Origin of the sequence: Deinococcus sp. KSM4-11 (genome assembly GCF_004801415.1) — a bacterium.
Lineage (GTDB): Bacteria > Deinococcota > Deinococci > Deinococcales > Deinococcaceae > Deinococcus.
Map to the genome: position 1 here is coordinate 575,981 of NZ_SSNX01000002.1, position 45,091 is coordinate 621,071.

The 45,091-nt window shown below is 69.8% G+C and carries 41 protein-coding genes and 1 pseudogene (1 of these 42 only partly in view); 13 read left to right on the forward strand and 29 right to left on the reverse strand.

What is annotated here, in order from left to right; translation table 11 throughout:
• The 3 genes from E7T09_RS09650 to E7T09_RS09660 form a co-directional block, all read right to left on the reverse strand.
• Nucleotides 1–237, reverse strand: partial view of a carboxymuconolactone decarboxylase family protein gene (locus E7T09_RS09650; RefSeq protein WP_205746975.1) — the 5' portion only. It extends 18 nt beyond the left edge of the window; the window shows 237 of its 255 coding nt (coding positions 1–237); the start codon lies at nucleotides 235–237; its stop codon lies off the left edge, out of view.
• A 121-nt stretch (nucleotides 238–358) separates the two neighbouring features.
• A complete protein-coding gene (locus E7T09_RS09655; protein WP_136388947.1) occupies nucleotides 359–1,327 on the reverse strand; it encodes an AraC family transcriptional regulator in 969 nt (322 codons plus the stop codon).
• Nucleotides 1,328–1,604: 277 nt separating this feature from the next.
• Nucleotides 1,605–2,522 (reverse strand): aldo/keto reductase family oxidoreductase, encoded by a 918-nt coding sequence (locus E7T09_RS09660; RefSeq protein WP_136388948.1) that lies wholly within the window; start codon nucleotides 2,520–2,522, stop codon nucleotides 1,605–1,607.
• 169 nt (nucleotides 2,523–2,691) lie between these two features.
• Here E7T09_RS09660 and E7T09_RS09665 point away from each other — a divergent pair, with 169 nt between their 5' ends.
• From E7T09_RS09665 to E7T09_RS09675, 3 genes are all read left to right on the forward strand, one after another.
• On the forward strand, nucleotides 2,692–3,663 hold the full coding sequence (locus E7T09_RS09665; RefSeq protein ID WP_136388949.1) for an aldo/keto reductase: 972 nt from the start codon (nucleotides 2,692–2,694) through the stop codon (nucleotides 3,661–3,663).
• 95 nt (nucleotides 3,664–3,758) lie between these two features.
• On the forward strand, nucleotides 3,759–4,343 hold the full coding sequence (locus E7T09_RS09670; protein WP_136388950.1) for a hypothetical protein: 585 nt from the start codon (nucleotides 3,759–3,761) through the stop codon (nucleotides 4,341–4,343).
• Between the two features lie 60 nt (nucleotides 4,344–4,403).
• The gene (locus tag E7T09_RS09675) at nucleotides 4,404–5,684 is read left to right on the forward strand and encodes a beta-N-acetylglucosaminidase domain-containing protein (protein ID WP_136388951.1); all 1,281 of its coding nucleotides are present in this window, start codon (nucleotides 4,404–4,406) and stop codon (nucleotides 5,682–5,684) included.
• A 56-nt stretch (nucleotides 5,685–5,740) separates the two neighbouring features.
• On the opposite strand, the gene E7T09_RS09680 is transcribed toward E7T09_RS09675, so the two are convergent.
• Complete coding sequence (locus E7T09_RS09680) at nucleotides 5,741–8,227, reverse strand: bifunctional diguanylate cyclase/phosphodiesterase (protein ID WP_136388952.1); 2,487 nt, start codon at nucleotides 8,225–8,227, stop codon at nucleotides 5,741–5,743.
• Between the two features lie 554 nt (nucleotides 8,228–8,781).
• On the opposite strand from E7T09_RS09680, the gene pelF reads away from it, so the two are divergent.
• From pelF to E7T09_RS09725, 9 genes are all read left to right on the forward strand, one after another.
• On the forward strand, nucleotides 8,782–10,260 hold the full coding sequence (gene pelF, locus E7T09_RS09685) for a GT4 family glycosyltransferase PelF (protein ID WP_136388953.1): 1,479 nt from the start codon (nucleotides 8,782–8,784) through the stop codon (nucleotides 10,258–10,260).
• Nucleotides 10,257–11,627, forward strand: a complete 1,371-nt coding sequence (locus E7T09_RS09690; protein WP_240741715.1) for a hypothetical protein — start codon at nucleotides 10,257–10,259, stop codon at nucleotides 11,625–11,627. The genes pelF and E7T09_RS09690 overlap by 4 nt, the downstream gene beginning before the upstream one ends.
• A complete protein-coding gene (locus E7T09_RS09695; RefSeq protein ID WP_136388954.1) occupies nucleotides 11,624–12,658 on the forward strand; it encodes an SDR family NAD(P)-dependent oxidoreductase in 1,035 nt (344 codons plus the stop codon). Before E7T09_RS09690 ends, E7T09_RS09695 begins: the two co-directional genes overlap by 4 nt.
• A 123-nt stretch (nucleotides 12,659–12,781) precedes the next feature.
• Entirely contained in the window at nucleotides 12,782–13,528 is a 747-nt protein-coding gene (locus E7T09_RS09700; protein ID WP_136388955.1) for a nucleotidyltransferase family protein, read from the forward strand.
• 5 nt (nucleotides 13,529–13,533) lie between these two features.
• The gene (locus tag E7T09_RS09705) at nucleotides 13,534–14,445 is read left to right on the forward strand and encodes an NAD(P)-dependent oxidoreductase (RefSeq protein ID WP_136388956.1); all 912 of its coding nucleotides are present in this window, start codon (nucleotides 13,534–13,536) and stop codon (nucleotides 14,443–14,445) included.
• A gap of 50 nt (nucleotides 14,446–14,495) precedes the next feature.
• Entirely contained in the window at nucleotides 14,496–16,694 is a 2,199-nt protein-coding gene (locus tag E7T09_RS09710) for a hypothetical protein (RefSeq protein WP_136388957.1), read from the forward strand.
• Nucleotides 16,695–16,711: 17 nt separating this feature from the next.
• Nucleotides 16,712–17,422, forward strand: coding sequence for a hypothetical protein (locus tag E7T09_RS09715; RefSeq protein ID WP_240741716.1), 711 nt, complete (start codon nucleotides 16,712–16,714; stop codon nucleotides 17,420–17,422).
• Nucleotides 17,419–18,336, forward strand: a complete 918-nt coding sequence (locus E7T09_RS09720) for an MJ1477/TM1410 family putative glycoside hydrolase (protein ID WP_136388958.1) — start codon at nucleotides 17,419–17,421, stop codon at nucleotides 18,334–18,336. Before E7T09_RS09715 ends, E7T09_RS09720 begins: the two co-directional genes overlap by 4 nt.
• Before the next feature lie 46 nt (nucleotides 18,337–18,382).
• Nucleotides 18,383–19,423, forward strand: a complete 1,041-nt coding sequence (locus E7T09_RS09725) for a zinc-dependent alcohol dehydrogenase family protein (protein WP_136388959.1) — start codon at nucleotides 18,383–18,385, stop codon at nucleotides 19,421–19,423.
• Nucleotides 19,424–19,447: 24 nt separating this feature from the next.
• Here E7T09_RS09725 and E7T09_RS09730 read toward each other — a convergent pair whose 3' ends face one another.
• Nucleotides 19,448–20,410, reverse strand: a complete 963-nt coding sequence (locus E7T09_RS09730; protein ID WP_136388960.1) for an isoaspartyl peptidase/L-asparaginase family protein — start codon at nucleotides 20,408–20,410, stop codon at nucleotides 19,448–19,450.
• 71 nt (nucleotides 20,411–20,481) lie between these two features.
• On the opposite strand from E7T09_RS09730, the gene E7T09_RS09735 reads away from it, so the two are divergent.
• Complete coding sequence (locus E7T09_RS09735) at nucleotides 20,482–21,306, forward strand: SDR family NAD(P)-dependent oxidoreductase (RefSeq protein WP_136388961.1); 825 nt, start codon at nucleotides 20,482–20,484, stop codon at nucleotides 21,304–21,306.
• Nucleotides 21,307–21,410: 104 nt separating this feature from the next.
• Here the strand turns inward: E7T09_RS09735 and E7T09_RS09740 are convergent, their stop codons facing one another.
• The 24 genes and pseudogenes from E7T09_RS09740 to E7T09_RS09850 all read right to left on the reverse strand — a co-directional run bounded on the left by E7T09_RS09740 (nucleotide 21,411) and on the right by E7T09_RS09850 (nucleotide 45,024).
• Nucleotides 21,411–22,172, reverse strand: a complete 762-nt coding sequence (locus E7T09_RS09740; RefSeq protein WP_136388962.1) for an SDR family NAD(P)-dependent oxidoreductase — start codon at nucleotides 22,170–22,172, stop codon at nucleotides 21,411–21,413.
• Nucleotides 22,169–23,689: a carboxypeptidase M32 gene (locus E7T09_RS09745; RefSeq protein ID WP_136388963.1), complete on the reverse strand. Its 1,521-nt coding sequence runs from the start codon at nucleotides 23,687–23,689 to the stop codon at nucleotides 22,169–22,171. The genes E7T09_RS09740 and E7T09_RS09745 overlap by 4 nt, the downstream gene beginning before the upstream one ends.
• Nucleotides 23,686–24,288, reverse strand: coding sequence for an RraA family protein (locus E7T09_RS09750; RefSeq protein WP_240741717.1), 603 nt, complete (start codon nucleotides 24,286–24,288; stop codon nucleotides 23,686–23,688). The genes E7T09_RS09745 and E7T09_RS09750 overlap by 4 nt, the downstream gene beginning before the upstream one ends.
• 130 nt (nucleotides 24,289–24,418) lie before the next feature.
• Nucleotides 24,419–25,858, reverse strand: a complete 1,440-nt coding sequence (locus E7T09_RS09755) for a dipeptidase (RefSeq protein WP_240741718.1) — start codon at nucleotides 25,856–25,858, stop codon at nucleotides 24,419–24,421.
• The gene (locus tag E7T09_RS09760) at nucleotides 25,855–26,622 is read right to left on the reverse strand and encodes an SDR family NAD(P)-dependent oxidoreductase (RefSeq protein WP_136388964.1); all 768 of its coding nucleotides are present in this window, start codon (nucleotides 26,620–26,622) and stop codon (nucleotides 25,855–25,857) included. Before E7T09_RS09760 ends, E7T09_RS09755 begins: the two co-directional genes overlap by 4 nt.
• On the reverse strand, nucleotides 26,619–27,686 hold the full coding sequence (locus tag E7T09_RS09765) for a ketopantoate reductase family protein (RefSeq protein WP_136388965.1): 1,068 nt from the start codon (nucleotides 27,684–27,686) through the stop codon (nucleotides 26,619–26,621). Before E7T09_RS09765 ends, E7T09_RS09760 begins: the two co-directional genes overlap by 4 nt.
• Nucleotides 27,683–28,390, reverse strand: a complete 708-nt coding sequence (locus E7T09_RS09770) for a creatininase family protein (protein ID WP_240741719.1) — start codon at nucleotides 28,388–28,390, stop codon at nucleotides 27,683–27,685. Before E7T09_RS09770 ends, E7T09_RS09765 begins: the two co-directional genes overlap by 4 nt.
• Nucleotides 28,390–29,382, reverse strand: coding sequence for a GntR family transcriptional regulator (locus tag E7T09_RS09775; protein ID WP_240741720.1), 993 nt, complete (start codon nucleotides 29,380–29,382; stop codon nucleotides 28,390–28,392). Before E7T09_RS09775 ends, E7T09_RS09770 begins: the two co-directional genes overlap by 1 nt.
• Entirely contained in the window at nucleotides 29,379–30,431 is a 1,053-nt protein-coding gene (locus E7T09_RS09780) for an ABC transporter ATP-binding protein (protein WP_136388966.1), read from the reverse strand. The genes E7T09_RS09775 and E7T09_RS09780 overlap by 4 nt, the downstream gene beginning before the upstream one ends.
• Nucleotides 30,428–31,450: an ABC transporter ATP-binding protein gene (locus E7T09_RS09785; RefSeq protein WP_136388967.1), complete on the reverse strand. Its 1,023-nt coding sequence runs from the start codon at nucleotides 31,448–31,450 to the stop codon at nucleotides 30,428–30,430. The genes E7T09_RS09780 and E7T09_RS09785 overlap by 4 nt, the downstream gene beginning before the upstream one ends.
• On the reverse strand, nucleotides 31,447–32,295 hold the full coding sequence (locus E7T09_RS09790) for an ABC transporter permease (protein ID WP_136388968.1): 849 nt from the start codon (nucleotides 32,293–32,295) through the stop codon (nucleotides 31,447–31,449). The genes E7T09_RS09785 and E7T09_RS09790 overlap by 4 nt, the downstream gene beginning before the upstream one ends.
• Entirely contained in the window at nucleotides 32,292–33,230 is a 939-nt protein-coding gene (locus E7T09_RS09795) for an ABC transporter permease (protein WP_136388969.1), read from the reverse strand. Before E7T09_RS09795 ends, E7T09_RS09790 begins: the two co-directional genes overlap by 4 nt.
• Nucleotides 33,231–33,319: 89 nt before the next feature.
• Nucleotides 33,320–34,894 carry an ABC transporter substrate-binding protein gene (locus E7T09_RS09800; protein WP_136388970.1) on the reverse strand — a complete coding sequence of 525 codons (1,575 nt, stop codon included), beginning with the start codon at nucleotides 34,892–34,894 and terminating at the stop codon, nucleotides 33,320–33,322.
• Between the two features lie 256 nt (nucleotides 34,895–35,150).
• A complete protein-coding gene (locus tag E7T09_RS09805; RefSeq protein ID WP_205746976.1) occupies nucleotides 35,151–36,422 on the reverse strand; it encodes a Gfo/Idh/MocA family protein in 1,272 nt (423 codons plus the stop codon).
• Nucleotides 36,419–36,721: a hypothetical protein gene (locus E7T09_RS09810; protein ID WP_136388971.1), complete on the reverse strand. Its 303-nt coding sequence runs from the start codon at nucleotides 36,719–36,721 to the stop codon at nucleotides 36,419–36,421. The genes E7T09_RS09805 and E7T09_RS09810 overlap by 4 nt, the downstream gene beginning before the upstream one ends.
• Before the next feature lie 24 nt (nucleotides 36,722–36,745).
• Nucleotides 36,746–37,627 (reverse strand): 1-phosphofructokinase family hexose kinase, encoded by an 882-nt coding sequence (locus tag E7T09_RS09815; protein WP_240741727.1) that lies wholly within the window; start codon nucleotides 37,625–37,627, stop codon nucleotides 36,746–36,748.
• Nucleotides 37,628–37,629: 2 nt separating this feature from the next.
• Nucleotides 37,630–38,457, reverse strand: a complete 828-nt coding sequence (locus E7T09_RS09820; protein ID WP_240741721.1) for a class II fructose-bisphosphate aldolase — start codon at nucleotides 38,455–38,457, stop codon at nucleotides 37,630–37,632.
• Nucleotides 38,454–39,404, reverse strand: a complete 951-nt coding sequence (locus E7T09_RS09825; protein ID WP_136388973.1) for an SIS domain-containing protein — start codon at nucleotides 39,402–39,404, stop codon at nucleotides 38,454–38,456. The genes E7T09_RS09820 and E7T09_RS09825 overlap by 4 nt, the downstream gene beginning before the upstream one ends.
• Nucleotides 39,401–39,574: a hypothetical protein gene (locus tag E7T09_RS21875; protein ID WP_168734786.1), complete on the reverse strand. Its 174-nt coding sequence runs from the start codon at nucleotides 39,572–39,574 to the stop codon at nucleotides 39,401–39,403. Before E7T09_RS21875 ends, E7T09_RS09825 begins: the two co-directional genes overlap by 4 nt.
• Nucleotides 39,575–39,663: 89 nt before the next feature.
• A pseudogene (locus E7T09_RS22575) lies at nucleotides 39,664–40,404 on the reverse strand (BadF/BadG/BcrA/BcrD ATPase family protein); the annotation flags it as partial.
• Between the two features lie 2 nt (nucleotides 40,405–40,406).
• Entirely contained in the window at nucleotides 40,407–41,657 is a 1,251-nt protein-coding gene (locus E7T09_RS09835; protein ID WP_136388974.1) for a sugar ABC transporter substrate-binding protein, read from the reverse strand.
• A 44-nt stretch (nucleotides 41,658–41,701) separates the two neighbouring features.
• Nucleotides 41,702–42,589: a carbohydrate ABC transporter permease gene (locus tag E7T09_RS09840; RefSeq protein WP_136388975.1), complete on the reverse strand. Its 888-nt coding sequence runs from the start codon at nucleotides 42,587–42,589 to the stop codon at nucleotides 41,702–41,704.
• Nucleotides 42,576–43,511, reverse strand: a complete 936-nt coding sequence (locus E7T09_RS09845) for a carbohydrate ABC transporter permease (protein WP_136388976.1) — start codon at nucleotides 43,509–43,511, stop codon at nucleotides 42,576–42,578. Before E7T09_RS09845 ends, E7T09_RS09840 begins: the two co-directional genes overlap by 14 nt.
• A 40-nt stretch (nucleotides 43,512–43,551) precedes the next feature.
• Nucleotides 43,552–45,024 (reverse strand): endo alpha-1,4 polygalactosaminidase, encoded by a 1,473-nt coding sequence (locus E7T09_RS09850; RefSeq protein WP_136388977.1) that lies wholly within the window; start codon nucleotides 45,022–45,024, stop codon nucleotides 43,552–43,554.
• Nucleotides 45,025–45,091: the final 67 nt, after the last annotated feature.

Genomic DNA, 45,091 nt, shown 5'->3' on the forward strand with positions numbered 1-45,091 from the left:
GGCGAACACGTCACGGGCGACGGGCGCGGCGGTCATGGCGCTGGGCCAGCCGGCGTAGAACGCGAGGTGCGTGATGGCCTCACCGATCTCCTCCGGCGTCAGGCCGTTCCCGAGGCCGAGGGCGAGATGCGAGCGGAGCTGCTCGGGGCGGTTCAGGGCGACCAGGGCGGCCACCGTGATCAGGCTGCGGTCGCGGCGCGACAGGCCGGGACGGGCCCAGACGTCGCCAAACAGCACGTCATCCGTGAGCTAGGCCAGTTTGGGTGCGACATCGCCGACGAGTTGCTGGGCGCGGGACGGTTGCTGGGTCATGGTTCACTCCTGAAGGGTGGAACAGTGGGTGGGGAATGGTCGGCCATCAGTTCGCCGCACTCGACACCGGGCCGTGCTCGCGCAGCTGGGCGATGTCCCGGGAGGGCGCGAGGCCGAACAGGCGGCCGTACTCGCGGGTGAACTGCGACGCGCTGGCGTACCCCACTTGGCGGCTGGCGGTCGTGGCGTCCACCCGTCCGGTCAGCATCAGGCGGCGGGCCTCGCGGAGCCGCAGCGCTTTCTGGAACTGCAGCGGGCTCAGGCTGGTCACGGACTTGAAGTGCTCGTGGAAGGTCGACGGGCTCATGTGCACCATCTCCGCCAGCACGGGCACGTCCATGGGCTGATCGAAATGCGCCCGCACCCAGTCCACGGCCTTCGCCACGCGCTGCACGGTCGATTCCTCGTGCCCGATCTGCGCGATGCGGCCCCCCACGCTGCTGCGCAGCAGCCGGATGATCAGTTCCTCCACGACCAGCGGTCCGATCAGGGTGGCGTCGCCCTCATCGGCCATCAGGGTAAGCAGGCGGGTGGCGGTGGCCACGATGCCGGCGGTGCTGTCGCCCACGTAAACGCCCCGGTTTTCACGGATGGGTGGCAGGCCGTGGGGATACACCAGCCCGCTGAGCCGCGCGACCTGCGCCGGGTCGAAGTTCAGTTTCAGGCACAGGTACGGCTCGGCCGCGCTCGCCTGCGTGACCTGCGACGCCATCGGCAGTTCCAGCGAGAAGACCAGCAGCCGCTGCGCGTCGTATTCATAGATGTTCGGCCCGAGGAACACGGTTTTGGTGCCCTGGGCGACGATGCACACGGACGGCTGATACACGCTGTGGAACAGTTCCGCGTTCATGCGTGAGGACCGCACCGCATACGCGTTCGGCACGCGCAGGGCGTGGCTGCCGTCGTAGGGCGCGTACACGCCCAGCAGCGCCGCGAGATCAAGCAGCTCTGCCCGCTCCGGCGCGCGGTGGGGGCTGGCAGAGAGAATGGGCCGGAATTCGGATTCACGCGACATGGATCACCTCAGGTCGGACGGGCCAGGAGCTCACGCGCTGGGCATGGCCGAAGTCTACGAAGTCCCGCCCCCGCTGCCTTGCCTGAAGCTCCGGCATCCTGACCTGATCCTCTGATCCGTGGTTCAAACGGGAATCATCCACCAGCACCGCTCACCACATTCCATGACAATCCGCTTGCCGTTCATGGACGTTCCTTGAGGCGTTCGGAAGATGCCCTAGAGGCAAAAAGACAAGGTTCCGGGCGACTTCACCGGAACCCTGCCTTCGGTCACGGCCTCAGGGCAGCGTGTTTCCGGCGGCCAGCAGGATGCCGTACCAGTCTTCGCGGGACAGGGTCACGTCCGCGGCCTTGCAGCAGTCCTGCAGACGCTGCACGTTCATGGTGCCCGTCACGGGCTGCATGTGTGCCGGGTGACGGAGCAGCCACGCGATGGCGATGGTCGTGTTGCTCACGCCGTGCTTCGCGGCGACCTCGTCGATCTTCGCGTTCAGTTCGGGGAACTTCGCGTTGTCGAGGAACACGCCCTCGAAGAAGCCGAACTGGAAGGGCGACCACGGCTGGACGGTGATGTCGTGCAGGCGGCAGTAATCGAGAATGCCGCCGTCCCGATCCACGGCCTCGGCATTTTCCATGTTCACGTTGAAGCCGCGGGTGATCATGGTGGCGTTGGTGATGCTCAGCTGGAGCTGGTTGGCGACGATGGGCTGCTTCACGCTCTTTTTCAGCAGTTCTATCTGGTTCGGCGTCTGGTTCGACACGCCGAAGTGCCGCACCTTGCCTGCCTGTTCCAGCTCGTCGAAGGCGGCGGCGACCTCGTCGGGCTCGACGAGCGCGTCTGGGCGGTGCAGCAGCAGGATGTCCAGGTAGTCGGTTTTCAGGCGGCCAAGGATGCCGTCCACGGCCTCCAGGATGTGCTCCTTGCTGAAATCGAACTGGCCAGGTCGGATACCGCACTTGCTCTGCAGGATCAGGCCCTCGCGCACGCTGGAACTCATGTGCACGGCGTCCGCGAAGATCTCCTCGCACGCTCCCTTGCCGTAGATGTCGGCGTGGTCGAAGAAGTTCGCACCCTGCTCCAGCGACGCGGCCACGAAGCGCTCGGCGCCGGCCTTGTCCAGCGTGTTGATCCGCATGCAGCCCACCGCGATCACGGGGACGTCGAGGTCACTCGTTCCTAATTTGATGCTCCGCATGCTTGCCTCCTGTGGCGAGTCCGGCCGCCCCACCGGGCGCGGGGTGCGCTGCGGTGAGGCGACGGGCAGACCTCGATCCTAACGTGGCCGGGACGCCTCTGAATCCTTTCAGCCAAGCATGAAGGATTCCCGACCATCGCGTCCGGCCAACGGGCGTAGGGTCACGGGCATGGACTACCGTCAACTCGGCCGCACCGGCCTCAAGGTCAGCCCGCTGTGCCTCGGCACCATGAACTTCGGGCCGGAAACCAGCGAAGCCGATGCCCACCGCATCCTGGACGAGGCCCTGGACGCGGGCGTCAACTTCATCGACACCGCCAACGTCTACGGACGCACCCTGGGCGAGGGCGTTACCGAGCAGATCGTGGGGCGCTGGCTCGACGCCGACCCGTCCCGCCGCGGCAAGGTCGTGCTGGCCACCAAGGTGTACGGCAAGATGGGTGAGGGCCCCAACGACCAGAAGCTCAGCGCGTACCACATCCGCCGGGCCTGCGAGGACAGCCTGCGCCGCCTCAAGACCGACCACATCGACCTGTACCAGATGCACCACATCGACCGCGCCACGCCCTGGGACGAGATCTGGCAGGCCATGGAGCGCCTCGTGCAGGACGGTTCGGTGGTGTACGTGGGCAGCAGCAACTTCGCCGGGTGGAACATCGCGCAGGCGAACACCGTGGCGGCGCAGCGGCATTTCCTGGGCCTGGTGTCCGAGCAGAGCCTGTACAACCTGAACGCCCGCATGGTCGAACTGGAGGTGCTGCCGGCCTGCCGCGCGTTCGGCGTGGGCGTGATTCCCTGGAGTCCGCTGGGCGGCGGCCTGCTGGGCGGCGTGCTCCAGAAGATCGAGGGAGGCCGCCGGGCCAGCGAGGGGATGCAGAAGACCATCGAGAAGTACCGTGCGCCGCTCGAACGCTATGAGACGCTGTGCCGGGATCTGGGGCATGAGCCGGCCGACGTGGCCCTGGCCTGGCTGTTGCACCAGGACGGCGTGACCGCGCCGATCGTCGGTCCGCGCACATCCGAGCAGCTGGCTGGCGCCCTGCGGGCCCTGGACATCACCCTGGACGAAACCACGTTGAAGGCCCTGGACGAGATCTGGCCCGGCCCCGGCGGTCAGGCCCCCGAAGCGTACGCCTGGTAATCCCCCCCTCCCCCCCCGGAGATCATCACTCCATAAATGTCCGCATTCATCTGTCCGTGGACATTCTCACGAGCGTGGGGCACCATGTAAGCAAGATGACGATCGGATGGACGGCCGGACAACACAGCACGAACCTCGCTGCCATGCTCGGCGACGACGACGTGCTGTACCGTGCCGCGCAGGGCCTGATGTGCCTGCGCGCCACGCCCGGCCGTTCCCAGCGTCTGGTGCCCCTGGTGGCCCGCCGCGCCGGGCGCTTCGTGGTGCTCGGCCGCCTCGGTGAGACCCTGCGGGTGCCGCCGCTGGCCCTCGGGCTGGACGCGGAACTCGATCAGGTCGCGCACCTCAGAACGTCCAGAACAACGCCGCTGGGCGTGGAATCGCTCTTCCAGGGCGCCGTCCTCGATGTCGACCTGCTGTATGAAGTCGAGAGCGACGCGGTGGCCGCACTCACCATTCCGGCGGGGGCCGTGGCCCGCGCCCTGAACGCCCGTGACCGGGTGCGCAGCCGACCGGCGTGGCGCTGGCCGTGGGATCAGACGGCCTTCCAGAGTGAGCAGCAGGCGGATCGGGCCGTGAGAGCAGCGCTGGGCGCCTTGCGCCGCGCCGCCGGAGACGTGGTGCTGACCCGCCGTGACAACAGCGTCCGTGACGCCGGCGACCTGCGCCGCGTCCACTGATCCCGCCTTGTCGCTGACTGCATCTCAAGTCGGGCCATTGCCTCCCAAGAGAGGGGGTCAATGAAGCTTCTCGGCGTCATTGAGGGCTTCTATGGGCCTCCGTGGACGGTCGCGCAGCGTGAACGCCTGTTCAGCCGCATGGCGGGGTGGGGCATGGAGACGTACCTGTACGCGCCAAAGGACGATCCCTGGCACCGGCAACACTGGCGCGAGCCCTACCCGGCCGCGCAGGCGCAGGCGCTGTCCGACCTGGCCGCCGCCGCCCGCTCGCAGGGCGTGCGGGTCGTGTACGCGCTGTCGCCGGGTCTCGATCTGGACTGGTCGTCCGCCGAAGACCGCGCGGCCCTGTCCGGTAAGTTCTTGCAGGTCGCCGCGCTTGGCATCACCGATTTCGCCCTGCTGTTCGATGACATTCCCTACAGCGATGATCGCGCCGCACAGGCCCGCGTGCAGGTGGAGGCCGCTCACGTGGTCGTGGACTCGCTCTGGCCACAGGGGCAGGCCGGCCTCTTCCTGTTCTGCCCGACGGAATACTGCGGTGACCGTGCGGTGCCGTCGGTGCCGGAATCCCCATACCTGCACGCGCTGGGTCGCGGCCTGCGCGACGGCATCGAGGTGTTCTGGACGGGGCCGCAGGTCGTTTCCCCCACGATCAGCGTGGAGAGCATTCTGGAAGTGAACGCGGTGCTGCGCCGCCCCGCGCTGCTGTGGGACAACCTGCACGCCAGCGATTACACCCTGCACCGCCTGCACCTCGGGCCGTACGCGGGCCGCCCCCTGGCCCTGCGCGACCACCTGGCCGGCATCCTCAGCAATCCAAACACGCCCCTCGAACCGAATACGCCGGGCCTGCACAGCCTCGCCGAGTATGCCCACGCGCCGGCGGACTGGACGCCGACCGACTCGCTGGAACGCGCGCTGGTCGCGTGGCTCCCGGACTTCGGCGCCCGGCCGGACGACATGGATCTGCTGCCCGGCCTGCGTGTCCTGGCCGACTCGCTGTACCTGCCAGGCGAACTCGGGCCACGGGCGCAGGCGCTGCTGGAGGCCGCCCAGGCCCTCACGGTGGGCGCCACGGCACATGACCACACGACATTGGCCCAGGAACTCCGGGAGGCCGCGTCGGCCCTGGCGCGCGTGCTGCGTGCCCTCGAAGCGGGCCGCAACCGCGATCTGCTGTTCGATCTCCACCCGTTCCTGGCCGACCTGATCCAGGAACTTCATCGCCTCAGTGCCCCCGTGCTGGGCGCGGGCGTGGATGACCCCGCCGAGTTCACGTACCGGGGATCGCTGGGCGACCGGCTCCTCGCGCTGGACGCTGCTCTGCTCAGGAAACCGTAACCAGCCCTGGCGGGTAATTCAACACCAGTCCTCGGAGTGGCGTGGCGGGGCGCGCGTTACCGATGCGCCCGGTCCAGCGCCATGTCCGGGCTGACCACGGGACGACGGTGGTGCTGCGCCAGGTCGGCCAGGCTGGCGCGGGCCTGGGCGGCGGGCCTGGGCCGGCCGAGCAGGTAGCCCTGCGTGAATTCGCACCCCAGCGCCCGGACTTCCTGGAGCTGCCGCTCCGTCTCAACCCCCTCGGCCACGACCTCGAGGCCGAGGGCGTGCGCGAGCGCGGTGATGGCGCCGACAATGCGCGTTGCGCCCTCGACGCGTCCCAGATCATGGATGAAGGCCCGGTCGATTTTCAGCATGGTCACGGGCAGGCGCATCAGATAAATCAGGGCCGAGTGGCCCGCCCCGAAGTCATCGATGGCCACCCGGACACCCAGGGCGCTGAGGGCAGCCATCTTGGCCGCCGTCGCCTGGATATCCTGCACGACCAGCTGTTCCGTGAGTTCCAGCTCCAGCCACTGGGCGTTCAGGCCATGCCGGGCCAGCGTATCGACGACCGAGGTCACGAACTCCTCACGGGCGAACTGGGCGGGCGAGACATTGATCGCCATCCGTACGGGCGGCAGGCCCTCCCCCTGCCACTCGGCGAGCTGCCGGAGGGCCTCGTCGAGCACCCACGCGCCGATGGGGACGATCAGGCCCGCGTGTTCTGCGATGGGGATGAACTCGGCAGGGGAGACGGTGCCCAGGTCAGGATCGGTCCAGCGCAGCAGGGCCTCGAACCCACGTAGCGTGCCACGCGCGTCGTGCTGGGGCTGGTAATGCAACGTGAACTCGTGGCGAGCCAGGGCCCCCCGCAGGCGCCGCTCGACGTTGGATCGGCGCTGGGCCGCCGCGTTCATGCTGGGCGCATAGAAGCGAACGGCGTTCTTGCCCTGCTGCTTGGCGTCGTACATCGCGACGTCCGCATTCATCAGCAGGGTGTGCGGGGTGTCGCCGTCAGCGGGCGAGAGGCTGACGCCCATCGACGCTGTGATCCGGACGTCCTGTCCGGCGGCCAAGATCGGAACGGTGATCTGGTCGAGCAGCCGGTGCGTGACCATCCGCACGTCGGCCACCTGCCCGACCTCGGTGAGCAGGATCACGAATTCATCGCCGCCCAGCCGGGCGACCGTGTCGGCCGCCCGGACGACGTCCGTCAGGCGCCGCCCGACCTCGCGCAGCACGTCATCACCAGCGAGGTGCCCGAGCGTGTCATTCACATACTTAAAACCGTCCAGGTCGATGAAGATGACCGCCAGCAGGCCGCCGTACCGCGCGGCGTGGTGGGTCGCCTGCGCAAGGCGATCCTCGAACAGGACGCGGTTGGGCAGGCCGGTCAGCGCGTCGTGCTGCGCCTGATGCGAGAGCTGCGCGTGGCTGGCCGCGAGCGCGGCCGTCCGTTGGATGACCTTGGCCTCCAGTTCGCGGGAGAGGGCGCGCAGATCCTCGTTTGCCCGGTCCAACGCGTGTCCCTTCACGCTCAACTCCTGGGTGCGCTGGGCGACCCGGAGTTCCAGCTTCTCGGACGAGTCCCGCAGCGCCGCCGCGAGCCGTGCGTTCTCCTGGACACTCAGGGCCTGGCGGGCCACGACCAGCAGGGTCAACAGGCCGCCGCCCAGCAGCACGGCGGTCGATCCAGTTTCCTGTCCCGCCAGCGTGAAGAGTTGCAGGCCGGTCGTGGAGATCACCGCCAGAAACGGAGCGAGCGTCCACCAGCGCGTTCCAGGGGGCACGCCACCTTCCTGGGCCGACGGGTGACGGGCCTCCAGGGCGGCGGCGCCAATCAGGGCGGCCGCCAGCGACCAGAAGCTGTCGGTGAACGCGGCGGAGGCGTAGGCATCCCGGGCGGTCAGAAAGGCGAACACGCTGTCGGCAACGACCTGGCTGACCATACCGAGGGCCAGCAGGAGGCCGGGACGCCGGGGCAGGCCGCCGCCCTGGACGGCCAGCACGAGCGCCATGGCCAGGAGCGCCAGGTCGAGGGCCGGGTAAGCGAGGGCCACGGTGCCCTCAAGGGGCTGTCCGGCGTAGATCCTGAGGGTGACCGAGCCCAGAAAATGCCAGAAGTACAGGGCCGCGCAGCCCAGCACCAGGGCCATGTCGAGGCCCAGGGTCAGGCCCCAGAGTCTGGCCGCACCACGCCGGGGCAATTTCAGGAACCCGGCCATGAAGGCCACCGGCAGACTCAGGTACAGCAGATCGGCCACGGACGGGAAAGGCTGGACATGCCGGACGAGTTCCAGGTACGTCCACAGCATGTTCCCACCGGCGTAGGCGAGAAGGCCAACGCCGAAGGCGCGCCAGGCGATCCGCAGCTCCACGGTGCCCTGTCGGGCCGTGTGCAGGCAGGCCACGCCCGCCAGGAGGTAGGCGGGAATACTCAGCAGATCGGCCAGCCACAGGCCGATCTCGCCGGGGTGCGGCAGCAGCTCGAACAGCATGTGCACGGCGACCGCTGCGGCGAGCGCAGGTCCGAGTCTGGAGGGGCGGGCGGAGGCGACCATCTGCGGCCCGAGCTTAGAGATCAGGTCGTTACCACGTCCTTACCGGACGGTGACCATCGGGTCGTTCCGCAACGCCATTCCCCCACCGGGCGCTGGCCTGCAGGGTCAGGCGGCCTCGTGAGACCACGGGCGAACCCTGGCTCCACTCGATCGCCGGTTCTTCTGGGGGAACGGGGGGAGCCATGCCCCCACTGCGGGGGGAGTCGAAGTCCTGTCACAGCGCACTCGATGTTCGCCGGCGTGCCCTTCATTGCAACTGAGGACACATTTATAAATCACATCCAAGGCCGCGTGTTAGCGCGTGATGATGCCCCGAAGTTAAGGCCCGGCTAAAGGCTGGCTGGGACATGGTTTTCGTGCTGATCCCTGCCCGTTTCATGATCGTTACTGACTCCGACACCCGGCGGGGGCTGGTGCCGCGGTCAGGCTTTTTTCACAATATTCATGCGGTATGTTAAATATCTCGCATTTGTTGGCTCCATGCTGGGGCTCGCATTCCGGCTTCGCACGACGGTCATCCCCCCTCATTCCGTGCCCACGCACCCAGGACGTCTATGACCCCTGTTCTGCTTTCTCCTGCCTTTAGCAACGCCAGCCTGCGGGTGGCCCTCTACACCGAGGGCACCTACCCGCAGTCGCACGGCGGCGTGAGCGTGTGGGTGGATCAGCTGGTTCGGGGCCTGGGCGATCACGCCTTCGACGTGCGGGCCATTACGGGTGTGCCCTACCCCCGGCCCGCCATGGAGCTGCCGGCCAACGTCCGGGCCGTCGCCGTGCCGCTGTGGGGCGAAGCCCCGCGATCCGGGGGCCGTCAGCCGGACTGGGCCCACCGGGTCTCGGACGCCTTCGCGGCGCTGATCGGCGCGCTGTGCGACCTGAACCAGGCGGCCTTCGCGGTCGCCCTGCGCACCTTCGCGGCGCTGGGACGCTCGGGCGGATTTACGGCCGTACTGGACTCGCCCCGCATGACCCGGATGCTGCTGGAGACCTGGAGTGCCGCCTCCGCCCGGCAGCGCCCGGGCCGGGAGCGCAGCGCTCCCCGCCTGCCCACCCCCAGCGTGGCCGACGCCCTGGACGTGCAGACCTGGCTGGAACACGCGCTGCGCCCCCTGTGCACGCCCGCCCCCGAGGCCGAGGTCGGCCACGCCGTCAGCAACGGCTTCGCCGGCATGCTGGCCCTGAACGGCCTGTGGACGCATGGCACGCCGTTTGTCCTCACCGAACACGGGGTGTACATGCGCGAACGCTACCTGGAATTCCGGCGCGCTCCGTATTCGCCGGGCTTCAAGGGCATGCTGCTGCGCTTTTACCGCCTGCTCACCACCACCGTCTACCAGGGAGCGGCCCTGGTGCTGCCTGGCTCGCAGTACAACCGCCGCTGGGAGGAACGCCTGGGCACGCATCCGGACAAGATCCACTGCGTGTACAACGGCATCGACCCGGAGATCTTCCCGGTCGCAGAGGATGAACCGAGCCAGCCGGTGGTGAGCTGGGTGGGCCGCATCGATCCCCTCAAGGACATCGAGACCCTGATCCGCGCCTTCGACCTGGTGCGCCGGCAGCGGCCCACGGCGCGTTTACGCCTGTTCGGGGGCGTGCCTGCCGGCAATGAGGGCTACGCCCAGGCCTGCGAGACCCTGACGGATCAATTGAACCTGCGCGAGCACGTCACCTTCGAGGGACGCGTGGCTGACATCACCGACGCGTACCGGGCCGGGCAGATCGTGGCGCTGACCAGCGTCAGCGAGGGCTTTCCGTACAGCGTGATCGAGGCCATGGCCATGGGTCGCCCCCCGGTCGCCACGCGCGTCGGGGGCGTGCCGGAGGCGGTCGGAGACGCCGGTCTGATCGTCCGGCCCCGCGACGTCATGGGGGTCGCCAGCGCCCTGGGCCGGCTCCTCGACGACGCGCCCCTGCGCTCCCGCCTGGGCCGTGCTGCCCGCGAGCGCGTGATGGAACTGTTTACCCTCGACGGCTGCCTGGTCGCCTACCGACGGGCGTATCCCACCGCCATGGCCGGGAGCGCGGGATGAGCGCCCGAAGTGAACTGGGCACGGGACGCGCCGCCGCCTGGCCGGCCTCCCTGCCCGACCGCTTGCGCGAGGTCGACCTGACCCTGGCCGCCGAGCGGGCGCGGGTGGTGGACGTGGAGGAGATCGCGGCCTACCTCGAAGCCGATGGTCTGGGCGACGAGGCGCTGCGCACCCGCTACGGCACCGGCGGACTGTTCGACGCGGCCGAGCAGCTCTACCGCCAGCGGGGCACGGGCCGCGCCCTCGACCGGCTGGCGACGGTGCCCCTGCCGGCGTTCCCCTGGAACCGCGTGCTGCGCGGGCCGCTGTACCTGCTCCCCGGCCTGGCGGGCCTGCTTGTCGCCCGGACGCTGGGGCAGGGCGCCACCGACGCCTTCGTCTTCGCGGCCATGTTCGGCTGGGGCTGGACGACGCTGCTGGCCAGCCTGCGCTACGCCGAACCGCTCGGCGTGCCCGGCCGGGCCATGCGGCTCGCGATGGCGGTCGGCGCAGGTGCCGGCGTGCTGGGTGGGGCCGTGGGGGCCGCGCTGCTGCCGGGAATGCCCGCCGGGGGCTGGAGCGCGCTGTCGCCCGACACGGTGGGTCTGGGGGCAGTAGTCGGCGGTACGGTGGCCCTCTCGGCGGGAGCGGCGGGCGTGCTGCTGTCGCTGCACCGCACCGTGCGGTACGTCGGAGCCTATGCCAGCCCCCTGCTCGCGGCGGTCGTGGTGTACGTGTCTCCCTCGACCGGTGCGGCGCTGGCCGCCCTGGGCCTGCTCGCGGTCATGCCGCTGCTCTCGGCGCTGAACGCCACCCGCCCGGCCGGAGCGCTGCCAGCCACCTGGGCGACCCTGCGCGCGCACCTGCCACAGGCCCTGACAGGCTGGATGCAGGCGCTGGTGTTCGTGCTCCTCACCGGCCGTCTGGGCGCGTGGACCCTGCTGCCCCTGGTGCTCGGCACCGGCCTGCTGGAGGGGACGGTCTGGCACGTGCAGGAACGCCTGCAGCGCCTCGCACGGCTGTCACCGGATCTGGAGCGCCTGAGTCGCGCCGGTTCCCCCACCGTGCTGTGTGGGGCGGCCCTCTTCGGCCTCGTCCTGGCCGGTGTCGCGTACGTCGTGCCGCGCCTGCCGCCATTCCTTCCCGCCCGACCCGACGCGTGGGCCTTCGTGGGCCTGTACGGCGCGGCCCTACTGCTCACCGCCTGGCTGGCCAACCACCGCCGGCTGACCGTCCTCACCGCGTGCTGGGCCGTGTGCGCCGCCCTGCTCCTCACCGCGTTCTCCGCCGCTTCCCTCCCGGCGCTCACCACAGGCCTGGGCCTGCTGTGCGCCGTCCTGTCGGCCCTCGTCCTGCACGCCGCTCACGACCCACGGAGTTACCGATGACCCAGACCATGCTGCCCACCCCGTCTTCTCAGGCCTCGTCCCGCCCGCTGGTCGCCGTGACCGGCGCCGACGGCTTCATCGGCTCGCACCTGACCGAGGAACTCGTGCAGGCCGGCTACCGCGTCCGGGCCATGGCCATCTACAACTCGCAGGGCTCGTACGGCTGGCTCGACCGGGTCGGCCCCGAAGTCATGCAGCACGTGGAGGTGCAGCTCGGCGATGTCCGCGACGCCGGCAGCGTGCGGGCGCTGATGCAGGGCGCGCAGACGGTGTACCACCTGGCCGCCCTGATCGCCATTCCGTACTCGTACGTGGCCCCGCGCTCCTACGTCGAGACGAACATCACCGGCACGCTGAACGTGCTGGAAGCCGCCCGCGACCTCGGAACCGGAAGGGTCGTGCACACCAGCACCAGCGAGGTCTACGGCACCGCCCGCAGCGTGCCCATCCACGAATCGCATCCCCTGCAGGGCCAGTCGCCGTACTCCGCCACCAAGATCGGCGCGGACAAGCTCGCCGAGGCCTACTTCCTGAGCTTCGGCCTGCCGGTCGTGACACTGCGGCCCTTCAACACCTATGGACCGCGCCAGTCCGCGCGCGCCGTGATTCCCACCATCATCAGCCAGGTGGCGGCCGGGCAGCGCAGCATCCGCCTGGGCGACCTGCGCCCCACGCGGGACTTCAACTACGTCGCGGACACCGCCCGCGCCTTCCGCGCGGTGGGCGAGGCCGGGCCCGAGGTGCTGGGCCGCACCCTGAACGCCGGCTCCGGCCGCGAGATCACGGTGGGCGACACCGTCCGCCTGATCGGTCAGGTCATGGGCGCCGACCTGGAGGTCACGCAGGAGGACATCCGCCTGCGCCCCGAGGGCAGCGAGGTCATGCGCCTGCTCGCCGATCACACCGAACTCCACACCCTGACCGGCTGGGCGCCGCAACTCACGCTGGAAGAGGGCCTGCGCCGCACCGCCGAGTGGTTCACGGACCCCGTCAACCTGGCCCGCTACCGGGTCGGGGAGTACACCATCTGACCCTGACCGGCCCCGGCCTGCGCCTCGCCGCCGGACGCCGCCTCGCCCGCCCCCCCGCCACCCGGCGTTTCCGTCCCCCCACCGCTCTCGGCGCGCCCACCGCACGTGGGACCAGGAGACAGCATGCACGCCGTCATTCTCGCCGGAGGCAAAGGTACCCGCCTGCGCCCGTACACCACCTGCGTTCCCAAGCCCCTCGTGCCGATCGGCGATACCTACTCCATCCTGGAAATCGTCCTGCACCAGCTCCAGTCACGCGGCTTCCACTCGGTCACGCTGGCCATCGGGCACATGGGCCACCTGATCCGCGCCTTCGTCGGCGACGGCAGCCGCTACGGCCTGAGCGTGGACTACACCGACGAGGTCACGCCCCTGGGCACCATCGGCCCGGTACTGCAGGTGCTCGACCGCCTGCCCGAACACTTCCTGATCATGAACGGCGACGTCCTGACGAACCTCGACTACGGCTCCTTCCTGACCCGCCACATGCAGGGGAGCGCGCCGGTCACCGTCGCCACGTACCGCCGCGAGGTTCGCAGCGAATTCGGCGTGCTCGACGTGGACGACAGCGGGCAACAGATCGTCGCCTTCCGCGAGAAGCCCACCGTGCCCTTCCAGGTGAGCATGGGCGTGTACGCCATGACCCGCGACACCCTGCGCCGCTACGCGCCGGGCCAGGTGCTGGGCTTCGACACCCTGATGCTCGACCTGCTCGGCGCCGGGCAGCGGCCCGGCAGTGACCTGTTCGGCGGTTACTGGCTCGACATCGGCAGGCCCGAGGATTACGACACGGCCAACGAGCAGTGGGCCGACATGGCGCCCATCCTGCTCCCGCACCTGTACTTCAGCGACCTGAGCGCCGCCGACTGACCGCCATGGCGACCCGCGCGGATCACGACCGCCCCACCCTGCTGCTCGGCACGACCGGCTTTCTCGGCCAGCATGTGGCCTCCGCGCTGCGCGCCGCAGGCCGCGCCGTGCGCCCGGTGCGCGGCGTGAACCTCGCGGCCCTGGACGCCAGCGCCTGGGACGACCTGCTTGGTGACGCGGACGGCGTGATCAATGCGGCCGGGCGCACCGCCGGCCCGCTCAGCGACCTCACCCAGGCCAACGTGCAGGTGCTCGCCGGAGTCCTTGACGCCTGTGGGCGTGCCGGCGTTCCACTGGTGCACTTCGCCTCGGCCGCCGAGTACGGCCGCACCCCGGAGCAGCACGCCGCCGCCGAGACCGACCCGGCCATCCCCCTCTCGGCCTACGGGGCGAGCAAGCTGGCGGGCACAGTCCTCCTTCAGGAAGCGGTGCGCTCCGGTCGGGTGCAGGCCTGCGCGCTGAGGCTCACCAATCCCCTGGGGCAGGGCATGAACGCCGGCAGTCTGCCCGGCCGCGCCGCCGCGCTGCTCCAGGACGCCGCCCGCCGCGGGCACGCGGAACTGCGCTTCGGGCCGCTCGGCGCGCAGCGGGACTTCGTGGATGCCCGCGACGTGGCCCGCGCCGCCCTGCACGTCCTCGACCACCTGCACCACGCTGGCCAGCCCGGCCCGGCGCTGCCCGACGTCATCAACGTCGGCAGCGGCGAGGCCAGGGCCGTGCGGGACGTCGTGCAGGGCCTCGCGGAGCTCACCGACTACCGGGGCGTGCTGCTCGAGGACGCGCCCGGCAGCCCCCGCAGCGGCGACGTGCCGTACCAGCGGGCCGACCTGAACCGCCTGCACGCCACGGGCTTCACCGCCCAGCACGACTTCCGAAGCAGCCTGAGTGCCCTGTTGGGCCCCGTTCACGCCACCTGAGTCTTCCCGTCGCCCCGCCCGCGCCCCGGCCTTCCACAAGGAGCTTTTTCATGACCAAGCACACCGCCCACCTCCTCAGCGCCCTGACCCTCAGCCTGCTGCTCGCCTCGTGCGGCAGCGGCACCCAGGCGCCGGCCGCCCAGACGTCAGCTGCCCAGACCGCCGCCACCCAGGAACCCACCTCGCAGGGGCCGGGCGCCGCAGATACCGTGAACACCGATGTCGGGCATGGCAGCGGGGAGCGGTCGCTGCCCGGTTTCAGTGGCGATCCCCGCACCTACCCCACCAACGCCCGCCTGGGGCCGGTCACCATCCGGCCGTCCACCCGCCTGCACGCGCAGGCGCTGCCCGCCAACGTCCAGACGAACCTGACGGCCCTGAAAGTCCTGGTCATCAGTTCCGGCAGCGGGGACTTCGGCATCGCGACGGCCAAGGCCATGCTCCAGGAGGCCGGCGTGCCCTACGACGTGCTGGACGCCACCGTGGACACGCTCGACATGGGCCGCCTGATCGACGCGAATGGCGTGGGCCGCTACGAGGGGATCGTCCTGACCAGCAGCGCCCTGATCTACGCCGCTGGGGGCGGCCTGTACCCCAGCGCCCTGGACGCCGGCGAATGGGACACCCTCTTCGAGTACGAGCGCACCTTCGGCGTGCGGCAGGTCGCCCTGTACGGCGCGCCCAGCACCGCGCCCGAGGACTATGGTCTGCGGACCGTGCCGGGCACCGAGACCTCCACAACCTCCCTGACCATGAGCCCGGCTGGACGCGCGGTGTTCGGCGACCTGACCGCCGCCAGCGTGCCCGTCAATTACGCCTATACCTACCCCTCGGCCGTGACCGTGGTGCCCGGCGTGACCACCCAGGTGCTCGCCACCGATCCGGCGGGCAACGTCCTGGCCGCGACCAGCACCAGTGCCGACGGCCGCGAACGCCTGATCCTGACCAGCGCCCAGAACCCGTACCTGCTGCACTCGCAACTGCTCAGCTATGGCCTCACACAGTGGCTCACGCGCGGCGTGCACCTCGGAGAGCACAAGCGCTTCTTGCAGGTCGATGTCGATGACCTGTTCCTGAGCGGTGATCGCCTGGATCCCACCACCCTCCTCCTGCGCCCCAACCCGTACCGGCTCCCGGGCAACGACCTGCTGAACGTGTACACCCAGATGAAGAACGTTCAGGCGGCCTATCCCGTGGCGAAGACCTTCCGCTACGCCCTGATGTTCAACGGCGGAGGGGCGAACACCTCGGTGCTGCCGCTGTGCGTCAACTGGACCTTCCTGACCCGCGACATGCTCAGCAGCGCCGCGAAGTGCCTGTACAACCAGTTCGACTGGGTGAACCACACCCGCGACCACCTGCGTATGGACGTCATGGATCTGCCCACCGCCAGTTCCCAGATCGCCGACAACATCACCATCGGCGCGCGGATGGGGCTGAGCATGAGCCGCAACGCCCTGGTGACCGGTGAGCACAGCGGCCTGGGCAACATGGATCCCAGCGATGACGGCACCTACAACGACTCCGACGTCAACCTGCCCAAGCAGGATCTGGGCCTGGGACGCAGCAACCCCAACATGCTCACCGCCGCCGTGAATGCGGGCGTGCGGTACATCGCCAGCGACCACAGCGTGGCGAGCCACTGGGACGCCAGCTGCTCCACCTGCGGCGTGCCGCACCCGATGAACAGTGGCGTGTTCCTGATTCCGCGCTGGCCCAACGCCATGGCCTACTACGTCACGGATCCCACCGAGGAGACCGCGTACTACAACAGCATGTACGCGCCGGGCGGCAAGTTCCCGTACTACGACCACAAGCTGACCTACGCCGAGATCCTTGACAAGGACAGCGATTTCACCCTCAACCACATCCTCGACGGCGGCGCGTTCCCGCATTACATGCACCAGACGAACCTGCGCCAGTACGCCGCAGGTAAGAGTCTCGCCACCGACTGGGTGCGGGCCTCGCTGGACAAGTACAGCCGCTACAGCACCCTGCCCCTGACCACCCTGCGCTGGACTGATCTCGGCGCGTACGTGGAGCGTCACTCGAAAGAGGAGAAGGCCAAGGCGGCCGGCACCCTGACCGGCGTGTGGAACCGCGCGACGAACCAGGTGACCGTCACCAGCACCGCCGGCACCGTGCCCGTGACCGTCACGGGCGATACCGCCGGCACCCTGTACGGGGCCTACCGCAGCCGTTCGGTGGACGTCGCCGGATCGATCACCGTCACCGTCGCCCCCCGCTGACCACGGTGGAGCGTGCCGTGCCCCGCGCGGCCCTCTCGGTCTACTACGGTGTGCCGTGCCCGGACAGCCTCAGGGTGCTGGCGCGGCACGCCACCGTGATCCTCCAGAGCGGCCTGTACAGCGACGCACAACTTCGGAACCTGCGGGGCTCGTCGCGCGTGCTGGGCTACCTGAGCGTGGGTGAGGATCACCCGCTGGGTGCGTATGCCTGCGTGCCCGGCAGCCAGCCCTACCACCGGGATCTCAACCCGGCGTGGGGCAGCGTCCACGTGGATGCCCACCATCCCGCCTGGCTGGCCACCGTCCTCCGGCGGGCCTCGGACGCACTGACCCGCACCGATGGCCTGCTCCTCGACACCCTCGACAGCGCGGATCCGGAGGCCACGGTGGCGCTGATCCGCGCGGTGCGCGCCCGCTGGCCGCTCGCGGTGCTGTACGCCAACCGGGGGTTTGCGCTGCTGGACGACCTGATCCCCCTGATCGACGGTGTGCTGTTCGAGGCCTTCAGCACCACCCACTCGCCCACGCCGGATCTGCATGACCCGGACGGCCTCGCGTATACGGCACACTGGCTGCACGCGGCGACCAACAGCGGCCTCGACGTGCTCGCCCTCGACTATGCCGACACGCCCGCCCTGGCCGCGTTGGCCAGAGCCCGCGCCGCCGCCCACGGGCTGCCTACCTTCGTCACCTCCCGTTCCCTCGACCTCCCTGGAGGCTTTTCTTGACCACTGCCCGCCTCGGCCTTCTGGCCCTGCTGCTCGTCGCCTGCTCCTCGTCGGGCACGGCCGGCACGACCTTCACGCCCGGGCCGGACGCCGCAACCCGCCCGGAACGCCTGGCCCAGGCCCGCACCTGGGGCTACCAGCTCACCGGCTACGGAACCGGCGGACTCGATCCCGTGCGTCGATCCAGCTTCGATCTGGTCGTCGTCGACGCCGGAGACGACGACGGCACCCCCTGGACGCCCGCGGACGTGGGTGCCGCTGCCACCCGCCCGACCGGAGGCGCGGCCCGGTTGATGATCGGGTACCTGAGCATCGGCGCGGCCGAGAACTACCGCCCTTACTGGCAGCCGGACTGGAACACGAACCCGCCACCATGGCTGCTCCAGGAGGATCCCGCGTGGCCCGGCAGCTTCAACGTGGCGTACTGGAACGCCGCCTGGCAGGCGATCATGCTCGCGCAGCTGGACCGGGTTATCGAGTCCGGGTTCGACGGCGTGTACCTCGACCTGGTGGACGCCTACGAACAGAACCCGCAGCAGCCGACCGCCCGCGCGGACATGGTGCGGTGGGTGTGTACGCTGGCGGCCCACGCCCGCGCCCGCGATCCGCACTTCCTGATCATTCCGCAGAATGCCTCCGAGCTGATCCGCGACCCCGGCTACGCACCCTGCGTGGACGCCCTGGGGAACGAGGAAACCTTCGTGTACGCCATGAACACGCCCACCGAAGCCGCCCGGCAGACCACCCTGCTCTCCGATTACGCGCTGTGGAAGGCGCGGGGCAAGCCCGTGTTCGCCATCGACTACGCCGACACGGAGCCGCTGGTCACGCAGACCTACGCCCGCGCCCGCGCCGACGGCCTGATTCCCTACGTCACGATCCGCGACGTGGACGTCCTGACTCCCGGCCGCTGACCGCCGTTCCGGTCACAGGCTGCCGCGAGCCTCTACCCTGAGCGCCATGCGTGCCCTGCTCTACACCGACTTCGGAACTCGACCCCACGTGACCACCGTGCCCGATCCCGAGCCCATGCCCGACGGAGTGGTGGTCGAGGTCGGGGCCAGCGGCGTGTGCCGCAGCGACTGGCACGGCTGGATGGGCCACGACCCGGACATCACGCTGCCGCATGTGCCCGGTCATGAACTGGCGGGCACGGTCGTGGCCGTCGGGTCGCAGGTCCGGACCTTCGGCGTCGGCGACCGCGTCACCGTGCCCTTCGTTGCCGGCTGCGGCCGCTGCGAGTCCTGCCGCGCCGGTGACCCGCAGGTGTGTCATGCCCAGTTCCAGCCGGGCTTCACCCACTGGGGCTCCTTCGCACAGTACGTGGCGCTGGGCTACGCCGACCAGAACCTCGTGCGGCTGCCCGACACGCTCGACTTCGCCACGGCCGCCAGCCTCGGCTGCCGCTTCGCCACGGCCTTCCGCGCGCTGGCGCAGCAGGGCCGCCTGCGGGGGGGCGAATGGGTGGCGGTTCACGGCTGCGGCGGTGTGGGCCTCTCGGCCATCATGATCGCCCGAGCCCTGGGCGCACGGGTCGTCGCGGTCGATATCGACGGGGAGAAGCTCGACCTTGCCCGCACGCTCGGGGCAGAGGTCACCATCGACGGCCGTACGACCACCGACGTGCCCGGCGCCATCCATGACGCCACGTCGGGCGGGGCCCACCTGTCGCTGGACGCCCTGGGGCACCCGCAAACACTGCTGAACTCGGTGCTGGGCCTGCGCCGGCGGGGTCGACACGTCCAGGTGGGTCTGCTGCTGGCCGACCACGCGCGGCCCCCGGTGCCGATGGATCGGGTGATCGGCTGGGAACTGGAGCTGCTCGGCAGCCACGGCATGGCCGCCCACACCTACGGCGGCATGCTCGGCCTGATCGTGAGCGGGCAGCTCAACCCCGCCGCGCTGATCGGGCGGCTCATCGGTCTGGACGACGCGGCTGACGCCCTCACGACCATGGACGCCTTTCAGGGAACGGGCGTGACCGTCATCGACCGCTTCTAGGCCCGACTGCTCCGGTGCGGGCCATCAGTCCTCGTGAATGGCGACGTACAGCTGGTCCCCGGTGATGAAGCCCCGGTACATGCCCTCCGTGTTGTAGGGAAGCACCACGTTCCCGTGCCGGTCCACCGCGCACAGGCCCGCCCCTCCGCCCCCCAGCGCCGTCAGCGTGCCGTGGATCAGCTCCTCGGCGGCCTGCGCGAGCGTCTGCCCCCCGTACAGCATGCGGGCGTGCAGGTCGTGCCCGGCAGCCACGCGGATGAACAGCTCCCCCTTGCCCGTGCCGGATATGGCGCAGGTGCGGTCGTCCGCCCAGGTGCCCGCCCCGATGATCGGGGAATCGCCCACCCGCCCGGCCGGTTTGGCCGTGTACCCGCCGGTGGACGTCGCGGCGGCCAGGTGCCCGTGCCGGTCGAGGGCGACCGCGCCCACGGTGCCGTGTTTCTCCTGCTCGGTCGCGCCCGCCGTGGTGCCCGACTGCTCACGCTCCAGCATCTTCTGGAGGGCCTCCTGGCGGGCGGGCGTGGTGAAGAAGGCGTTCTCGACCGGTTCAAACCCATGTTCGCCGGCCCACGCGTCGGCGGCCTCGCCGATCAGGAGCAGGGGATCGGACACCTCGGCCAGGGCGCGGGCCACCCGCACCGGATGGCGGATGCGCCGCGCGCCGGCAATGGCCCCGGCCCGCCCGGTCGCGCCGTCCATCAGCGAGGCGTCGAGTTCATGCACGCCGGCGCGGTTCAGGGCGGCCCCGTACCCCGCGTTGAAGACCGGGTCGTCTTCCATGACCTGGACGGCCGCCGCCACCGCGTCGACCGCGCTGCCCCCGGCGTCCAGCAGGGCGTACCCGGTCTCCAGGGCGCGTCTCAGGGCGTTCCGGGCGGCGGCGTTCGCCTCGGGGGTGAGGGACGCGCGTGGGATCGCGCCGCACCCTCCATGAATGGCGAGGACGGGACGGTGCGGATCGGAGCTGTGTTCGTCGGACGTGGGCATGGTTCACCTCTGGTCTGAATGAATGTCGTCTGGGCGGTCGGATTGCTGATGTGGGCTAGGGTGGGGACACCATGACTGAACCTACCGGAACTGTTCCTGCGGCCTCCGCCTCCTCACTGCCAGGCCGGGTGGCGATCGTTACCGGCGCGTCGTCCGGGATTGGTCAGGCGACTGCCCACGCCCTGGCGCAGGCCGCGGCGCGTGTGGTCGTGGCCGACGTGAACGCGGACGGGGGCGAGGGCACCGCGCAAGCCATCCGGGACGCGGGCGGCGACGCCGTGTTCATCCCCTGCGATGTGGCCGACGCCGCGCAGGTCGAGGGCCTGGTGACGCAGACCGTGAACCGCTACGGCGGACTGGACATCCTCGTGAACAACGCGGGCATCTCCGGCGGCGCGGGCCTGCTGCACGACCTCGACGTGGATACCTGGGACCGGGTCATTGGGGTGAACCTGCGCGGTCCCTTCCTGTGCGCCAAATATGCCCTGCCGCACCTGATGGAACGCCGGGGCGTGATCGTGAACGTCGCCTCCACCTACGGCCTGATCGGCGCGCCGCTGGCCCCCGCGTACTGCGCATCGAAGGGGGGCGTGGTGACCCTGACCCGTCAGCTCGCCGTGGACTACGGTCCGCACGGCGTCCGGGTGAACGCCGTGTGCCCCGGCTACGTGGACACCGACATGGGCGGGGGCCGCGCCCGCCTGGGGCCGGACGCCCAGGCCGCCGCGAACGCTCGCCGTGAGGCGGCCGCCGCCCGCCAGCCGATCGGCCGCCAGGCGCACGTGGACGAGATCGCCCGCGTGATCGCCTTCCTCGCCTCGGACGCCAGCTCGTTCATGACCGGCTCGATCGTCACGGTGGACGGCGGCTGCACCACGACCTTCAACCACGGCTGAGAACACCTCCGAACACAGAAGGATCAAAGGCGGCCTCCGAGGCATGGGAGAAGGTTCGGACTGGTGCCGGATCTTCCGGAGGGGTGCGGAGGCCGTCTGAACCCTCAGCCCTGGTCGAGCGGGCGGATCAGGATCTCGTTCACGTTGACGCGCGGCGGCTGGGTCGTCGCGTATACCACGGCGGCGGCGATGTCCTCCGGTTCCAGCGGCGTCATCTGCTTGATGCGGCCCTCGTAGGCGTCCTTGGTGGCCGTGTGCGTGATGTGATCGGTGAGTTCCGTGGCGACCACGCCCGGCTCGATCACCGTCACGCGGAGGCCCAGGAGCCGGACTTCCTGCCGCAGGCCCTCGCTGAACCCGCCCACCGCCCATTTGGTCGCGCTGTAGCCCGCGCTGGTCGGTCCGGCGCCGCGCCCGGACACCGAGGAGATGTTCACGATGTGCCCTGTGCCCTGCGGCGTCATGGCCTGCACGGCGGCCTGCGTACAGTGCATCAGGGCCAGCACGTTCAGATCCATCATGCGCTGCCAGTCGGTGGGATCGGCGTCCGCGACCGGGCCGAGCAGCATCAGCCCGGCGTTGTTCACCAGGATGTCGAGCCGCCCATGGGTGGTCACGGCCTGCGTCACGGCGGCGCGGGCCTGCGCCGGGTCGGACAGGTCGGCGACGATGACCGATGCCTGTCCTCCGTCGCGGCGGAGCTCCTCGGCCAGCGCGTCCAGCCGCTCGCGGCGGCGGGCGACCAGGACGACGGCGGCGCCCTCGGCATCCAGGGCGCGGGCGGTCGCCTCGCCGATCCCGCTGGACGCGCCGGTCACCAGCGCGACCTTGCCGGACAGTTTCAATTCGGAATGGGAACGGGTCATGCGGTGGCCTCCTGGGCATCCAGCTCGTAGAGGGCGGTGAATTTACCGGTGAGGTAGTCCAGGTACGGCTGCGGGTCGAGGCCGCGCCCGGTGGCGCGCATCAGCAGTTCATGCGGCGTATACGTGCGGCCGTGGCGGTAGACGTGCTCGGTGAGCCACCCGCGCAGGGGGGCGTACTCGCCGCGGGCGAGCTGCGCCTCCAGCTCCGGCAGCCCGGCCAGCGCCGCGTCGTAGAACTGCGAGGCCATGATGTTCCCGACCGTGTACGTGGGGAAGGACCCGAACAGTCCCGATGACCAGTGGATGTCCTGCAACACCCCGTGAGCGTCGTCCGGCACGTCCAGCCCCAGATCGGCCTTCACGCGGGCGTTCCACGCGGCCGGCAGGTCAGCCACGTCCAGCTCGCCGCCGATCAGGGCGCGTTCCAGCTCCACGCGCAGCATGATGTGCAGGTCGTAGGTGAGCTCATCGGCCTCCACCCGGATCAGGCTGGGCCGCACCTCGTTCACGGCGCGGTGGAAGGCGTCCAGGGAAATGTCTCCGAGCTGTTCCGGGAAGGCGGCCTGAAGGGACGCGTAGTGCTGCTCCCAGTACGCCCGCGAACGGCCGATGCGGTTCTCCCACAGCCGGGACTGACTTTCGTGCGTGCCGTAACTCGCGCCGCCCACCGCGTACAGGCCGGTCAGGTCGCTGGCGAGGAGCGTCCGGGTCAGGGCCGGATCGACGCCCTGCTCGTACAGCGCGTGCCCGGTCTCATGCAGCGTGCCGAACAGCGCGCCACTCAGGAACTGCTCCTGGAAGCGCGTGGTGATCCGCACGTCCTGGCGCGTGAAACTGATCTCGAACGGGTGCGCGGATTCGTCGAGCCGGCCGCGCGTCACGTCATAGCCGAAGCGCACGGCCGCCGCCAGCGAGAAGGCCTTCTGCTCCTGCGCTGGGTAGTGCCGCCGCAGGAAATCGGTGCGTGGCGCAGACTTCGCCGTGATCCGCTCCAGCAGCGCCACGTGATGGGCCCGCAACTGGGCGAACAGCGGGGTGAGTGCCTGGCCAGTCAGGCCCGGCTCGTACAGATTCAGCAGCGCGTCATACGGGTGATCCTGGTAGCCGAGCGCGTCCGCGAGCTGCCGGTTGAGATCGACCATGCGCGTCAGCATGGGTGCGAAGGCCGCGAAGTCGCTGGCGGCCTTCGCCCGCGTCCACACGTCCTGCGCCTGGGACTTCAGCGTGGCCAGGTCGCGGGTCAGCGTGTCCGGTACGCGCCTCAGCGCCGCGATGGCCTCCAGCGCCTGGGCGGCCGCCGGGTTGTCCGAGTCGGCCTGCGCGGCCCGCTCGAAGGCCGGGTCGAGCGTCCGTTCCCGCGCGAGACTGGAGATGGTCGCCATCTGCTGCCCGCGCGTGGCGCTCCCACCGGGCGGCATCTGCGTGCGGGCGTCCCAGGTGAGCAGGTTCAGGACGCACAGCAGGTCGTTGATCTCGGCGCTGAGACGCGCGAATTCGGTGGATGTGGTCTGGGTCATAGGGTTCCTCGTTGTTCGGAGAGCGTGGCCTGCACGAGCTCGGCCAGGACGGCGTTCACCACCCGAGGCGCCTCGGCGGCCGGCACCACCACGACGCCGTTGTCGTCCCCGACGATCAGGTCGCCGGGCAGCACGGGCACGCCGCCGATCGATACCGGCACCGCGACCTCACCCTCGTCGTCGCGCAGACCGGCCTGGGGCGTGTGGCCGGTGCTGACCACCGGAAAGCCGAGGCGACGGATGGCCGCCACGTCGCGGCACGCGCCGCCGATGACGGCCGCCCGCACGCCGCGTTCCAGGGCGGCGCGGGTCGTGTTCTCGCCCCAGAAGGCCGAGTGCCGGATGCCGTGCGTGTCGATCACGAGCACGCTGCCGGGTGGGGCACTGCCGATCGCCCGGTAGACCGTGCCCAGATTGGTACCCACCGTGCGCACTGTGACCGCTGGGCCAGCGAAGGTCGCGCCGGGCCACAGCGGGCGGAAGTCGCTGCTCAGGCCGCCGCTGTGGCCGAGCAGGTCGCTCAGGTCGCAGGTCAGGTCGCGGCCGGGCAGAGCCGCCGCCAGCTGGTCGGCCAGCGCGAGCAGGTTCGGACCACTCATAGCGGTGGCCAGATCAGGTGAAGGGGTTGACCTTCAATCGATCTAGGGCGAGCGGAGCGAGTCGCCGCCACAGACAGCGGTTGGAGTGGAGCCCAGGGAGGTGCCCCCTGGGTGGAACGGAACACCGCTGTCACGCGCCGGTGCCGAGCGCCCACCAGAGCCGCGCCCACGCTTCCTGGCCCTCGTACAGGCGCGGAATGCGGAAGAATTCGTTCGGCGCGTGGATGTTCTCATCGCCCACCGCGAAGGAGAACAGCACCGAGTCCAGCCCCAGCACCGACTGGAAGGTCTCCAGGATGGGAATCGAGCCGCCCATTCCGACCTCCAGCGGTGCCTGGCCGTAGACGTCCTGGAGCACCTGACGCGCGGCCACGCGGGCGGGATGCCTGGCGGGCAGGGCATACGCGCTGGCGTGGTGGTCGCTGGGAAGGAAGTCCAGGCGGATGCCCGGCGGCGTGTGGGCCGTCAGGTGCTCCCGGAGGAGCTGGTTGACGCGCTCCGGTTCCTGACCCGGCACCAGCCGGCAGGTGAGTTTCACGTGGGCCTCGGCGGGCAGCACCGTCTTGCTGCCCTCGCCGGTATACCCGCCCCACAGGCCGTTCACTTCGACGGTCGGGCGGTGCCACTGGCGTTCCAGCGTGGAATACCCGGCCTCGCCGTACACGGCCGGTGCGCCCGTCTGCTCCAGGTAGGCCGCGTCCGAAAAGGGGAGAGTACCCAGGGCCGCGCGGTCATCGGCCCCGAGTTCCTGCACGCCGTCGTAGAAGCCGGGCACGCCCACCCGGCCGTGTGCGTCGTGCAGGCTGGCGACCAGCGCCGCCGCCGCGTGCAGCGGGTTGTGGACACTGCCGCCGTGCCGGCCGGAATGCAGGTCGTGCGCCGGGCCGTGCACCGTGAATTCCAGCGCCGTGATGCCCCGTCCACTGACGGTCAGCGAGGGGAAGTCCGCGCTCCACATGCCGCCGTCGGCGCTGATCACGAAGTCCGCGCTCAGTTCCGCCGCCCGCTGCGCCACCAGCGCGGGCAGGTGCGCGCTCCCGACCTCCTCTTCGCCCTCGAACAGGAACTTTACGTTCAGCGGCAGGCGGCCCGTGGCGTTCAGGAGGGCGTCGGCGGTCTGCACGGTCAGCAGCAGCGGTCCCTTGTCGTCGCTCACGCCCCGGCCGTACAGCCGGTCACCCACCACCGTCGGCGTGAAGGGCGGGGTGTGCCACAGCTCCAGCGGTTCCGGCGGCTGCACGTCGTAATGCCCGTACACCAGCACCGTCGGGGCGCCCGCGGCGCCCAGCCACTCGCCGTACACGGCGGGATGCCCGGTGGTCGGCCACAGCGTCACGCCCTGCAGGCCGGCACGCTCCAGGCGGCCAGCCAGCCACTGCGCGGCCCGCTGCATGTCCGGGGCATGCCCAGACTGCGCGCTGACACTCGGGATGCCGCCGAACTCGACCAGTTCCGCCAGCGACTCTTCCGCCCGCTCGCGCAGCAGGGCCAGCGTGCCCTCCAGGCCAGCGGGCAGCGGGGCCGCGCCGGGCCGCGCGTCCGGCCAGCGCGGTGGTGCCGTGCGGGTCACTTGCCGCCGTCCACGCTGAGCACCTGACCGCTGATCCAGCCGGCCTGCTTCGACGCGAAGAACAGCACCGCGCTGGCGATGTCGTCTGGAGTGCCCAGCCGCTTCAGGGCGATGTTCTGCACCAGTTTGCGCTGCCCTTCCTCGCCGTAACTCTCCCACTGGCGCTCGGTGGTGGGGTTGCTGCGCACGAAGCCCGGCGCGACGTTGTTCACGGTGATGCCCCATTCGCCCAGCTCATGCGCGAGCTGTCTCGTCAGGCCGATCTGCGCGGCCTTCGCACTGGCGTAGGCCTGGATGCCCGTCAGGCTGATGCCCAGGCCCGCGCCGCTGGAGATGTTCACGATCCGCCCGGACTGCTGGCGTTTCATGTGCGGCGCGGCGGCCTGCACGAAGTTGAAGGCGCCATCCACGTTCACGGCGAAGATGGTGCGCCAGTCGGTCTCGCTGATCTCCTCCAGCGGGCGGCCCACCTGGCCCAGCACGCCGCCCGCGTTGTTCACGAGGACGTCCACCCGACCGGTCGCCCCGGCCACCTCGGTCACGAAGGCCGCCACCGCCCCCCGATCCGTGACGTCCACCGCTCGGGTCTGAACCGTCAGGCCGTCGTGGGCGGCCAGCCGGGCCGTCTCGCCCAGCCCCTCGGTGTTCACATCGCACGCCCAGACGGCGGCGCCTTCCCACGCGAACGCCAGCGCGATGGCCCGTCCGAAGCCGTGCCCGGCGCCGGTCACGATCACTGTCTGCCCTTTGAATTCGATGTTCACGCGGTCACCTCCGGGATGGCGGCGCGCAGGGCCTGCATGTTCGGACCGTCCTCACCAGCGGGGTCCAGCGTGCGCCGCCCGTCCTCGATGTCATGGATGAGCTGCACCAGCAGGGCGCTCAGCGGGGTGGGCACGCCGTGCTCCTGCCCGAAGTGCACCACCCAGCCGACCTGCGCGTCCACCTCCGTGCGGCGCTTGCGCACCGACAGGTCCCGCCAGATGCCGCTGTGCGTCTTGGCGCTGCGGCGGTTGAAGGCGACCATGGCCTCCATGCTGGCCCGCGCCTGCACGTCGCTCGCGCCCGGCAGGAACGCCGCCGGGTCGAAGCCGTTGAAGCCCTCCGGAGTGACGCCGTGCGCCCGCGCGACCCGCATGACCTCACGGCCGAGTTCGATGTACATCTCCCGGTTGTCCGGCCGGGCCAGCGCGTCGGCGATCCCGTCGTCCGTCACGGCGGTCGCGAACAGCAGCGCACCGTACCCGAGCTTGCTCCACAGGTAGCCCATGATGTTCTGGCTGAGCACCGCCATCGGCTCGAACTGCCGCAGCAGCGCGTGTACCTTGCGGGCACGATCCGTCAGTTCGCCATCCTGCTCGCCCACCACGACGGCGCCGCGTCCCGCGTAGGTCACGACGCCCGGCCCCAGGTAATCCGCGCCGAAGTTCACGAAGGAGCCCAGCACGCGCCCGGCGCCGAAGATGTCGTTCAGGATCAGCGGGTTCAGGCCGTTCTGCACGGACACGACCACCCCGTCCTCCGTCACGTGCGGCGCGAGCGCCTCGCCCGCCGACCGGGTGTCCTGCGCCTTGGTGCACAGCAGCGCCAGCGGCCACTGCCCGGACAGGTCCTCCGGGGTGTAGGCCGGGGCCGGCACCGTGAAGTCACCGAACTGACCGGTGATCTGCAGTCCACCGGCACGGATGGCCTGGACGTGATCCTCGGCCACGTCCACGAAGGTCACGTCCACGCCCGCCTGGATCAGGTAGGCCCCGATGGTGCCGCCGATCGCGCCTGCGCCCCAGATCAGGACGCGTTGCTGATCGTCCTCGCCGGCCGCGCTCATTCCACCCACCCGCCGTCCAGCAGGTCACGGGTTTCCTGCACTGCCACGTCCCAGATGGCCTGCATGTCGGCGTCCGGCCGCTGGAAGCGGCCACCGTAATTGCCCTCGCCCAGGTAGTTGCGCAGCGCCTGGGGGGAGAGCAGCCGCAGCCGGTCGAGGTTGACGGCGGGCTTCTCGACGTCGGGCATGGTCACGCCGCCTAAGCGCGTCCACGGGAAGTTCTCCATCCACGAGGCATGGCTGGCGTTCGAGTCGGTCGCTTGCACCTGCGCCCACACGCGCGGCGCGTTCCACCAGTTGTGGAACTTGACCTGCGCGCCCGGATGGTCCGCCATCCACTCACCGGAGAGGCCCAGCGCCGGCGAGTTCCCGCCGTGGCCGTTCACGATCAGGATGCGCCGGAAGCCCTGCTCGTACAGGCCGTCCAGAATGTCGCGAACCACGCTCAGGTAGGTGTCCACGCGCAGGGTCACGCTGCCCGGATAGCCCCGGAAATACGGCGTGATGCCGTAGGGCAGCACCGGGAAGACCGGAATGTCCAGCGGTCCGGCGGCCTCATAGGCCAGTTTCGAGGGCAGGATGTTGTCCACCGCGAGGCTCAGGTAGGCGTGCTGCTCGGTGCTGCCCAGCGGCAGGACGCAGCGGTCGTCGTGCTGGAGGTACTGCTCGACCTGCATCCAGTTCATCTGTTCAATCGGGGTCATCAGGGCTCCTTGCGGCGGGCGTCCACGGCGGGAAGCACCAGCCCTTCCACGTCGCGCGGGTCGATCATGTGGCGGTATTCGAAGGCGGGCTTGCCGGGTACGAGGTCGCGCACCATCTCGGAGCCGGTGGCGTGGACGATCACGTCCGCGCCCTCCAGCACGGCTTGCAGGCCCGGCGAGTGGAGGTGCGTGGTCATGAGGTTCGAGACGTGCGGCGCGAATCTCTTCACGCCGCCCAGGAAGGTGGGCAGGAACTCCTCGAAGGTCGTGACGAGCGCCACCCGGGACAGCGGACTGACGGCGGCCAGCGCCGCGCGGGTCTCCTGACTGGGAATGAAGCCCACCGGGATGACGTCCACGCTGGCCAGCAGCGCCTGCGTGTCCGAAAGCCGGTGCGCGAGGGCCAGCACCACGTCGGCCGAGCGGGCGACGTCGAGGTTCTCGCCGAGCCTCAGCTCGCCCAGCGTGACGGCCTGCACGTGGTCTTCCGGGCGCAAGAAGGGCTGGAGGTCGGCGGCATAGGAGCGCGTGGCGTCCGCGAACAGGCCGACCAGGACGATGCTGACGCCCGTGGCCGGAGTCGCGCCGCCGCGTGCCAGCAGCACCTGCGTGACCTCGCCGATCTGGCGCAGCGTGAAGCCCTCGTGCTGCGCCTGGCGGATGCACTCGGACATCAGGTTCCGCAGCCGCGCGTGATCCGGCCCGGCTGGAACCCGCGGTGCGTCCGCCACGTACGTGCCCCGGCCGCGCGCCGTGACGATCAGGCCCGCCCCGAGCAGTTCCTTGTAGGTCTGGGCGACCGTCACGTGCGCCACCCCCAGCTCCTGCGACAGTTCCCGCACGCTGGGCAGCCGGGTGCCGCGCGGAATCTCTCCACACGCGATGCCGTACTCCAGCTGCCCGCGCAGCTGCGCGCCGACCGGCACGTCCAGGGACCGGTCGATGGTGAAAGGCCGGCTGAAGGCGGAGGTCACCGGGGCGGGTGAGGTCACGGCGTGCCCGTCCCCACGCCATCCGGCCGGACATCGTAGAGGTGACACGCGACCTGCGCGCCGCCCGGCTGGGACAGCAGGGCCGGACGTTCCTCCGCGCAGCGCCCGAAGGCCTGCGGGCAGCGCGTCCGGAAGGCGCAGCCGCTCGGGACGTTCAGCGGACTGGGCAGTTCCCCACTCAGGGCCGGCGCGGCGGTGCGGCTGCCCGGTTCCAGCGTGGGAGCGGCGGCCAGCAGCGCCTGCGTGTACGGGTGCAGGGGGGTCTGGAACATGGCCTGCGTATCGGCCACCTCGACCACCCGGCCCAGGTACATCACGGCCACGCGGTGCGAGAGGTGCCGCACCAGCCGCAGGTCGTGGGCGACGAACAGGACGGTCAGCTGCAATCGCTCCTGCAGTTCCAGCAGCAGGTTCACGACCTGCGCCTGCACCGACACGTCCAGCGCGGAGACCAGTTCGTCCGCGATCAGCACCTCCGGTTCCAGCGCCAGCGCCCGCGCGATCCCGATGCGCTGGCGCTGACCGCCGCTGAACTCATGCGGCAGCCGCCCGGCCGCTTCCGGCGGCAGGCCCACGAGGGCCAGCAGCTCTGCGATGCGCGGTTCCACCTGATCCGCCGGGCGCATGTGGTGCACGGTCAGCACCTCGCTCAGCACCTGAGCGACCGTCATGCGCGGGTTCAGGCTGGAGTACGGATCTTGGAAGATCATCTGCACCTTGCGGTTGTACGCGCGCAGCTCCGCTCCGTGCAGGGCCGTGACCTCCTGCGAACCGTACTGGACGCTGCCGGAGTCGGCGTCGTACAGGCGCACCAGCGTGCGGGCCAGGGTGGACTTCCCGCAGCCGCTCTCGCCGACGATGCCCAGCGTTTCGCCCCGGCGCACCTCCAGGTTCACGTCGGTCAGGGCCTGCACGACCCGGCGCGGCTGCCCCTGCCAGCGGGAGAGCAGGGACTGCGGCGCGGCGAAGGTCTTCGTGAGGCCGCGGATCATCAGCACCGGGCGCGCTGTGGTGGCGGCGGCGGTCGTCTCGGTGTGCAGGGCCGTCATGCGTCCACCTCCAGACGTTCATGCGGGGAGGGCAGCTCGGCGGCATGGACGCACGCGCTCGCCCGTTCCGGGGCAATCCCGATCAGCGGCGGTTCCGCGCCCCGGCACGCGTCGGTCACGAACGCGCAGCGTGGGGCGAACGCACAGCCGTCGGGCAGGTGACGCAGGTCTGGCGGGCCGCCGGGAATAGGAACCAGTGGCACGCGCTGCGCGCCGGCCCCCGGCAGGCTGCGCAGCAGGCCCAGCGTGTAAGCGTGCCGGGGCTGGGCGAACAGCGCCTGCACGGGCGCGGTCTCCATCAGGCGGCCACCGTACATCACGGCCACGCGGTCACACGTCTGCGCGACCACGCCCAAGTCGTGCGTGACCAGGATGATGCCCATGTGCAGTTCCTCGCGCAGCCGCAGCAGCAGCCGCAGGATCTGATCCTGGATGGTCACGTCCAGCGCCGTGGTGGGCTCGTCGGCCAGCAGCAGCTTCGGCTCAGACGCGAGCGCGATGGCGATCATGGCGCGCTGGCGCATGCCGCCGGAGAACTGGTGGGGGTAGTCGGCGAGCCGCGCGCGCGGGCTGGGAATGCCAGTCAGGTCGAGGAGTTCCGCGGCGCGCTCCTGCGCCGCCCGGCCCCGCAGGCCGCGGTGCGCGCTGAGGTTCTCCACGATCTGTTCACCCACGGTCAGCACCGGGTTCAGGGCGCTCATGGGTTCCTGGAAGATCATGCTGATCTGCGCGCCGCGCACCTGCCGCAGCCGCGCCTCGCTCGCGCTCAGCAGGTTCTCGCCGCCGTACATCACCTCGCCGGTCATGGCGATGGGCGGCCGGTGCAGGCCGGTCAGGGCGCGCAGCGTGACGCTCTTGCCGCTGCCCGACTCGCCGACCAGCCCCAGCACCTCGCCGGGATTCACGTCGAAGGACACGCCCCGCACGGCGTGCAGCGTGCCGCCCGGAGTGGGAATGCGGACGTTCAGGTCGCGCACCGAGAGCAGGGGAGACGGTGTGGATGCCAGGTGGCCGCTCATGAGCGGGGCCTCAGCGCGTCGGCCAGTCCGTCGCCGATCAGCGAGAAGGTCACGCCGGCCAGCGTCAGGGCCAATCCAGGGAAGGTGCTGATCCACCACGCGGTCGCCATGAAGTTCTTGCCGTCTGAGACCATCACGCCCCACTCCGGGGTGGGCGGCTGCGCGCCCAGCCCCAGGTAGCCCAGCGACGCACCGAGCAGGATGCCGAGGCTCATGTCGGTCATCAGGTACACGATGGCCGGCGTGACCGCGTTGGGCAGCAGGTGCCGCAGCAGGATGCGCGCCGGTGAGTACCCGAGCACCCGTCCAGCCTGCGCGTACTCGGCCTTCTTCTCGCTGATCACCTGGCCGCGCGTCAGGCGCCAGTACGACACCCACCCGACCGCGCTGACCGCGATGTACATGTTGGTCAGGCCTGGCCCCAGCACCGCCACGATGGCGATAACCAGCACCAGGAACGGGAAGACCACGACCAGATCCGCGATCCGCCCGACCAGCGCGTCGGCCCAGCGGCCCAGGTACCCGGTCAGCGCGCCCAGCAGCGTGCCGAAGATGAACGGGAAGAGGGTCGTGAACAGCGCGATCTGCAGGTCGATGCGGGTGCCGTGGATCACGCGGCTCAGCACGTCCCGACCGAAATTGTCCGTGCCGAAGAGGTGCCGCGCGCTGGGGCCCTGGAGGATGGCCTTGTAGTCGAAGTCGGTGGGGCTGTAGGGCGAGAGCGCTTTGGGGAACAGCGCCAGGGCCAGCAGCACGAGCAGCAGGGCCAGCCCGACCAGCAGGGTGGGTTTCGGCCACCGCCGGGTGCGGCTGGGCGTGGCGGTCGGCGCAGCAATGGTCGTCATGTCAGCTCCGCGCGCGGATCGAGGCGGGCGTGAACCAGGTCGGTCACCAGGAACACCAGCGACACCAGCACCGCGAAGGTCAGCGTCAGGCCCTGGATGACCGGATAGTCCCGGCCGAAGATGGCGTCCACCATCAGGCGGCCCACGCCGGGAATGGCGAACACCGTCTCGGTGATGACCGCTCCACCGATCAGCGCGCCGATGTTCAGGCCGAGCAGCGTGACGGTGGAGATCAGGGCGTTGCGCAGCACGTGCCGGGACAGGATCACGCGGGCGCTCATGCCCTTGGCGCGCGCGAACTCCACGTACTCGGCCGTGAGCACCTCGATCACGGCGCTTCTGAGGGTGCGTACCAGCACCGCCGCGAGGTTCAGGCCCAGCGTCAGGGCGGGGAGGAACAGGTGGTACAGGTGGTCGCCGAAGGTCTCGCCGTAGCCGCCGATGGGAAACCAGCCCAGGCGTGCGCCCAGCAGCGTCAGCAGTTGCAGCGCCACATAGAACACCGGCAGCGACAGGCCCACCTGGAACACCGCGCGGATCACGGCGTCCACCCAGGTGTTGCGGCGCACGGCCGCCAGCACCGCCAGCGGCACCGCCATCAGCACGCCCAGCAGGGCGGCGTACACCGTCAGGAACAGCGTGATCGGCAACCGGTCGGCGATCAGTCTCAGCACCGGCACCTTCAGGTTGATGCTCTCGCCCAGGTTGCCGTGCAACACCTGGTTCACGAACAGGCCAAACTGCACGATCAGGGGTTTGTCCAGGCCCAGTTCCCGGTTGGCGCGGGCGACGATGTCCGGCGTGGCCCGGTCGCCCAGCAGGGTGCTGACCGGATCACCGGGAATCAGGTGCACCAGCAGGAACACCAGCACCATCACGGCCAGGAAGAGCGGAATGATCTGGAGCAGCCGCCGGATCACATAACTGGAGTGCATGACACCTCCTTGCAGGTCATGGAATAGAGCGCGCGCCACGCCTTGACTCAGGGGCAACGTGGCGCGCGGGACGGGGGAAGCGTCGGCTGTTACTTCTCGATCGAGGTGCGTTCGAAGATGTTGTTGCCGAGCGGAATCTGGTTGAAGCCCTTGACGCTCTTGAGGAGGGCCACCGCATACGGGGTCTCGAACAGGTAGATGGTGGGCGAGGCGGCGGTGTACAGCGTCTGGATCTGCTTGTACAGCGCGGCGCGCTTGGTCTTGTCGGTTTCCTGCTGGCTCTGCACGAACAGCTTCTCGATGGTGGGATCGCTGAAGCCGGTGTGGGCGGCCTCGGTCTCACCCTTCACCGCGTAGTAGCCGGTGATCTCGCTCGGATCGGCGATGTCGTCGGTCCACGCGCCGGTGCGCATCTGGAAGTCGTTGGCGCGGTAGCGCGCGGTCTTGGTGGCGGCGTCGAGCTGCTCGATCTTGAGCCGCACGCCGACCGCGCCCCACATCTGCTGGAGGGCCGTCAGGAGCGCCTGGTCATCGGCGCTGCCCGAGGTCGCCATGCTGGTCACGTCGATGCCATTCGCGAAGCCGGCGGCCTTCAGCAGCGCCTTGGCCTTCTCGGGGTCATACGTGAAGCCCTTCTGGGACGCGTCGAACAGCGGCGTGCCGGACGACATGAACGACTTCATGGGCTTGCCGGTGCCGAAGGTCACCAGCTGGATCAGAGCGTTGCGATCCACGGCGTAGTTCAGCGCCTGCCGCACCCGCACGTCCGACAGGGGATTGTCGCTGCCGTCCTTGAGCTTGGGGCGATTGTTCATGATGATGTCGTTCACCTTGGTGGACGGGAACAGCACCATGTTGATCTTGGGGTCGGCCTTGAGTTCGGCCACGCGGCTGAGCGGGATGAACTCGGCGCCCTGGATCTCGCCCGCCTGGAGCTTGAGGATGCGGGTGCTGTCGTCCGGGATGATCTCGAAGCGCAGCGTATCCAGGTACGGCAGCGGCTTCTTGTCGTCGCCCAGCTTCCAGTAGTACGGGTTGCGCTTGAGCACCATGTACGAGCCGCGCTTCCACTCGCTCAGCACGAAGGGACCGGAGCCGATGGGCTTCTCGGCGAAGGCCTTGGCCTTGGCGGCGTCATTCGCGCCGGGCGCGGCGGCGAACAGCTTCTGGGGCATGATGCCCGTGTTGAAGGTCGCCAGCGCCGACGGCAGCGAGGGATCCGGGCGCTTGAGGCTCAGCGTGACGGTGTTGCCGCTCGCGGCGACGGAGTCGATGGAGCTGATCAGGCCGTTCCACGCGCCGTTGTCGGGGTTGCGGGCGCGGTCGAGGCTCCACTTCACGTCGGCCGCCGTGATCGGGCTGCCGTCCGCGAACTTGATGCCGCTGCGCAGCGTCAGGGTCATGGTCTTGCCGTCGGCCGAGACCGCGTAGCGGCTGGCCAGGCCCGGCTGCACGCGCTTGCCGTCGGCGGTGGGCTGGAGCAGCGTGTCGTAGAGGTTCGTCAGTATCCAGATGTCGAGGTTCGCGTCGTTCAGGACGGGGTCGAGGAACAGCGAGTCGGCGTAGCGGCCGAAGACCAGGGTGCCGCCGCGGGTGGCGGCGAGCGAGTGGGACACGGTGAGCGCGGCGGCGATGGCGAGCGTGGCACGTGACAGTCGGTTCATACCCCTACCTCCAGAACGCCTGCGTGAGCAGAACGTTCATAACACCTGACGGATTGTTATGGGGAACCATAACACTCGCCCCGCGATCTGGCAAGGCCAACGCAGCGCCGCTGGTGGATCCCGCAAATGCTGGCCAGCAGGGGCCTCCTGCGGCTCTAAGCTCACGAAGCAGACTCCACGGCCAGCCGCAACCGGAGTGGGGCCATGCGAAACCGCCCGGCCCTGTCCGGGAGGCCGGGCAGAACACCTCGGTTCGTTAGAGGTCGCCCAGCCGGACGACCCGCTCCTCGTGCCGAGACCTCTCGGCGGCGAAGACCATCAGGTGGCTTTCCAGCGTTTCCTGCGGACCGCTGAGGATCAGCGAGGGATCGCCTCGCCGCACCGCCGCGACGAACGCGGCCATGAGGCCGTCGTCCCCGCCACCGTGCCCGGAACGGATGCTGCCATCGGACGTCACGGCGGTGTCAATCTCCGTGATCTCACCACTCAGGAAGTCGAACACGCGGATGACCTGACTGTCGCCGTACACCTCGCCGCGCGTGCCGAAGATGCGCGTTTCACGCCCGCGCGCCCGCGTGAAGGCCGTCATGGTGAACGACGCCGTCACGCCGCCCCGGAACCCGAAGTTCACCACCTGATGATCCACCACGTCGTTGTCGCAGGCATACACGCACCGTCCGTACGGGCCGTGGGCCAGGGCGTCCAGCACACCCTCCCGCGTGAAGTCGGTCGTGACGACATTCAGCGGCCAGCCCGTCTCTCCAGCCTCCAGATGGCCCAGGTAAAAGCGGGTCGCCGAGTACGGGCAGGCCTGCTCGACCCCCGGCGGGCACGTCACGCAGCGGTCGGCGGCGCCGGGCGGCTGGTGCTCGCGCCGGAAGTGCTTCAGGCTCCCGACCGACGACACGCGCTCGCACGGCAGACCCACCACGTAGCGCAGCCAGTCGAGGTCGTGGCAGGACTTGGCGAGCAGCATGGGACTGCTCTGCGCTTCCTTGCGCCAGTGGCCGCGCACGAAGGAGTGCGCCTGGTGCCAGTACCCGACCGGTTCGAGGTGCTCCACCGACACGATCTCCCCGATGGTGCCGGCCTCCAGCACGGCCTTGAGCGCGCGGGTGTACGCGGTGTAGCGCAGCACGTGGCACACGCCCAGCAGGACGTCATGCTCCTGCGCGGCGGCCACGATGCGGCGGCAGCCGTCCTCGTCGGGGGCCATGGGTTTTTCCAGCAGCAGGTGGTAGCCCCGCAGGGCCGCTGCCTCGACGGGCGCGACATGGTCGGCATCCTGGGTGGCGATCACGGCCACGTCCGCGAACCTGGGGAGGGCCAGGGCGTCCCGCCAGTCGGTGAACACCACCCCTGGTGGCAGGCCGTACGCCTGCGCGAAGGCCGCGCGCCGCACCACGTCGGGTTCGGCCACACCCACCACCACGCACTCGTCCGGGTGTCGCCGCGCGTAGTCGGCGTATGTACCACCCCGGCTGCCCGCCCCGAGGATCAGGAGCCGGACAGGACGCTCCGGGTTCAAGCGCCCACGTCCTGCGGCGCGGCGTCCTGCAGGAACGCGGGCAGGTCGGCCCGCTCGGCCGCCACGAGCTCACGGAACACCGCGCGGATCTCGTCCAGCGAGCAGCGCGCGGCCGTCAACGGGTCGAGCAGGGGCGCCTGCACGGCCAGTTCCGGGTCACGGTGACGCACCGCATCGGCCAGCAGCGCCTTGTCGATGTCCTGGCGGGTCTCGTCCCAGGGGCCGTAGGTGATGGTGGTCGACGCGTGTGCCGCGCAGGACAGCAGCAGGAAGGTCAGGAGTGCAGCGGGTCGTTGCATGGTGGTCTCCTCGCAGTGGACGGGTCAGGCCAGGAGGGTCACGTGGGTGCTGGGCAGCAGCGAGCGGGCCACGGCCGCGTCGAAGCGCAGCGGGCCTCCCAGGTGGGCGTTCGCGCTGCCCGCTGCCACGGCCAGCCGCAGGGAGTCGGGGATGGACTGGCCCGCCTGCCGGGCGTACAGAAAAGCACCGAGCAGCGCGTCGCCGCTCCCCACCGGGTTGCGCACCTCGACCTGCGGGGCCTTGACTTCGCAGACCTCCTCACCGATGTACGCGGCCCCCTCGGCCCCGCGCGTGAGGAGCACGGGCACGCCGCGGCGGGCGTACAGGTCGCGGGCCGACGCGAGCGTGCCCTGCCCGGTGAGCGCCTCCAGCTCGTGCTCGTTCGGCTTGATCAGGTGCGCGCCCGCCTCCAGCGCGGCGTGCAGGCCGGGGCCGCTGGAATCCACCACGGCGCCGGGCAGCGCGCGCAGCATGTCCCGGAAGGCGTCCGGGGGCGTGCCGGGCGCGAGGCTGCCGCACACGGCCACCTGACCGTCCGGCAGCCGGGCCAGCAGGCGGGCGACGGCGTCCGGCTGATAGGCCGGGCCCATCTCGTTGATCTCGGTGGGATGCGTGCCGCCCGCCTCCAGCAGGATGTGGCACTCGCGGGTTTCGCCCACGACGTCCTCCAGCACACCATCCAGGCCCTCGTCAGCCAGCAGCGCGCGGAAGCGTGCGCCGCCGAAGCCGCCCACCACCCCGGCCACGCAGGTTTCGCCCCCGAAGGCCCGCACGATCCGCGCGAGGTTGGGGCCCTTGCCACCTGCTGCCACGTGAACCTCTGGCACGCGGTGCAACCGGCCAGGAACGAGTGGCCGGTCGAGCCACAGCGTCCGGTCGAGGCTGAGGTTCGGGGTCAGGGCCACGATCAAGCGCGCCCCGCTCCGCCCAGCAGGGCGATGTATGCCTCCGCGCGGGCCTGCATGGCCCGGCGCCCGGCCCCCAGGTACGCTCGGGGGTCGGTGTCGCCCCCCCCCAGGGCCGTCCGCACGGCCCCCGTGAAGGCCAGCGTGAGGTCCGTGGCGAGGTTCACCTTGGCAATCCCCTGCCGGGCCGCCTGCGCCAGCTGCGCCTCGGGCACCGAACTCGCGCCGTGGAGCACCAGCGGCAGGGGCGTGGCCTGCGCGAGGGCGTCCAGCCGGGCGAAGTCCAGCTGGGCGTCTTTCTGCTCGTGCTTGTGGGCGCTGCCGAGATCCACGGCCAGCAGGTCGCAGTGCGACTCCTGCGCGAAGTGCCCCAGCCGCGCCGGACAGTGCCGCTCCCCACGCCGCTCGCCTTTCTCGACCACCTCGTACTCGGCCTCCAGGTACCCGCCGCCGGCGTGGGCCAGGGCGGCCAGTGGGCGCAGCAGCGCCGGGTCGTCGCCCTCCAGCATCACGCCCTCGAAGCCCGAGCGCAGGGCCTGCACGGCGATCTCGGGCGTCTCGGCATGGTCGAAATGCAGGATCACTGGCACGCCCGCGTCGGCCTTCAGGCTCAGGCCCAGCGCGGCCAGAGGTGCCAGGCCCCCGTGCCGCGCCGCGTTCTGCGAGAACTGCAGGATGACCGGCGCCCGCTGCGCCTCGGCGGCCTGCACGACGGCCTGGGCCGTATCCAGGTTCACGGCGTTGAAGGCCGCGATGGCGTACCCGTCGGCCCGCGCGGCGCGCAGCACCTCCAGACCGCTGCGGCGGGCCTGCCGCAAGGCCACGCTCACGCGAGCGTCACCACCTTGGTCAGCCAGCGCGGAGCGGTCGTATCCAGCCCCTTGGCCTGCGCCACGCATTCGCCCAGCACCTGAAGCGCTGGAAGCACCGTGACCGCGCGGTTCATGGCGGTGCCCTGCACGTCCAGCGTCAGATCGGCGCCGACGCCAAAGCCGATCACGCGCGCGCCCTTGGCGCGCAGTTCGTCCACCAGCCGCGCGTCCTCGGTGGCGCTGTCCGGGTGCGCGAGCATCACGACCACCGTGCGCTCGTCCACCAGGCTGACCGGGCCGTGGCGGTACTCCATCGGGTGGTACGCCTGCGTGTAGGTCAGGCTCATTTCCTGCAGTTTCAGCGCACCCTCCTGGGCGACGCCGTACAGTTCGCCTGCGCCGAGGAACACGAAGTGCGACCGGCCCGCGATCACGTCCCCGCAGGTCGAGTGCATCTGCCGGAGCAGGGCCTCGGCCGCGCTGATCTCCGGGTCGCCGTAGGGTAGTCCGGCCAGTCTCAGGCCGGTGAGCATCATCAGGCTGGCCGAGGACGTCATCACGATGCCCTCCTCCGGATGCGTCTGCGTGTACAGCACAGTGTCCGCGTGGCGGGTCAGGGCGCTGCCCGCCTCGCAGGTCAGGGCCGTGACGTGCAGGCCCAGTTCCTGGCTGCGGCGTGCGGCCTCGACGGTCTCGGTGGACTCGCCGCTGCGCGAGAACGCGATCACGCGTGGGTGCGTGCCCGCCGGAAGATAGGCGTCCGGGCGGCCAAGCCACTCGCTGCCCGGCACGGCCAGCGCGTGAACGCCCGCCACGTTCAGCGCGGCGGCCACGCTCTGGGCCAGGTAATACGAGGTACCACAGCCCAGCAGGACATGGGGCTCTCCACTGTGCAGGGCTCCAGGCACGGCGGCCTGGTGCCAGTAGTGGAATTGTTCGGTGATGCTGCGGAGGGTCGGGTTCATGAGGGCTCCTGGAGCTGGGGGGCGGTGACGGAGTGCAGAGGAGTGCCGGGCACCGGAAGGGGTCGGGACGTCGGTTCCAGGGCGGTGGCCAGCACCGACAGCGTGTGGGCTGGATCGTGCCCAGCCAGCACGGCCGCGCGGTACAGCGGTCCCCCGAGCGGCGGGAGCACCGGGGAACGGGGCGTGTTCCGAGTTGCCTGGCCAGCGCGTCCAGTAGGGTGCGGCTGCCCAGCACACTCCCGGCGTGGCTCCAGGGCAGTTCCGGCATACCCAGGTGCGCCCGGACGGCGTGGACGTGCTTCGCGAGTTCGTCGGCCGCGCCGTCCAGCACGCTGAGGGCGGTGGGCTGGCCGTTCGCCGCCATGACGTCCACGCGGCGCGCCAGGGCCGCCACGCCGGAACGGACGTGCGGCAGGGCGGCGTACCAGTCGAGCAGCCGTGCCTGCGTGACCTCACCGTTTAAGAGCGGGGCCAGCAATCCGTGTGAGAAAGCCGTGTCCGGGTGGCGGCCGTCCAGGCCCTGGGTGGCCAGGCCGAGTGCGGTGCGGCCAATCCAGTACGCGCTGCCCTCGTCCCCGAAGCCGTCGCCCCAGCCGCCCGCCCGGACATGTCGTGTCCCGTCGCTGGCCCAGGCCATCGAGCCGGTGCCCGCGAGCAGCAGGGCACCGACGCCGCCCGGAAACGCGCCGTGGAAGGCAGCCTGTACGTCATTCATCAGGGTGTGGGGCACGGGAATCAGGGCGCGGCAGACCTCGTCCTGTTGCGCCGTCACGGTGGGCGATTCGCCGTAGCCGGGCAGGCCCAGCGTGGCGGCCGCCAGCGGCCCCGGCGCGGGGTGCGCCGCCAGGAAGGCGGCCAGTCCGTCGGCCCACCCGGGCCGGTCGAAGGGATTGATCCCCGGCGCGTAGTACGGCCCGGACACCTGACCGCCCGGCCCCAGGTACGCCAGCGCAGTCTTGCTGCCGCCGCCGTCCAGGCCCAGCACCCAGGTGTCCGTCATGGTCACTTGCTCTGCTTGAGGAGGTCGGCCATGCCGGCAGACGCCTGCGAGATCGCGTCGGGCAGCTTGGCATTGCCGGTCCACGCGAGGTTCAACTTCTGGTTCAGCACCGTCAGGACTTCCGGCAGGCTCTTGAGCGAGCGCAGATCCGCGTTGATGACCACCGAGTTCGGCAACTGCGCGAACACCGTCTGCGCGTTCCGGCCGGGCAGCGCCGCGAGGTATTGGCTCTTGTACTGTTCGGCCAGCGTGGGCAGCAGGCCGCGCTGGGCCAACATCCGCTGCGCCTGCGTGGAGGTGTTCATCCAGGTGACGAACTTCTGCGCGGCCGCCTGGTTCTTGCTGGCCTTGGGAATCACCAGCGCGTGCGCGCTCACCACCGGCCGGGGCTGCTTGCCGTCCACGCTGGGGAAGGGCGCGAAGGCCCAGTCCAGATCCTTGTTCTGATCCCAGGTGGACACCATCCAGCTGCCCTGCACCAGGATGCCCATCTGCCCCGCCAGGAACATCTGGTACCCCTGCTGTGTGGCGGCCTGCGGGCCAGGCGCGACCTTGTCCTTGTAGATCAGATCCAGCAGCATCTGCGAGGTCTTCTGGAAGGTCGCGTCGAGGTTCGGGGCGTAGGTGTCGCCGGTCTTCTTGATCAGGCCCTGGCCGCCCGCGCCGTAGTAGAAGCTCATGCCGTACTCCAGGTCGGACTGCAGGTCGGCGCCGTTGATGCCGTAGATCTGCTTGCCGTCTTTCATGAACGTCAGTTTCTTCGCGGCGTCGAGCATCTGCGCGTACGTCCACGAGGTCGTGGGCACCGGGACACCCCGCTCCTTGAACAGCGCGCGGTTGATGTACACCGTGACCGGCTGGGGCCCGAGCGGCACGCCGTAGAGCTGCCCGCCCACGCGGTACGGATTCGCGCGCACCGTGGGCAGCGTAGAGGATGTCTTGGCGTCTAACGTGATGGGCGCCAGCGCCCCCTGCGACTGGTAGAAGGGGAAGTTGTCGAGGTTCATCCACATCACGTCGAAGCCGGAACCCCCGGCGGTCATGGCGGCGGCCTTTTGCCAGTACACGCCCCACGGCACCAGGTTGTACTTCACGACCACGTCCGACTGGGACTTGTTGTACGCGGCGATCAGGGCCTCGTCGGCGGTCTGGCGGGTGCCGTCCCACGTGGCGTAGTCGATGGTAGTGGCGGCGGTGGCGGTCGAGACGGCGGTGGCGGACAGGGCGGCGAGCAGGAGCAGGGTCTTGGTCATGGCATGGCCTCCAGGGGGGGGGAGAGGGCGGATGAACACGCGGATCAGCCTTTGAGGCCGCTGGTGATGGCGGCGTCCGTGAGGTAGCGCTGAACGAAGAGGTACGCGATGACGGTCGGCAGGGTGGACAGGGTGGCCCCAGCCATCAGCACCGGGATATTCACGGAGTACTGGTTTTGCAGGCTCAGCAGGCCCACCGGCAGCAGCATCTTCTCGCTGCTCTGCAGGACGATCAGCGGCCAGATGAAGGACTGCCAGTTGCCCAGGAACGAGAACAGCCACGCGGCGGCAATCGCGCCCTTTGCGGCGGGCAGCGCCACGTGTCGCAGGGCCGTGAACCACGAGCCGCCGTCGATCAGCACACTTTCCTCCAGCGACCTCGGCAGCGAGCGGAAGAACTGGAACAGCAGGAAGACGGTGAACCCGCTGGCGATCGAGGGCACGATCAGCGCGGTGAATGAGTCGTACCAGCCGAGCGCACGGATCAGCAGGAACACTGGGATGATCGTCACCTGCCACGGGATCATCAGCGAGAGCAGGTGGGAACCGAACCACAGCCCCCGCCCCGGAAAACGCAGCCGCGCGAAGGCGTAGGCGGCGGGCGCGGCCGAGACGATGTTCAGCGTGGCGATCACGACGCTCGTCCAGAAGGAATTGAAGAACATCCGCGCGAAGGGCAGCGTGTGGAACAGCTGCGTGAAATTGGCGACGCTCCACTTCGCGGGAAGCCACACGGGCGGCCAGGTGTACGCCTCGGCGGGCGTCTTGAAGGACGTCAGGATCATCCACGCGAAGGGCAGCAGGATCGCCAGCGCGCCCAGCGTCAGGAAGGCGACCAGGGCTGCCTGCGACCCCTGCGTGCGGGCGCGGATGGTCGCGTCGCGCCGGTCTGCCGCTCCTGCCGCGCTGCGTACCACTTCAGACCTGGTCATAGTTCACCCAGCGGTTCTGCGTGCGCCACTGCACGACCATCAGGGCGATCAGGATCACCGACAGCAGCCAGGCCAGCGCGGACGCGTAGCCCATCTTGAAGAACGTGAACGCCGTCTTGTAGATATACAGCGCGACCGTGGTGCTGCTGTCGCCCGGCCCGCCGTTCGACAGCACCAGCACCGCCTCGAACACCTGCAAGGCCCCGATCAGGCTCAGCACCAGCACCAGGAATACCGTGGGGCTGACCATCGGCAGCGTGATGAACCGGAAGGCCTCCCAGGGACGTGCGCCGTCGAGCTGCGCGGCCTCGTAGAGGTCTTTGGGCACGCTGGCCAGGGAGGCCAGGAACAGGATGATGCCCTGCCCGGAACCCTGCCACACGCTGAACACCGCCACCGCTGGCAGCACCCACTGGGGCGACCCCAACCAGTTCGGTCCATGCACACCCAGCCACCCCAGGATCAGGTTCACCACGCCCTGCGGCGCGAGCAGCACCTGCCACAGCAGCGCCACGGCCACGCCGATCGTGACCATCGGCAGGTAGTACACCGTGCGGAACACCGCCCTCAGCCACCCGGCCCGCAGGTTGTTGATCCACACGGCCAGCGTCATCGAGATGGCCACGCCAGTCGGTACGGCCAGCAGCACGTAAATCAGGGTGTGCGACAGGGCGGATGTGGCCCGCGAATCCTGCAGCGCGGTGGCGTAGTTCTGCAGGCCGACAAAGTTCGGTCGGCTCAGGCCGCCCCAGTCCGTCAGCGAGATCCCCAGCGACGCCACGATCGGCAGCACCGCGAACACCACGATCCCCAGCGTGCTCGGCAGGATCAGCAGCAGCGCCAGCAGCGTTTCCTGGCGGCGCATCGGCGAGACGCGGGCCCATTTCAGCGCAGGGGTCAGGATGGGGGGAGAAGCTTGCATGTCACCTCCTTCGGACTCAGGTGGAAGCCGGGGTCGCGCGTTACGGGTTGACCTCGAGGAGCTCGTCGAGGTTGATGGTGGAGACGAAGGGAATGAAGTGGTACGACCGGGCGCGCTGGTAATCGCGGGTGATCACGTCCGGCTGGGTGGTCTGCGCGTAGTCGAGGGCCAGCACGACCAGTCCGCGCTTGCTGAGCTTGTCCACGAAGCTGGGATCCCCGTCCACATTGCCGTAGGTTTTCTTGCCGAAGTCGTAGGCGCTGGAGAAATTCTCGAACATCACGGCGTCGATGCTGGGCGCGGTGGCGTTCAGCAGGGCGAAGCCCCGGTTCTGCACCAGCACGGCGTCCGGGTACGTGGCGCGCAGATTCTCCACGATCTTCACCAGGCCCGGTCCGCTCTGCGGGTACAGGTCGGCCGTGTCGAGCGTGTCGAGGAACACCCCGTCGAAGCCGCGTTTCATCAGTGCGGCGGCCTGTTCGGCGACGATCGCCTGCCATCCGGGCTGCGCCGCGTCGATGAACTTCGAGCCCCAGTTCTTGTTCTCGCCAAGGATCCACTCGGGCTTCACGCGGCTGGCGTAGGGACTGTTCTTGTCGAGTTCGCCAATGGTCAGGTACGAGACGACGCGCGTGCCGTTGTCGTGCAGCGCCCGGATCTGCGCGTCGGTCACGGTATACGGCTGCACGATCGCGAGGTCGTAGTTCTTCAGGTTCTCGACGTCGGCGGCCTTCTTGCCGTAGTACACGGAGTACGATCCGATGTCCGACACGCGGCTGGTCAGGGGCGCTCCGGCGGGCGACTTCCCGAGCGCCGTGCTGATCGTCTGCGCGAGCGGAGCGGCGTCGCCTGCCTGCTCGACGAAGGCCACGTAGCCGTAGTTGTTCGGCGAGTTGAAGTCCCCGCCGATCGGCCACAGGGGGAACTCGGCGGCCTTCTGGTGTTCGCGCCCGACTTTCAGCGCCCAGACGTCGCCGGCCTTCGCGCCAGGGAGGGTGGCGCTGTTCAGAGGAAAGGCGAGTTCCAGCACCCAGCGGCCCTCCTCGATGCGTCCGGCACTCTTGTACTCGGTGGTGGCGGTGTACGCCTTGAAGCGGGTGCCGGCGGGGTTGATGGCAAAGTGCAGATCGGCGGGCGCCTTGGCGTACGGATTCGTCCGCATGAACAGCTCCAGCACGTCGTCGTTCCACCACTCGCCCGCATCCTGCCCGAGCTTGGCGAGCACGGTGTCTTTGGGCTGATCGAACACGCCCAGCACGTACAGGTTCTGGTCATCCCAGGCCACCGAGTAATACCCGCTGTTCTTCACCGGCACGCTTGGCACCCCGTTACTCTGGATGACCCGGTACAGCGGGAGTCCGTCCCACTGCTTCAGGTCGCCGCCGATCGTGATGGTCTTGTGGACGGCCTGCGCGACGCTGGTGGCGGGCACGGAATCCGGGGAGGTCGTCTGGGCCGACGCCAGCGAGGCTGTCAGGACGCTGAGGGTGAACAGGGACACTTGACGCTTCATGAAATCCTCCCGAGTGGCACGATGGTCGCGGCCACGTTGAGCTCGGCGAGCCGCGTGCGCCACGCGG

What these genes read in the sequence shown, in the direction of transcription:
- E7T09_RS09825 (WP_136388973.1), bottom strand. Translation starts at nt 39,404, where the DNA reads ATGAACCCGACCCTCCGCAGCATCACCGAACAATTCCACTACTGGCAC.
- E7T09_RS09730 (WP_136388960.1), bottom strand. Translation starts at nt 20,410, where the DNA reads ATGCCCACGTCCGACGAACACAGCTCCGATCCGCACCGTCCCGTCCTC.
- E7T09_RS09665 (WP_136388949.1), top strand. Translation starts at nt 2,692, where the DNA reads ATGGACTACCGTCAACTCGGCCGCACCGGCCTCAAGGTCAGCCCGCTG.
- E7T09_RS09680 (WP_136388952.1), bottom strand. Translation starts at nt 8,227, where the DNA reads ATGGTCGCCTCCGCCCGCCCCTCCAGACTCGGACCTGCGCTCGCCGCA.
- E7T09_RS09790 (WP_136388968.1), bottom strand. Translation starts at nt 32,295, where the DNA reads ATGACGACCATTGCTGCGCCGACCGCCACGCCCAGCCGCACCCGGCGG.
- E7T09_RS09655 (WP_136388947.1), bottom strand. Translation starts at nt 1,327, where the DNA reads ATGTCGCGTGAATCCGAATTCCGGCCCATTCTCTCTGCCAGCCCCCAC.
- E7T09_RS09695 (WP_136388954.1), top strand. Translation starts at nt 11,624, where the DNA reads ATGACCCAGACCATGCTGCCCACCCCGTCTTCTCAGGCCTCGTCCCGC.
- E7T09_RS09770 (WP_240741719.1), bottom strand. Translation starts at nt 28,390, where the DNA reads ATGACCCCGATTGAACAGATGAACTGGATGCAGGTCGAGCAGTACCTC.
- pelF (WP_136388953.1), top strand. Translation starts at nt 8,782, where the DNA reads ATGACCCCTGTTCTGCTTTCTCCTGCCTTTAGCAACGCCAGCCTGCGG.
- E7T09_RS09835 (WP_136388974.1), bottom strand. Translation starts at nt 41,657, where the DNA reads ATGACCAAGACCCTGCTCCTGCTCGCCGCCCTGTCCGCCACCGCCGTC.
- E7T09_RS09810 (WP_136388971.1), bottom strand. Translation starts at nt 36,721, where the DNA reads ATGCAACGACCCGCTGCACTCCTGACCTTCCTGCTGCTGTCCTGCGCG.
- E7T09_RS09780 (WP_136388966.1), bottom strand. Translation starts at nt 30,431, where the DNA reads ATGACGGCCCTGCACACCGAGACGACCGCCGCCGCCACCACAGCGCGC.
- E7T09_RS09845 (WP_136388976.1), bottom strand. Translation starts at nt 43,511, where the DNA reads ATGCAAGCTTCTCCCCCCATCCTGACCCCTGCGCTGAAATGGGCCCGC.
- E7T09_RS09765 (WP_136388965.1), bottom strand. Translation starts at nt 27,686, where the DNA reads ATGAGCGCGGCCGGCGAGGACGATCAGCAACGCGTCCTGATCTGGGGC.
- E7T09_RS09800 (WP_136388970.1), bottom strand. Translation starts at nt 34,894, where the DNA reads ATGAACCGACTGTCACGTGCCACGCTCGCCATCGCCGCCGCGCTCACC.
- E7T09_RS09700 (WP_136388955.1), top strand. Translation starts at nt 12,782, where the DNA reads ATGCACGCCGTCATTCTCGCCGGAGGCAAAGGTACCCGCCTGCGCCCG.
- E7T09_RS09660 (WP_136388948.1), bottom strand. Translation starts at nt 2,522, where the DNA reads ATGCGGAGCATCAAATTAGGAACGAGTGACCTCGACGTCCCCGTGATC.
- E7T09_RS09735 (WP_136388961.1), top strand. Translation starts at nt 20,482, where the DNA reads ATGACTGAACCTACCGGAACTGTTCCTGCGGCCTCCGCCTCCTCACTG.
- E7T09_RS09675 (WP_136388951.1), top strand. Translation starts at nt 4,404, where the DNA reads ATGAAGCTTCTCGGCGTCATTGAGGGCTTCTATGGGCCTCCGTGGACG.
- E7T09_RS09725 (WP_136388959.1), top strand. Translation starts at nt 18,383, where the DNA reads ATGCGTGCCCTGCTCTACACCGACTTCGGAACTCGACCCCACGTGACC.
- E7T09_RS09745 (WP_136388963.1), bottom strand. Translation starts at nt 23,689, where the DNA reads ATGACCCAGACCACATCCACCGAATTCGCGCGTCTCAGCGCCGAGATC.
- E7T09_RS09750 (WP_240741717.1), bottom strand. Translation starts at nt 24,288, where the DNA reads ATGAGTGGTCCGAACCTGCTCGCGCTGGCCGACCAGCTGGCGGCGGCT.
- E7T09_RS09840 (WP_136388975.1), bottom strand. Translation starts at nt 42,589, where the DNA reads ATGACCAGGTCTGAAGTGGTACGCAGCGCGGCAGGAGCGGCAGACCGG.
- E7T09_RS09795 (WP_136388969.1), bottom strand. Translation starts at nt 33,230, where the DNA reads ATGCACTCCAGTTATGTGATCCGGCGGCTGCTCCAGATCATTCCGCTC.
- E7T09_RS09785 (WP_136388967.1), bottom strand. Translation starts at nt 31,450, where the DNA reads ATGAGCGGCCACCTGGCATCCACACCGTCTCCCCTGCTCTCGGTGCGC.
- E7T09_RS09690 (WP_240741715.1), top strand. Translation starts at nt 10,257, where the DNA reads ATGAGCGCCCGAAGTGAACTGGGCACGGGACGCGCCGCCGCCTGGCCG.
- E7T09_RS09670 (WP_136388950.1), top strand. Translation starts at nt 3,759, where the DNA reads ATGACGATCGGATGGACGGCCGGACAACACAGCACGAACCTCGCTGCC.
- E7T09_RS09710 (WP_136388957.1), top strand. Translation starts at nt 14,496, where the DNA reads ATGACCAAGCACACCGCCCACCTCCTCAGCGCCCTGACCCTCAGCCTG.
- E7T09_RS09850 (WP_136388977.1), bottom strand. Translation starts at nt 45,024, where the DNA reads ATGAAGCGTCAAGTGTCCCTGTTCACCCTCAGCGTCCTGACAGCCTCG.
- E7T09_RS09740 (WP_136388962.1), bottom strand. Translation starts at nt 22,172, where the DNA reads ATGACCCGTTCCCATTCCGAATTGAAACTGTCCGGCAAGGTCGCGCTG.
- E7T09_RS09705 (WP_136388956.1), top strand. Translation starts at nt 13,534, where the DNA reads ATGGCGACCCGCGCGGATCACGACCGCCCCACCCTGCTGCTCGGCACG.